Source organism: Picosynechococcus sp. PCC 7117 (assembly GCF_001693275.1).
Classification (GTDB): domain Bacteria; phylum Cyanobacteriota; class Cyanobacteriia; order Cyanobacteriales; family MRBY01; genus MRBY01.
In genome coordinates, this window is sequence record NZ_CP016477.1 from 1,432,348 (window position 1) to 1,490,018 (window position 57,671).

Annotated in this window: 48 protein-coding genes (1 of these 48 running past the window's edge); 23 read left to right on the forward strand and 25 right to left on the reverse strand. The window is 49.9% G+C overall.

All coding sequences use genetic code 11. The features are described from left to right. A protein-coding gene (gene trpC, locus AWQ22_RS06935; protein ID WP_065711663.1) for an indole-3-glycerol phosphate synthase TrpC crosses the window boundary here: on the forward strand, positions 1–662 show its 3' portion. 223 nt of this gene lie to the left of the window's left edge; 662 of the gene's 885 nt are visible here — the last part of the coding sequence; the start codon falls outside the window, past its left edge; it ends in the stop codon at positions 660–662. Between the two features lie 10 nt (positions 663–672). Here trpC and AWQ22_RS06940 read toward each other — a convergent pair whose 3' ends face one another. After that, positions 673–2,277, reverse strand: a complete 1,605-nt coding sequence (locus AWQ22_RS06940) for a radical SAM protein (protein WP_065710600.1) — start codon at positions 2,275–2,277, stop codon at positions 673–675. 280 nt (positions 2,278–2,557) lie between these two features. Between AWQ22_RS06940 and AWQ22_RS06945 the strand changes: the two genes are divergently transcribed. The 3 genes from AWQ22_RS06945 (at position 2,558) to fba (ending at position 6,855) form a co-directional block, all read left to right on the forward strand. After that, positions 2,558–4,867 carry a ribonucleoside-diphosphate reductase subunit alpha gene (locus tag AWQ22_RS06945; protein ID WP_232321526.1) on the forward strand — a complete coding sequence of 770 codons (2,310 nt, stop codon included), beginning with the start codon at positions 2,558–2,560 and terminating at the stop codon, positions 4,865–4,867. Positions 4,868–5,018: 151 nt separating this feature from the next. After that, on the forward strand, positions 5,019–5,486 hold the full coding sequence (gene smpB / locus AWQ22_RS06950; protein ID WP_012306970.1) for an SsrA-binding protein SmpB: 468 nt from the start codon (positions 5,019–5,021) through the stop codon (positions 5,484–5,486). Between the two features lie 295 nt (positions 5,487–5,781). Continuing rightward, positions 5,782–6,855: a class II fructose-bisphosphate aldolase gene (fba, locus tag AWQ22_RS06955; RefSeq protein ID WP_030006557.1), complete on the forward strand. Its 1,074-nt coding sequence runs from the start codon at positions 5,782–5,784 to the stop codon at positions 6,853–6,855. Between the two features lie 264 nt (positions 6,856–7,119). On the opposite strand, the gene leuC is transcribed toward fba, so the two are convergent. After that, positions 7,120–8,523 (reverse strand): 3-isopropylmalate dehydratase large subunit, encoded by a 1,404-nt coding sequence (gene leuC / locus AWQ22_RS06960; RefSeq protein WP_065710601.1) that lies wholly within the window; start codon positions 8,521–8,523, stop codon positions 7,120–7,122. 49 nt (positions 8,524–8,572) lie between these two features. Then, positions 8,573–9,691 (reverse strand): HAMP domain-containing sensor histidine kinase, encoded by a 1,119-nt coding sequence (locus AWQ22_RS06965; RefSeq protein ID WP_062433784.1) that lies wholly within the window; start codon positions 9,689–9,691, stop codon positions 8,573–8,575. A gap of 583 nt (positions 9,692–10,274) precedes the next feature. Between AWQ22_RS06965 and AWQ22_RS06970 the strand changes: the two genes are divergently transcribed. Continuing rightward, a complete protein-coding gene (locus AWQ22_RS06970; protein ID WP_065710602.1) occupies positions 10,275–12,617 on the forward strand; it encodes a sensor domain-containing diguanylate cyclase in 2,343 nt (780 codons plus the stop codon). 202 nt (positions 12,618–12,819) lie between these two features. Here the strand turns inward: AWQ22_RS06970 and AWQ22_RS06975 are convergent, their stop codons facing one another. Beyond that, on the reverse strand, positions 12,820–14,421 hold the full coding sequence (locus AWQ22_RS06975) for a 2-isopropylmalate synthase (RefSeq protein ID WP_065711665.1): 1,602 nt from the start codon (positions 14,419–14,421) through the stop codon (positions 12,820–12,822). Between the two features lie 392 nt (positions 14,422–14,813). After that, complete coding sequence (locus tag AWQ22_RS06980; protein ID WP_012306976.1) at positions 14,814–15,332, reverse strand: NYN domain-containing protein; 519 nt, start codon at positions 15,330–15,332, stop codon at positions 14,814–14,816. A gap of 273 nt (positions 15,333–15,605) precedes the next feature. Between AWQ22_RS06980 and AWQ22_RS06985 the strand changes: the two genes are divergently transcribed. Next, on the forward strand, positions 15,606–16,112 hold the full coding sequence (locus AWQ22_RS06985; protein WP_065710603.1) for a DNA uptake protein: 507 nt from the start codon (positions 15,606–15,608) through the stop codon (positions 16,110–16,112). A gap of 73 nt (positions 16,113–16,185) precedes the next feature. After that, entirely contained in the window at positions 16,186–16,794 is a 609-nt protein-coding gene (locus AWQ22_RS06990) for a rhomboid family intramembrane serine protease (RefSeq protein WP_012306978.1), read from the forward strand. A 34-nt stretch (positions 16,795–16,828) separates the two neighbouring features. Here AWQ22_RS06990 and AWQ22_RS06995 read toward each other — a convergent pair whose 3' ends face one another. Both AWQ22_RS06995 and moaA read right to left on the reverse strand, forming a co-directional pair. Continuing rightward, positions 16,829–17,275: a hypothetical protein gene (locus tag AWQ22_RS06995; protein WP_138073205.1), complete on the reverse strand. Its 447-nt coding sequence runs from the start codon at positions 17,273–17,275 to the stop codon at positions 16,829–16,831. Positions 17,276–17,422: 147 nt separating this feature from the next. Further along, positions 17,423–18,412: a GTP 3',8-cyclase MoaA gene (gene moaA / locus AWQ22_RS07000; protein WP_065710604.1), complete on the reverse strand. Its 990-nt coding sequence runs from the start codon at positions 18,410–18,412 to the stop codon at positions 17,423–17,425. Positions 18,413–18,691: 279 nt separating this feature from the next. Here moaA and guaA point away from each other — a divergent pair, with 279 nt between their 5' ends. Beyond that, positions 18,692–20,314 carry a glutamine-hydrolyzing GMP synthase gene (gene guaA / locus AWQ22_RS07005; protein ID WP_012306981.1) on the forward strand — a complete coding sequence of 541 codons (1,623 nt, stop codon included), beginning with the start codon at positions 18,692–18,694 and terminating at the stop codon, positions 20,312–20,314. 116 nt (positions 20,315–20,430) lie between these two features. Here the strand turns inward: guaA and AWQ22_RS07010 are convergent, their stop codons facing one another. The 5 genes from AWQ22_RS07010 to AWQ22_RS07030 all read right to left on the reverse strand — a co-directional run bounded on the left by AWQ22_RS07010 (position 20,431) and on the right by AWQ22_RS07030 (position 24,859). Continuing rightward, the gene (locus AWQ22_RS07010) at positions 20,431–21,744 is read right to left on the reverse strand and encodes a cell wall metabolism sensor histidine kinase WalK (protein WP_065710605.1); all 1,314 of its coding nucleotides are present in this window, start codon (positions 21,742–21,744) and stop codon (positions 20,431–20,433) included. Then, positions 21,744–22,673, reverse strand: coding sequence for a substrate-binding domain-containing protein (locus AWQ22_RS07015; protein WP_065710606.1), 930 nt, complete (start codon positions 22,671–22,673; stop codon positions 21,744–21,746). Before AWQ22_RS07015 ends, AWQ22_RS07010 begins: the two co-directional genes overlap by 1 nt. A 98-nt stretch (positions 22,674–22,771) precedes the next feature. Further along, on the reverse strand, positions 22,772–23,470 hold the full coding sequence (locus tag AWQ22_RS07020; RefSeq protein WP_062433810.1) for a TIGR00266 family protein: 699 nt from the start codon (positions 23,468–23,470) through the stop codon (positions 22,772–22,774). Positions 23,471–23,509: 39 nt separating this feature from the next. After that, positions 23,510–24,187 (reverse strand): TIGR00266 family protein, encoded by a 678-nt coding sequence (locus tag AWQ22_RS07025; protein ID WP_065710607.1) that lies wholly within the window; start codon positions 24,185–24,187, stop codon positions 23,510–23,512. Between the two features lie 9 nt (positions 24,188–24,196). After that, positions 24,197–24,859: a TIGR00266 family protein gene (locus AWQ22_RS07030; RefSeq protein WP_065710608.1), complete on the reverse strand. Its 663-nt coding sequence runs from the start codon at positions 24,857–24,859 to the stop codon at positions 24,197–24,199. Between the two features lie 191 nt (positions 24,860–25,050). Here AWQ22_RS07030 and AWQ22_RS07035 point away from each other — a divergent pair, with 191 nt between their 5' ends. After that, positions 25,051–25,374, forward strand: a complete 324-nt coding sequence (locus tag AWQ22_RS07035) for a DUF2605 domain-containing protein (RefSeq protein ID WP_012306987.1) — start codon at positions 25,051–25,053, stop codon at positions 25,372–25,374. A 42-nt stretch (positions 25,375–25,416) separates the two neighbouring features. Continuing rightward, positions 25,417–26,016, forward strand: a complete 600-nt coding sequence (locus tag AWQ22_RS07040; RefSeq protein ID WP_198166530.1) for an Npun_F5749 family FMN-dependent PPOX-type flavoprotein — start codon at positions 25,417–25,419, stop codon at positions 26,014–26,016. On the opposite strand, the gene modA is transcribed toward AWQ22_RS07040, so the two are convergent. From modA to AWQ22_RS07070, 6 genes are all read right to left on the reverse strand, one after another. After that, positions 26,006–26,797 (reverse strand): molybdate ABC transporter substrate-binding protein, encoded by a 792-nt coding sequence (gene modA, locus AWQ22_RS07045; protein ID WP_065710609.1) that lies wholly within the window; start codon positions 26,795–26,797, stop codon positions 26,006–26,008. The two genes, AWQ22_RS07040 and modA, sit on opposite strands and share 11 nt — an antisense overlap. After that, positions 26,794–27,588: an MlaE family lipid ABC transporter permease subunit gene (locus tag AWQ22_RS07050; RefSeq protein WP_012306990.1), complete on the reverse strand. Its 795-nt coding sequence runs from the start codon at positions 27,586–27,588 to the stop codon at positions 26,794–26,796. Before AWQ22_RS07050 ends, modA begins: the two co-directional genes overlap by 4 nt. Before the next feature lie 95 nt (positions 27,589–27,683). Next, positions 27,684–30,392 carry a methyl-accepting chemotaxis protein gene (locus tag AWQ22_RS17090; RefSeq protein WP_065710610.1) on the reverse strand — a complete coding sequence of 903 codons (2,709 nt, stop codon included), beginning with the start codon at positions 30,390–30,392 and terminating at the stop codon, positions 27,684–27,686. Between the two features lie 140 nt (positions 30,393–30,532). Next, entirely contained in the window at positions 30,533–31,069 is a 537-nt protein-coding gene (locus AWQ22_RS07060; RefSeq protein ID WP_065710611.1) for a chemotaxis protein CheW, read from the reverse strand. Between the two features lie 60 nt (positions 31,070–31,129). Further along, positions 31,130–31,525: a response regulator transcription factor gene (locus AWQ22_RS07065; RefSeq protein WP_012306993.1), complete on the reverse strand. Its 396-nt coding sequence runs from the start codon at positions 31,523–31,525 to the stop codon at positions 31,130–31,132. 258 nt (positions 31,526–31,783) lie between these two features. Further along, complete coding sequence (locus AWQ22_RS07070) at positions 31,784–32,971, reverse strand: response regulator (protein ID WP_065710612.1); 1,188 nt, start codon at positions 32,969–32,971, stop codon at positions 31,784–31,786. Between the two features lie 429 nt (positions 32,972–33,400). Between AWQ22_RS07070 and hmpF the strand changes: the two genes are divergently transcribed. Continuing rightward, positions 33,401–35,128 (forward strand): pilus motility taxis protein HmpF, encoded by a 1,728-nt coding sequence (gene hmpF / locus AWQ22_RS07075; RefSeq protein WP_065710613.1) that lies wholly within the window; start codon positions 33,401–33,403, stop codon positions 35,126–35,128. 12 nt (positions 35,129–35,140) lie between these two features. Here the strand turns inward: hmpF and AWQ22_RS07080 are convergent, their stop codons facing one another. Then, complete coding sequence (locus tag AWQ22_RS07080) at positions 35,141–36,115, reverse strand: NAD(P)/FAD-dependent oxidoreductase (RefSeq protein ID WP_065710614.1); 975 nt, start codon at positions 36,113–36,115, stop codon at positions 35,141–35,143. A 107-nt stretch (positions 36,116–36,222) separates the two neighbouring features. On the opposite strand from AWQ22_RS07080, the gene AWQ22_RS07085 reads away from it, so the two are divergent. Continuing rightward, complete coding sequence (locus tag AWQ22_RS07085; protein ID WP_030006575.1) at positions 36,223–37,014, forward strand: YaaW family protein; 792 nt, start codon at positions 36,223–36,225, stop codon at positions 37,012–37,014. 86 nt (positions 37,015–37,100) lie between these two features. Continuing rightward, positions 37,101–38,876, forward strand: coding sequence for a S8 family peptidase (locus tag AWQ22_RS07090; protein ID WP_065710615.1), 1,776 nt, complete (start codon positions 37,101–37,103; stop codon positions 38,874–38,876). A 15-nt stretch (positions 38,877–38,891) separates the two neighbouring features. On the opposite strand, the gene AWQ22_RS07095 is transcribed toward AWQ22_RS07090, so the two are convergent. After that, positions 38,892–39,134 carry a hypothetical protein gene (locus AWQ22_RS07095; protein WP_030006577.1) on the reverse strand — a complete coding sequence of 81 codons (243 nt, stop codon included), beginning with the start codon at positions 39,132–39,134 and terminating at the stop codon, positions 38,892–38,894. Positions 39,135–39,318: 184 nt separating this feature from the next. On the opposite strand from AWQ22_RS07095, the gene AWQ22_RS07100 reads away from it, so the two are divergent. The 3 genes from AWQ22_RS07100 to AWQ22_RS07110 all read left to right on the forward strand — a co-directional run bounded on the left by AWQ22_RS07100 (position 39,319) and on the right by AWQ22_RS07110 (position 44,756). Next, positions 39,319–40,923, forward strand: a complete 1,605-nt coding sequence (locus AWQ22_RS07100) for an iron ABC transporter permease (protein WP_198166546.1) — start codon at positions 39,319–39,321, stop codon at positions 40,921–40,923. 129 nt (positions 40,924–41,052) lie between these two features. Continuing rightward, on the forward strand, positions 41,053–44,112 hold the full coding sequence (locus AWQ22_RS07105; protein WP_065710617.1) for a PAS domain S-box protein: 3,060 nt from the start codon (positions 41,053–41,055) through the stop codon (positions 44,110–44,112). Positions 44,113–44,174: 62 nt separating this feature from the next. Further along, positions 44,175–44,756 carry a thioredoxin family protein gene (locus AWQ22_RS07110; protein ID WP_065710618.1) on the forward strand — a complete coding sequence of 194 codons (582 nt, stop codon included), beginning with the start codon at positions 44,175–44,177 and terminating at the stop codon, positions 44,754–44,756. 287 nt (positions 44,757–45,043) lie between these two features. On the opposite strand, the gene AWQ22_RS07115 is transcribed toward AWQ22_RS07110, so the two are convergent. From AWQ22_RS07115 to AWQ22_RS07120, 3 genes are read right to left on the reverse strand one after another with little or no spacing between them, the layout of a single operon-like run. Beyond that, entirely contained in the window at positions 45,044–47,047 is a 2,004-nt protein-coding gene (locus tag AWQ22_RS07115; RefSeq protein ID WP_065710619.1) for a DICT sensory domain-containing protein, read from the reverse strand. Next, a complete protein-coding gene (locus AWQ22_RS17095; RefSeq protein ID WP_158227946.1) occupies positions 47,010–47,213 on the reverse strand; it encodes a hypothetical protein in 204 nt (67 codons plus the stop codon). Before AWQ22_RS17095 ends, AWQ22_RS07115 begins: the two co-directional genes overlap by 38 nt. Then, entirely contained in the window at positions 47,194–47,856 is a 663-nt protein-coding gene (locus AWQ22_RS07120; protein ID WP_065710620.1) for an SDR family oxidoreductase, read from the reverse strand. The genes AWQ22_RS17095 and AWQ22_RS07120 overlap by 20 nt, the downstream gene beginning before the upstream one ends. Before the next feature lie 145 nt (positions 47,857–48,001). Between AWQ22_RS07120 and AWQ22_RS07125 the strand changes: the two genes are divergently transcribed. Then, positions 48,002–48,778 (forward strand): DUF1997 domain-containing protein, encoded by a 777-nt coding sequence (locus AWQ22_RS07125; RefSeq protein WP_232321528.1) that lies wholly within the window; start codon positions 48,002–48,004, stop codon positions 48,776–48,778. Here AWQ22_RS07125 and AWQ22_RS07130 read toward each other — a convergent pair. Next, on the reverse strand, positions 48,762–49,232 hold the full coding sequence (locus tag AWQ22_RS07130) for a DUF4079 domain-containing protein (protein WP_012307006.1): 471 nt from the start codon (positions 49,230–49,232) through the stop codon (positions 48,762–48,764). The two genes, AWQ22_RS07125 and AWQ22_RS07130, sit on opposite strands and share 17 nt — an antisense overlap. Positions 49,233–49,390: 158 nt before the next feature. Between AWQ22_RS07130 and AWQ22_RS07135 the strand changes: the two genes are divergently transcribed. Further along, positions 49,391–50,848, forward strand: coding sequence for an ankyrin repeat domain-containing protein (locus tag AWQ22_RS07135; protein WP_065710622.1), 1,458 nt, complete (start codon positions 49,391–49,393; stop codon positions 50,846–50,848). Here the strand turns inward: AWQ22_RS07135 and AWQ22_RS07140 are convergent. Then, positions 50,825–52,054 (reverse strand): sugar phosphate nucleotidyltransferase, encoded by a 1,230-nt coding sequence (locus AWQ22_RS07140; RefSeq protein ID WP_065710623.1) that lies wholly within the window; start codon positions 52,052–52,054, stop codon positions 50,825–50,827. The genes AWQ22_RS07135 and AWQ22_RS07140 overlap by 24 nt on opposite strands. 162 nt (positions 52,055–52,216) lie before the next feature. On the opposite strand from AWQ22_RS07140, the gene ruvB reads away from it, so the two are divergent. From ruvB to gltX, 5 genes are all read left to right on the forward strand, one after another. Then, positions 52,217–53,308 carry a Holliday junction branch migration DNA helicase RuvB gene (gene ruvB, locus AWQ22_RS07145; RefSeq protein ID WP_065710624.1) on the forward strand — a complete coding sequence of 364 codons (1,092 nt, stop codon included), beginning with the start codon at positions 52,217–52,219 and terminating at the stop codon, positions 53,306–53,308. A gap of 103 nt (positions 53,309–53,411) precedes the next feature. Further along, the gene (locus tag AWQ22_RS07150; protein ID WP_065710625.1) at positions 53,412–54,908 is read left to right on the forward strand and encodes a site-2 protease family protein; all 1,497 of its coding nucleotides are present in this window, start codon (positions 53,412–53,414) and stop codon (positions 54,906–54,908) included. 62 nt (positions 54,909–54,970) lie between these two features. After that, entirely contained in the window at positions 54,971–55,588 is a 618-nt protein-coding gene (locus AWQ22_RS07155) for a DUF6391 domain-containing protein (RefSeq protein ID WP_065710626.1), read from the forward strand. Positions 55,589–55,687: 99 nt separating this feature from the next. Beyond that, entirely contained in the window at positions 55,688–55,900 is a 213-nt protein-coding gene (locus tag AWQ22_RS07160) for a photosystem I reaction center subunit IV (protein WP_012307012.1), read from the forward strand. A 168-nt stretch (positions 55,901–56,068) separates the two neighbouring features. Continuing rightward, positions 56,069–57,514 carry a glutamate--tRNA ligase gene (gene gltX, locus AWQ22_RS07165; RefSeq protein ID WP_065710627.1) on the forward strand — a complete coding sequence of 482 codons (1,446 nt, stop codon included), beginning with the start codon at positions 56,069–56,071 and terminating at the stop codon, positions 57,512–57,514. Positions 57,515–57,671 lie beyond the last annotated feature (157 nt).

Sequence of the window (57,671 nt, forward strand, 5' to 3'; positions counted from 1 at the left end):
GCAAGACCCAGCCAGCCCTCATCGCCGAAGTAAAAAAAGCCTCGCCTAGTAAAGGGGTAATTCGGGAAGATTTTGACCCTGTGGCGATCGCCAAAAGTTATGCCGCCGGGGGAGCCAGTTGCCTCTCAGTCCTCACCGATAACAAGTTTTTCCAGGGCAGCTTCGAAAACCTGAGCCTCGTGCGCGATGCGGTAGATCTCCCCTTGCTCTGCAAAGAATTTATTATTTATCCCTACCAAATCTTTAAGGCCCGCAGCCATGGTGCCGACGCGGTTCTCTTGATCGCCGCGATCCTCAGTGACCAAGACCTCGCCTATTTCGTCAAAATTATTCGCAGCTTAGGGATGACCGCCCTAGTGGAAGTCCATACCCTCGCGGAACTTGATCGCGTCCTCGCCATCGAGGGGGTGAGTCTCGTGGGGATTAATAATCGCAATCTAGAAGATTTTTCTGTTGATTTGGAAACAACCACCATGTTGCTGGAAAGTCGTCGCGCTGAACTCCAGGCTAAGGGTGTCCGCGTTGTCAGTGAATCGGGCTTACATACGCCCCTTGATCTCCAGTTTGTCAAAGAAGCTGGAGCCAAGGCGGTATTAATCGGCGAATCCCTTGTGAAACAGCCGGATCCTGGGAAGGCGATCGCCGACTTATTTCAGTTTTAGTTAGATCGGGCTAAACCTGGAGGGGCACTCCCGCCGTTGCCAGGTGTTTTTTGATGGTGACCTTGGGGATCGCCGTATTCAAATGCTGCCAGGGTAAGACCTGAGTTGTCGCCCAATCCTGATGCACATAGAAATCTAGGGGGGGAATTTTGCCTTTCAGTTCCTTAAAGGCCCGCTTGTAGCTGCCGAGGGTATCACCGTAATCCCTGGTTAATTCTAAAAGGCTAGAGAGACGGCGATCGCCCCTGGAAAGCAACCCCTGAATCACAGACCAGTTATAGCTTTCGGGCCGGAACTCTATCCCCTGGGAGCGGAGATGCTTTTGGAGGAATTGCAGCCGTTTTTTGGCCGCTGGGTTTACTCCAAACCACTGGAAAGGCGTATGGGCTTTAGGGACAAAAGTGCTGCAACCGAGGGTTAAACGCAAGCCTAGGGCCGCTTTTTTCACAGCCTGCATCATCGCAATGGTTGCTTCTACGTCTTCCATCTCTTCCCCTGGAATGCCCACCATGCCATAGAATTTAATCCCCTTGAGGCCCCCGGCTTTTGCGTTCACTGCTGCGGTAATAATTTCGTCGTTGGTGAGCTTTTTATTGACAATCTCCCGGAGCCGTTCCGAACCACTTTCTACGGCGATTGTGATCGAACGGGTATCCCGTGCCGCAAGAGTTTGGGCCAGTTTTTCTGTGACGGTATTCGTCCGTACCGAGGCAATACTCAAACGCACATCGGCATACTGGGGTTGGGAAAGGTAGTCTAATAGTTGTTCAAATTCCGGGTGTTGGGTCACGGAAGCACCGAGCAAACCAAGGCGATCCGTAACTTTAAGGCCCCGCTCAATGGCCGGGATCAAGGACTGCTCTAAATTGGCCGTCCGGAAGGGCAAGGTGACATAGCTAGCGAGGCAAAAGCGGCACATCTCTGGGCAACTACGTACCACTTCTACCATGTAGATATTTTCCCAGGCGGCTTTTTCCGTCACCACCGTCGAGGCCGAGAGAGTGTTACCCCGGTAAGTTTGTTTTTCAACACTTTCAGGAATATCAGGATATTTGGGACGAATGGTTTCGATTTCCCCCGTCTGCTCCCGGTAAGTCACTTCGTACAGACTAGGCACATAGATCCCCGGCGTTTGGGCGAGGTGACGTAATTTAGTTTGGCGATCGCCTTGGCGCATTCTTTGATACTGATCGATAAATTCATCCAGGAGATTTTCCCCGTCTCCCAGGAGGATCACATCAAAAAAGTCCGCAAAGGGTTCTGGGTTAGCACTCAACACCGACCCCCCCCCAAACACAAGGGGATGCTGTTCGTCACGCTCGGCTGCCCGTAGTGGAATTTTTAGTTTTTCTAACAAGCTAAAGAGATTTGTGTAATCCAGTTCCCAAGAAAAAGAAAAGCCGACAATTTCTGGCTGAGACGGCAGTTTTTCCTCTAAATCTGTGAATAAACGACGCACATCCACATCGGGCCGTTGGCTAAATTTTGCCCATACCAATTGGTAGCCCAAGCTCGTAATCCCCACGGTGTAGGTATTCGGAAAGGCAAAAATCAAGGGGATCGCGTTGGCCGTCGGTGTTACAGGATCAAAGAGGAGGCGTTCTTGGTCAAACAAAGTCGTCAGGGTCAGAAAAAGTTTTGTACCCTTGCCATTGTAAGGGAGTCCCCTCAGCGATTGGCGATCGCCGCAAAGAGGACAGAAAATGGCGGATCTTCTCCTAACGTTTCCTAGCGCAGATACCCTAAATTGACTGAAAATTTCTGTAAAAAAATTATTTGTTTCCTAAGCTTATCTAGTGTTAGTATATGCAGGCTTCCTGTTTTTCACCATAAATATGGTGCTATCTCTGAACAGGATTTTTTTGTCACTTCACCCCATTAATCCCGTCTGCCCTATGGATCTCCGTCAAGATACTGCCCTCTCCAGAAGCACCCCCAGCGCTACGGCTACCTACTCTGCTTCCAGGGCGGTAACACCGACGAAACCCCAGACCTATGTGATCAAACGGAGTGGCAAACGGGCTCCCCTCGATGTCACCAGAATTCGCAACGTGGTGCAGTGGGCCTGTCAAGATTTAGAAGCCAACACCATCGAACTGGAAGCCGGGCTAAAAACGCGCCTCAAAGATGGGGTTACCACCCGCGAAATTCAAGAAAATTTAATTCAATGTGCCCTGGAGATGTGCAGTCCCGAAGAACCGGACTGGCGTTATGTGGCTGGGCGTCTCCACATCTGGAGCCTCTGGAAAGATACCCTCGTGGCGCGTGGTTATCAGTATGGTCAATATCCCCAGCTCGTGGCGGATAAAGTAGCCGCAAAAGCCTACGATGAGCGGCTATTGCAATACAGTGCGGCGGAGCTAGAAATTGCCAATGGCTGGATCAATCCCGATTGGGATATGGACTATGACTATGCCGGAGCGGTGCTGCTCACCAAGCGTTATCTGCTGGATGATGAATTGCCCCAGGAAGCCTTTTTAACTTGCGCCCTTCTCCTTGCTCTCCCGGAAAAACCAGAAAATCGGCTCAAGTGGGCGAAAAAATTCTACGAGGCGATCGCCCAGCGGCAGATTTCCTTAGCAACGCCGATCCTCGCCAACCTGCGGATTCCCAATGGCTCCCTTTCTTCCTGCTTCATCATTGGCATGGAAGACAACCTCGAAAGTATTTTCCGCGAAATCACCAATGCGGCCCGGATCTCGAAAAATGGCGGCGGGGTCGGCTGTAATGTTAGTCGGATCCGCGCCACGGGTAGCCGCGTGATGGGCAAGGCCAATGCCTCCGGGGGCGTTATTCCTTGGATTAAACTCCTCAACGATACGGCGATCGCCGTTAATCAGGGGGGGCGTCGCGCCGGGGCGATTACCGTTTCCCTCGATGTGTGGCATTTAGATGTGCCAGAATTTCTCGAAATGCAGACCGAGAACGGCGATCAGCGGCGCAAAGCCTACGACGTCTTTCCCCAACTGGTAGTCACCGATGAATTCATGCGGCGGGTACAACACAAAGAAGCGTGGACTTTGGTGGATCCCTACGAAGTTAAAGAAAATCTCGGCATTGATCTCGCGGCCCTCTGGGGCGAAAAATTCGACGCAGCCTACCGTCAAATCGAAGCAAGCCTAGACCAAGACATTAAGCTCTACAAAAAAGTCGATGCCCGGCACCTGTTTAAGGAAATTATGCGATCGCAGATCGAAACTGGGATGCCCTACATCGCCTTTAAAGACACCATCAACCGCGCTAACCCGAACCAACACGAGGGCTACATTCCTGGGGTCAATTTGTGCGTCGAATCTTTTTCCAATGTGGTGCCGGGTCAGCTCGCCCACACCTGCAATCTCGACTCTTTAAACTTGGCGAATATTGAAGCTGATGAATTAGCCGATGCCTGCGAAGTGGCGGTGCGCATCCTTGATAACACCATCGAAATTACCAACACTCCCTTTGAAGACAGCAGCATCCACAACCAGCGTTACCGCACCATTGGCGTGGGGGCGATGGGTTTGGCAGATTGGCTCGCGAAAAATAAGCTTTCCTATAAAAATATCGAGGCCATTGATCGCCTCTTTGAAGACATTGGCTACTACTGCACCTGCACCTCTGTAAACCTCGCCCAAGAACGGGGCGCTTACCCTGGGTTTCCGGGTAGTGAGTGGAGTAAGGGACATCTGATTGGCGCGAAACCGATTACTTGGTATCGAGAAAATGCCCACGCAGTAGACCGCTGGGAACGCCTCAGTGAAGATGTACAAAAGTACGGGATCCGCAATAGCCACATTACGGCGATCGCCCCCAATACTTCCTCTTCCCTCGTCCAGGGTTGCAGCGCCAGTATTTTGCCGACCTACAGCAAATTTTTCTATGACAAATGGGCAAAAGGCACCGTTCCCATTGCGCCACCGTTTATCGGTAAATCTTTCTGGTTCTACCAAGAAAACAAAAGCATGGATCAGCGTCTTGTGGTCAAAGCCGTTGCGACGATGCAAAAGTGGATCGATACGGGCATCTCGATGGAATTGATTTTCAATCTCAACCAAGGCATTTATTTCCCGAACGAACCAGAACGGGCCTTAAAAGCAAAGGATATTTTTGAAATCTTGATGCTGGCTTGGGCTGAAGGTTGCAAGGCAATTTACTATATCCGCACCGTACAAAAAGATGATTTTAAAGAGGGATCAGAAGGGTGTGTTGCCTGCGCGAATTAAAAAACCTGTATCGACAACGATGGGCTGATCGGGCACTTTTGCTGACCATTGCGGTTCATTAAGCGCCTAACGGGAAAGGGATCAGGGGTTTCGGGGAATTTGTTAGGATTAGAGATTACATATTTCTTGTTCCGCAGTTGTTCAAAACCCTATGGCAGACACCAAAAAACCGATCAAAATCATTAGTGATAATCGTAAAGCCCGTTTCCAGTATGAAATCCTCGAAACCTTAGAGGCCGGGATTCAGCTCCAGGGAACGGAAGTTAAATCGGTGCGGGCGGGCAAGGTGAACCTAGGGGACGGTTATGTGTTGATTCGCAACAACGAGGCTTGGCTGCTCAATGTGCATATTTCGCCATATACTGCCAGTGGCCAGTACTTTAACCATGAACCCAAGCGTGATCGCAAATTGCTGTTGCACCGTAAAGAAATTCGCCGTTTGATTGGTCAACTAGAACAAAAGGGATTGACGCTGATTCCTTTAAAAATGTATCTCAAGGGCAGCTTAGTAAAAGTCAGTCTGGGGCTTGGCCGTGGGAAAAAGCTCCACGATAAACGCGAAACGATTAAACGTCGCCAGGATAGCCGGGAAATGGCGCGGGCCTTGAAACGTTATTAAGCCAAATTGAAGAACCATTGAAAGTTTTCCCAAAGAAAACTCTATGTTGCATCAAATGGGACAGTGAATTGTCGGGCGATCGCCCTGGGAAATACCAATATTTTTCGGTCATCCTTTTGCATAATTAGTGGGGTTAAACCCAGTGATAAGGAATCCCAAACAATAAAGGCGATCGCCAAAACTCAACAAAAGCATTCGTCAAAAGGGTGAATGTATCTTAAGATTGTCAGATAAGAGAATTAATTTTCTTGACAAAATCACGAATAAAATAAGCAAGTAAGATAGGAGGACATCTATGGCTCTCGTCCCAATGCGTTTGCTCTTAGATCACGCTGCAGAAAATAGTTATGGCATTCCTGCGTTTAACGTCAACAACATGGAACAGATTCTGTCCATCATGCAGGCTGCTGATGAGACCGATAGCCCCGTAATTCTCCAAGCGTCCCGTGGTGCCCGTAGTTATGCCGGGGAAAACTTCCTCCGTCACCTCGTGCTTGCCGCCGTGGAAACCTACCCCCATATCCCCGTTGCGATGCACCAGGATCACGGCAACAGCCCTGCCACCTGTTATTCTGCGATCCGTAACGGTTTCACCTCTGTGATGATGGACGGTTCCCTCGAAGCCGATGCCAAAACCCCCGCGAGCTTTGACTACAACGTCAGTGTGACTGCTGAAGTTGTGAAAGTGGCCCACTCCGTTGGTGCTTCCGTCGAAGGGGAACTCGGTTGCCTTGGCTCCCTCGAAACAGGGATGGGTGAAGCAGAAGACGGCCACGGTTTTGAAGGCGCTCTCAGCAAAGAACAACTTCTAACCGATCCCGACGAAGCTGTCGAATTCGTTGAGCGTACCCAAGTAGATGCCCTTGCTGTAGCGATCGGGACCAGCCACGGTGCTTACAAATTTACCCGGAAGCCCACTGGTGAAATCCTCGCCATTAGCCGGATCGCTGAAATCCACGCGAAACTCCCCAACACCCACTTGGTAATGCACGGTTCTTCCTCTGTACCCCAAGAGTGGCTCGACATGATCAATGAGTACGGTGGTGCTATTCCTGAAACCTATGGTGTACCCGTAGAAGAAATTCAAAAGGGTATTAAGAGCGGTGTGCGTAAAGTCAACATCGACACCGACAACCGTCTGGCGATCACTGCGGCAATTCGTGAAGCAGCGATGAAGGATCCGAAGAACTTCGATCCCCGTCACTTCCTCAAGCCCTCGATCAAGTACATGAAGCAGGTTTGTAGCGATCGCTATCAGCAATTCTGGTGTGCTGGTAACGCTAGCAAGATCAAGCAAATCCCCTTAGATGAGTTTGCGAAGAAATATGCCAGCGGTGAACTCGCAGCAAAAACGGCAGTTAACGCCTAAGTTGAAACTCCCGCCAGTCTTAGGGTTTATTCCCTAAGCTAGCTTGAATTTGAGTCCTGTTCCAGTGGAGATAGGGCTCACTTTTTTTGCTTAATTCAGGGAGAGAGCTAGAGAGTTATTACTGAATCTAAATACCACAGTTACTCAATAACCCTCCCCTAGTCCCTCTAGTGGAAGAGCGTTAAAAGATTTGCCCTTGAGGGAGGTGCTGAAGGCGGAGGGTATTATCTTCGGTGAAAGAGTAACCTTGGGGGAAGAAATAATTTAGTTAAGGGTGCGCACATCGGTGACTTGACCCGTCACAGCGGCAGCAACAACCATCGCCGGACTCATGAGTAGGGTGCGCCCCGTCGCAGAACCCTGCCGTCCTTTAAAGTTGCGGTTCGAAGAAGAGGCGCTGATCTGGTTGCCTTCGAGCTTATCGGGGTTCATGGCGAGACACATGGAGCAGCCGGGTTCCCGCCATTCAAAGCCTGCTTCGGTAAAAATTTGGTCAAGTCCCTCTGCCTCAGCCTGTTGTTTCACTTGCTCAGAACCAGGTACCACAAAGGCTTTTACTCCCGGAGCAACATGATGGCCTTTGGCATATTTAGCGGCTTCCTGGAGATCGCTCAAGCGACCATTGGTGCAACTGCCGATAAAACAGACATCAATTTTGGTGCCTTGGATCGCTTGGCCTGGTTGAAGCTGCATATATTTGTAAGCCTCAGCGGCGATCGCCTGTTCATCTTCGGCCATCATTTCTGGGGTTGGCACCGATTCATCAACGCCAATGCCCTGACCCGGCGTAATCCCCCAGGTGACGGTGGGGGCAATGTCTGCCGCGTCAAAGGTGACCACATCGTCGTATTCGGCGTCGGCTTCACTGCGGAGACTATCCCACCAGGCGATCGCCTTTTCCCAAGCTTCTCCCTTGGGCGCAAAGGGACGGTCTTTCAAATAGCCATAGGTTACTGAATCGGGGTTGACATAGCCGCAGCGGGCGCCCCCTTCGATGGACATATTACAAACCGTCATCCGCTCTTCCATGGACATTTTTTCAAAGGTTGTCCCGGCATATTCATAGGCGTAGCCGACGCCCCCTTTAACGCCCAGCTTGCGGATAATGTGTAGGATTACATCTTTGGCATAAACTCCGGGCTGGAGATCACCATTTACTTCGATTTTGCGGACTTTTAACTTCGCCAGAGCTAGGGTTTGGGAAGCGAGCACATCCCGCACTTGGGACGTCCCAATGCCAAAGGCGATCGCCCCAAAAGCGCCGTGGGTAGAAGTGTGGGAATCACCACAGGCAACGGTCATCCCCGGCTGTGTTAATCCCTGTTCTGGGGCAATCACATGGACAATCCCCTGGCCCCCGGAGCCGACATTATAAAAACGAATTTTGTTAGTAGCCGTATTTTTTTCCAGTTCCTGCATCATCGCTTCGGCGAGGGGATCCGCAAAGGGTCGCGCTTGATTTTCCGTCGGGACAATGTGATCCACCGTAGCAACCGTGCGTTCTGGATACATGACCTGGAGATTGCGGTCTCTGAGCATGGCAAAGGCCTGGGGACTGGTCACTTCATGGATCAGGTGCAGTCCGATAAATAGTTGCGTTTGGCCGGAGGGTAAAACTTTAACGGTGTGTAAGTCCCAAACCTTATCAAAAAGAGTGCCTTTGCTCATAGAACTGAATTGCTCAAGTACGCCAATAATATTCTGTGCAGAGCTTCAATCATACAACTTTTTTTTCCTCGCTTTGGGCAGGGGTTTGGGAGAGGGGCAAGGTGATTGTAAAGGTACTACCTTCCTGGAGACGGGAGGTGAGACTAATCTGACCTTGGTGGGCTTCGAGGATCAGTTTTGAAAGGTGTAGCCCCAGACCGCTGCCCCCGTTGTAATGCTTGCCTTGGCGGAATCGCTCAAAGATTTCTAATTGATCTTCCGGGCTAATGCCGCTCCCCGTGTCGATTACTTGAATTTGCACTTGCTCTTGATCGACTGGGGTCAATTTAACGGTGACGTGGCCTTGATCGGTAAATTTAATGGCGTTGCTCACCAGGTTCACTAAAACACGATGCACGGCCAGGCGATCGCCTTCGAGCCACACGGGGACTTCGGGGAGTTCCCCCTGGAGTTGCAGTTGTTTTTCCTGGGCGAGGGGACGTAATTCCTCAAGCACATTGGTAATCACGGTCTTGAGATCCACCCGACTAAAATAGAATGTTTTCCGCTCGGATTCGTAGCGATAAACCTCCAAAATATTGTTCACCATCTCCAACAGGTTGGCATTACTGCGGGACATGGTGCGTAAAACCTCTTGCATTGCTTCCGACAGTTCCCCCAAAGCCCCCTGCAAAAGGAGATTGAGCATCCGATCCGCCGCAATCAAGGGGGTACGCATATCGTGGGTCAACCGAGAGGCAAAGTCTTCCCGCTGCCGGACAATCATATTTTTCTCATCAACGGTATGTTTAAACCGCAGCAGCGATCGCACCCGGGCAATCAGTTCATCAATCTCTACGGGTTTGCGGATAAAATCATCGGCACCAATATCCAAACCTAGGGCAACACTCGGTTGAGCATGGGCGGTGATCAACAGGATGGGAATGTAAGGGATGTCGGGGTCGTTACGAATGTGCCGTGTAATCTCGAAGCCATCCATGTGGGGCATCATCACATCGAGCAAGATCAGGTGAAAAGGCTGCTGTGCCACAAGCTCCAGGGCTTTTTGGCCGTTATTAACCGTCACCAGGTCTAAATCTTCATCTTCTAAAATGCTCTGGATCAACAATAAATTATCCGGCGAATCATCCACGACCAGAACGCGATCACGGTTGCTCAGCGAAAACATGGCACATCACCCCAGGTTAATTTCGACTCAACTGCTGGTTGAACAGCGGAATCCCCTATTTTAAACGTTGAACCCGATGGCGGTTACGGCGTTGCTTCTTTAGCTTCATTATACCCAGGTCATTGCAGGGAAATGGGGCAATTAATAAGTTTAAATACTCAATTTCTTTGATAGGGCGATCGCCCCTTTTGGCTCAAGCCCACCAATTATTTAGAAATGATTTTATCTAGTTGATATTGGCGCTCCTCAGTAGTTTAAATTATCTCAGTCTGCATTATCCCTTCAAAAAAGAGTCCCCTAGAAAAGCCGTAATCTTAGGCCGATCAATCCTTGATTCTTCCGAGAAAACAAAGGAAATTTGGTAGGATAGAAAGACTGCTTCTATCTCAGGTTAAGGGTCTACCTCTAGAAAACGGCGATGGGATCAAATTTCTCCCCTAGGCAATTGCTAACAGCCAGTACGGAGAAGTCCTCTTTTTGTTGCTTCATTTTTAGCTCTTCTCGCACGTGCCCCCCATAGACAACATCAGAGCAGATTGTGTAACAAAAACAGAAGGAACGTTGGATTAGGAATAGAGACTTTATGGTTAATGAATCGTCAAATCAAGGGGGGCAACCACCGAGGGGAATCGGCAGTTTTGCGTGGTTAATTGAGGCCTATGGTCAGGCGATCGCCCTGTTAGAAAATCAAGCGGCCCAGATCGAAACTTTAGAACGTGAAAAAGATCATCTCGCCAACCAATATCGAGAGGCACTCCAGCAATACCATCAGCTCAAAGAGCAATACGATCACCAATACAGTCAACAGTACCAAGAATATTTTTCGTTGCCCCTTCCCTGCTACCGTTGGCAAGCCATTGAGGGAGAGCTTTATTTATCGGACTTTAATCCGGCGGCGGCACGGTTCAATAGCCAAGCACTCCAGCAGCCTTCTTTGAATCTTGGGCAACGCCCCCAGAAAATTTTTGCTGCGTTACCTACTCTCTACCACCACTTAGAAAATTGCCTCAAACGGGAGGTCTCAAACAGTCAGCGATTGCAATTTATTCGCTTAAATCTGTACCTCCGGGTGGAGTATGTGTTTATTGCTCCGGATCAAATCTTAATGTGTATTCTCGACGAGAGCGAACAACTCCTCACGGAACAACAACTCCGCCAACAGGTGCGCCAACAGTCGGCGATCGCCAAATTAGGGAGCATCAGCCTCAACACATCAGATCTAGCGAAATTATTTCGTCAAGCGGTGATTTTTGTGGCCCGCACCCTGGATGTTCCCTATAGCTGCCTCTATCTGAAACAAAAAAAGACCTCTATTTGTACCCTAGAAGCAGGTTATGGTTGGCCTATCGATCTCATCGGTGCGGTCACAGTAAGTACGACTCCAGATAGCCACGTTGGCTATACCCTGACCCAACAACAGGCGATCAGCATCGAGGATTTGCGCGTTGAAAGTCGTTTTCGGGGCGAAACGTTACTGCACAATTATCAAGTAATCAGTGGAATTAGTATGCCCATTGGCCCAGTGGATAACCCCTGGGGAGTACTGGCGGTTTATAGTACCGAAGAACGTCATTTCAGTGGGGATGAGACTTATTTTCTCCAGGCGATCGCCCATGTTCTGTCTAGTAGTATCGAACGCGATCGCCAGGCAGCGGACATGAACCTTTTACACCGCTCGATCAATGTGATCCGCCAGGGAGTGGTAATCACCGATGCCCGGGAAGAAAATAATCCAATTATTTATGTCAACCAAGGTTTTGAAAAAATTACTGGCTACACCGCAGATGAAATCCTCGGTCGTAACTGCAATTTTCTCCAGGGCCGCGATCGCCGACAGCCTCCCCTCACAGAATTGCGGGCTGCGATCCTCAAGGGCCAAGAATGTAACGTCACCCTCCGCAACTACCGCAAAAATGGTGAACCCTTTTGGAATGCCCTCCACATTTTTCCGGTACGAGATCCTGCCGGTTATTTGACCCACTTTATTGGGATCCAAACGGATATTAGCCACGAAAAAGCCGCCGCCGCTAACCTCCAAAAAACTGAAGCGCAATTTCACCAAACCTTCCAACTCGCCCCCATTGGCATGGCGATCACTACCTTGGGGGGCCACTATGAACGGGTCAACCAAGCCTGGTGTCGGATCACTGGCTACGATCAAGAGACCCTCTTAGAAAAAACTTATCTAGAGTTAACCCATCCCGATGATCAAGCCGAAGATGAACGCCTCAATGAGCTCCTGCAGCAAGGCGATCGCCAGGAATTTCAGCGGGAAAAACGCTACATCGCCCAAGATGGCCAAAAAATTCACATCCTAGAACAAGTCGCCCTCGTGCGCGATGCCGAAGGCAAACCCCTCCATGTAATTCGGCAAATGGTAGACATTGGCGATCGCAAACAAATTGAACAGCGCCTTGTCCAAGAGGCCTTCTACGATCACCTCACCGGCCTCCCCAATCGCTCCCTCCTAGAAGAGCGCCTCGAGCAAGTCATTAAACAACAACAACGCTATCCCCAACACCACAACGCCCTCTTATTCCTTGACTTAGATTATTTCAAAGCGATTAATGACCGCCTCGGCCACCTCGTTGGTGACCAGCTCCTACAAGACTTTGCCAAACGCATTTGTCATTGTCTCCGGGATGTGGATACCCTAGCCCGTTTGGGGGGAGACGAATTTGTCGTGCTCCTTACAGAAATAACCGAGCCCCAGACCGCCTTTGAGATTAGTCAACGGATCCATAAAGCTCTACAAACCCCCTTTGAACTCGCAGGCCAGTCCCTATTTGTAAAGGTGAGCATTGGTGTCTTACCTAAACTTGATCGCTATCTGACGGCGACGGGCATTTTACGCGACGCAGACCTAGCGATGTACCATGCCAAAGCCAAGGGACGCGCCCGTTCAGAAGTCTTTGAATTACCTTGAATTTAGCCCACTTCAGCTAGCCTGAGAGATCACAACTAAAAAAATCTCCCCCAGACTGGGGGCAGGGGGGCTGTGTCAATAAGCTCTGAGGCGCAGTTTAAATCCCACGCATAAAATAAAGAGACTTTTCCCCAATTAATTAGAGAAAAAGTCCCCTTGAAAAAGAGCAGGGAAAAAGCACGCGGGTTAGCTGTCGCAGCAACTACAGAGAAGCCTTCGCTGGATTAGCCGACACATCTTCCTGAAGAGCTGCATATAAACGATTCAAGGCGCTGATATACGCCCGGGCCGACGCCACCACAATATCTGTATTTGCAGCATGGCCAGAATAAATTCGTCCCTCGTGCCGCAAACGAATCGTGACTTCACCAATGGCATCAATGCCCGCCGTTACCGACTGCACGGAATATTCAATTAATTCATTGGGCACCTGAACGACCCGGTTAATCGCCTTATAGATGGCATCTACAGGCCCGGTACCAATGGCTGCATCGGTTAATTCTTTCCCTCCGGGAGTGCGAATCGTAATGGTGGCTGTGGGTTGGGCATGGTCACCACAGGAAACCTGCACCAGCTCCAGACGGAATAATTCCGGCGGTTGCTGGGTTTCATCCTTAACGATCGCCTCAAGATCCCAGTCGGTAATTTCTTTTTTCTTATCAGCCAGATCTTTAAAGCGCAGAAAAGCTTTGTTGAGATCATTGTCAGACAAATCGAACCCTAATTCTGCTAAGCGGGTACGGAAAGCATTACGACCAGAATGTTTACCCAAGATAATTTGATTATCGGTTAAACCAATGGACTGAGCATCCATGATCTCGTAGGTGAGCTTATTTTTCAGGACGCCATCCTGGTGAATGCCTGACTCGTGGGCAAAGGCATTCAAACCCACAATCGCTTTATTGGCCTGGACAGAAAGCCCCGTCAAGTTAGATACCAAGCGGGATGTTTTGTAGATCTCTTTGGTATTGATGTTGGTCAAAGGTGCTTCTGAGTCAGCAGGCCGACCAAGGAAAGGATTGTAATACTGGCGGCGCACATGGAGAGCCATCACCAATTCTTCGAGGGCGGCATTCCCGGCCCGTTCGCCAATGCCGTTAATGGTGCATTCCAACTGCCGAGCGCCATTTTTTACGGCTTCGAGGAAATTGGCCACCGCTAGGCCCAAATCGTTGTGGCCATGGACAGAGATAATTGCGCGGTCAATATTGGGGACGTTTTCTTTGATGCCTTTGATCAGAGTGCCAAATTCAGCAGGAGTTGTGTAGCCGACGGTGTCGGGGATATTGACGGTGGTTGCCCCGGCATCAATGACGGCTTCGAGGATTTGATAAAGGAATTCAGGATCCGAGCGGCCTGCGTCTTCGGGGGAAAATTCCACATCGTTGGTAAAGGTTTTGGCGTAGGCAACCATTTCCGGGGCGATCGCCAACACATCCTTGCGGCTTTTGCGGAGTTTGTACTCGAGGTGAATATCGGAGGTGGCGATAAAGGTGTGGATTCGATTTTTGAAAGCTGGCTTCAGGGCATTGCCTGCCGCTTCAATATCGCCCTTGGTGGCCCGGGCTAGACCACAGATCGTTGGCCCATTTTCTGTGCCGACTTCGGCGGCGATACGTTGCACAGCATCAAAATCACCCCGACTCGCCCTGGGGAAACCCGCTTCAATGACATCTACACCAAGTCGCGCCAGGGCACGGGCGATCGCCAGCTTTTCGTCTCCATTTAGGGTTGCCCCCGGAGATTGTTCACCATCCCGTAATGTTGTGTCGAAAATAATAATGCGATCGTCTTGGTTGTTCATCATTTCCCGCTCCCTTAGCGTGAAAATAGTCTAAATAAAAACTCTATGTTGATTGGAATAAAAGTACTGGCTATGCTCCACTTTAAAAGAGTCCATAGCTATCTCCCTAGGATAAACCAATTCCTTAGGAATTAGATATTCTGCCGTAAAAAAGGATGGGTGGCGTTTATCCAAGCACGACCCATGGTCAGAGGTAATGGCTTACTGCTCCTGTAGGTAGTTAAAAAAGTCGGAATATCGGGCGAGAGTTACGGTTGCCAGTCATCCAGAACATTTGCGATTGAGGGTACCCACGTTATTGGAACACAACACTAAATCTTTGGCCTTAATTCAGTCAAAAATATTGGCGTCATTCAAGGCATTTTTAAAGCATTTATGACTGCCATGATCAATTAAGGTTCTGTTTTTTCAATTTCGGCCCGCAGATTATTTAGATCAATATAACAATCCGTGGCATTTCTCAGTTCCCGGGCGATCATTCCTTCCGTCGAAACAACGGTAATGTGGGTATTTTTTGAGCGCAAAAGTTCGATCGCCCGTTCAAAATCACCATCGCCACTAAACAAAATAACTTGATCATATTGATCGACTGTATTAAACATATCGACCACAATTTCAATGTCTAAATTTGCTTTTTGGGAGTAGCGACCGGAAACATCATCATAGTATTCTTTGAGGATTTTTGTGCGTACTGTATAACCCAGACTGATCAAGGCATCGCGGAAACCCCGTTGATCTTGGGAATCCTTTAGGCCTGTGTACCAAAAGGCATTAATCAGGCGCACGGTGGGATCGCAAGTGAAATAATCTAAAACACGACGGGGGTCAAAAAACCAATTATTTTTCTGTTGTGCATAAAACATATTATTCCCATCTACAAAAATAGACAGGCGACGCTGATAAAAGTTCATAGCAAAATTGGCCCTAAAATAATAGGGTGATTTTTTTAAATATAGGGTTTTAGTTTGGGTTTAAATAAAGGGAAGGAAGTTGTTCCCTCGCAATAAAAATAAAAGAGAAATATAGTGTAGGTTAGCAGATGGACTAGGCCAGGCATTCCTACGGAATAAAGCATAAAAATAAGTCTATCGGCCTATTGTAAAGGCTAAGGGATCTTTTCGGCAATGCTAAAAAATAGAGGCGATCGCCTGTAGAGTAAACAAGATTGAGGCCCGCAAAAGACCATGAATTTTCTCCGGAAAAAGCAATTACAGCAACGTCTACGCCAGGATCCTTACTACCGCCTTCGTTCCCTCGAAGAAGTCGCCCTCGCTGCGGCCATGGGAATCAAGATCGATGTCAACCAAGCCACCGTCGATGATTGGCTCCGTCTACCAGGCATTTCCATTCACCAGGGGCGATCGCTCGTGCAGCTCACCAGCCAGGGGGTGCAATTCTATAGCCTCGACGATGTGGCAGCGGCCCTAGGGGTTCCCCGTCAACGTCTCCAGCCCTTAGCCGCGATCCTCAGTTTTGCCTACTATGCACCAGAGCTAGCCCCAGTACAAATTGATCTAAACCGCGCTGACCTTGGGGCGCTAGTCGATTTTGGCGTCGAGACTCCCCTGGCCCAACGGATCATTGCAGAGCGGCAACGGGGCCAGTATCGTGATTTTGCAGATTTACAGAGTCGGTTGCAGCTTTCTGGGGCACAGATCATGCAGTGGTTGCACTTGTTTCGCTTTTCGTGAATACAGTCGTCCCATTGATCGCGAAACTTGTTAACGTGGGAAGGAATATTACAACTAACTTTTCGCCGAATCCATGACCCACCAGCGCGATCCCGAAGCCCAGGCTGTTGCCCAGGAACTAAAGCAGCAAATCATGATTTTGGGTTTGTTTCTTGCGAGTTTTTGGGGCCTAGAAATTAGTGATCAGTTTGTTTTTCAAAATCTTTGGCGGGGTGGCCTAGATGTATTCGGCATTCTGCCCCGACAGCTGCTGGGACTCAGGGGAATCTTCTTTGCACCCTTTCTCCATGGTGGTTTTCAGCACCTCGTCACCAACTCAATCCCCTTTGCGCTGTTGGGCTGGCTCGTGATGCTAGACCGCATCCGTGACTTTTTTACGGTCACCTTAATCACAATGCTTGTCGGTGGTCTGGGGGTATGGCTCATTGGTGCCCAAAATTCTGTGCATATTGGGGCCAGTATTTTAATTTTTGGGTATTTGGGATTTCTATTGTTTCGGGGCTACTTTCGGCGGGATATCCCGTCCATTGCCGTTTCACTCTTGGTATTTTTTCTCTATGGTGGGGTGCTTTGGAGTGTTCTGCCGACGACCCCAGGGGTGTCTTGGGAGGGGCATTTATTCGGACTTATCGGCGGGGCGATCGCCGCAAAATATCTCAACCCCCGTTCCCTTCGCCGCTAATGGATTGCACCAGTTTGTGTTTGCCCTAGTACCGTTATTCTGGGTTATTTTCTCCAAGCACCTGTTCCGTAACGGTTGCTGATTCTGTCATGTCTAAGGGCGCGTTGGTGTTTTGCCACAGGGCAAAGGCAGAGACGGCCATCAAAACCACCGAGGCGATCGCCAAACTGCCCGCCGCCAAATGGTGCTCCCAAGACCACGCTTGCCAAAATTTCCGGGGGAGGGGAGCCATTTGTACGCCCGGTTGCTCTTCTGGGGCGATCGCCAATGTTCCGCCATCGTTGAGATAAATCAGGCGCAATTGCATCAACCGCAGCAGAGCTTGATCAATATCCTCGCCACTGGCCTTTTCCGTAAGAAATTCTGCGGTCCAGACTTGAAAATACTGTAAATTCAGCTCCTCTGGCTTCGTTTGGTTTTGGTGAAAATGGAGCCAACGGTAGAGGAGGGTTTCGCAGGTAGTAAGGCGTTCTTTGATCATAGGTTTGGACTGATGCACAAATCGAAATTTATTCGGTAACATTCGCTACAAATATTCTAGAAAAAAAAGTCCCCTTTGGGGAACCTGATTCACGTTTATTGACGTTTTGTGCCGCGAAATGTAATGAATCCTAGACAATACCGCCCTTTAGCCGCCAATTTGCGACATGGTGCGGCCATATTGACCCGTGGTGGTTCCCATATCGCGCATTTTGAAATTAATCTCCGGTTTTTGGTCGAGGAGTGCTTTGACCTCCGCCCGAATTTCCCTAGGGGTAACCCCAGTCCGGAGTAATGTTTTGAGATCCATTTGTGCTGCTTCATTCAATAGACAAGGCCGGAGCCAACCATCTGCTGAGAGGCGCATCCGGTTACAGCGATCGCAAAAACATTCAGACATCTGGGAAATAAACCCAAGCGTCCCCTTTGCCCCGGGAATCTTAAAAATATCTGCGGGGCCATTGCCCTGAACGAATGCCGTTTCTAAGCCCCATTTTGCCCGGATCCGTTGGCGTAATTCTTCCGAAGGAATCCAGGCTCGTTCATTAAATAATTTGTCGTTGCCAATGGGCATAAACTCAATAAAGCGCACGTGCCAATGGCGATCGCCTGTCAACGCGGCTAAATCTAATACCTCTCGATCATTGACCCCAGGGATCACCACGACATTGAGCTTGAGGGGGTCAAAACCAACCCGATGGGCCACTTGAATGCCCTCCCAAGTTTGCTGCCAGCGACTCTTTCCCCGATTGCCAATGATTTGATCAAAGGTCTCAGGATTCAAAGAGTCTAGGCTGATATTGAGACGATTCAGACCCGCATCATACAAATCCTGAGCCAGATCCGCTAGTAAATAAGCATTTGTGGTCATCGATAAATCTTCTACCCCCGGCAAATGGGCGATCGCCCGGACGAGGGGGACTAACTGGGGGCGTAGGAGAGGCTCTCCCCCCGTGAGGCGAAATTTACGGAATCCCAAGGGAATAAACACCTGTTCGAGGAGCGTGAGAATTTCCCCATTGCTCAACTGCTCTGAGGTCAGCAAATATTGGAGGCTCGCTTCATCTGGGACGCAGTAATGGCAACGAAAATTACATCGATCAATCAAGCTAATGCGGAGATAATCTACCGGATTCATGCTTACTGCTACCACGACAAATAAAGGACAAGCTCCCTTTGAGGATACAGAAGATGACGATCCTCTGTCTGGTTCAGATCAGACTTTAAAAAAATATCGATCTGTGTTATTTTGTTCGGAATATTTATTTGCTCTATAAAATACCGTTTTTAATCTCTCTTCAGCATTCACAATTTTCCCCAATCTCCACAGCAACCCGGCGATCGCTGGTGCTGGGAAATACGAGGCCTTGGATTTTTCCCTGGCTTGTTTTATCTGTTAACTTCCACTAGGGATTTTTTGCTGAACGTGACTACGACTCCACTCCAAAAACCGATTGACGCCACCAATACAGGCAATAGTCTTCAACGCCAAATCATCGTTATCTTAGATTTTGGCTCCCAATACTCTGAACTAATTGCCAGAAGAATTCGCGAAACGGAAGTTTACTCTGAGGTCATTTCCTATCGCACCAGCGCCGAACAATTGCGGCAACTTAATCCCAGCGGCATCATCCTCTCCGGTGGCCCCAGTTCTGTCTATGACGACTATGCCCCGGCCTGTGACCCTGAAATTTGGAATCTTGGGATTCCTGTCCTTGGGGTCTGCTACGGGATGCAGCTAATGGTGAAACAACTCGGCGGTACCGTCGAGCGCGCCAAGCACGCAGAGTATGGCAAAGCATCAATCTTTATCGATGATCCCACCGATCTGCTGACCAATGTGGAGGAAGGCTCCACCATGTGGATGAGCCACGGGGACTCCTGTGTGCACCTGCCCGAAGGGTTTGAAATTTTAGCCCATACGGACAATACTCCTTGTGCGGCGATCGCCCACCATGGCCGCCAACTTTACGGGGTGCAGTTCCACCCAGAAGTGGTTCATTCCCAGGACGGTATGGCCCTGATCCGCAACTTTGTTTATCACATTTGTAAATGTGAACCCACCTGGACCACAGAAGCCTTCGTTGAAGAAGCAATTCGTGAGATCCGGGCCCGGGTCGGCGATCAACGGGTACTCCTCGCCCTTTCTGGAGGCGTTGATTCTTCTACCTTGGCCTTTTTGCTCCACCAAGCGATCGGCGATCAACTGACCTGTATGTTCATCGACCAAGGCTTTATGCGGAAAGGGGAACCGGAACGCCTTGTGGAAATCTTTGATGAGCAATTCCACATTCCCGTCGCCTATATCAACGCCCGCGATCGCTTTATCGACAAGCTCAAAGGGGTTACCGATCCCGAAGAAAAGCGACGCCTTATTGGCCACGAATTTATCGCCGTCTTCGAGGAAGAATCAAAACGCCTTGGCCCCTTTGATTACCTCGCCCAGGGGACTCTATATCCCGATGTAATCGAATCGGCGGATACCAACGTTGACCCCAAAACGGGAGAACGGGTCGCGGTCAAAATTAAAAGTCACCACAACGTCGGCGGTTTACCAGAAGATCTGCGCTTTAAATTGGTTGAACCCCTCCGCAAACTCTTCAAAGATGAAGTGCGTAAGGTAGCAGCCAGCATTGGTTTGCCCGAAGAAATTATTCGCCGTCACCCCTTCCCTGGCCCTGGCCTCGCGATTCGGATCATTGGCGAAGTCACCGCAGAACGGTTAAATATTCTCCGGGATGCAGACTGGGTTGTGCGGGATGAAATCAAAAAGCAAGGGGTTTACAGTGATTTTTGGCAAGCCTTTGCGGTCTTACTACCGATTCGTAGTGTGGGTGTGATGGGCGATAAGCGCACCTATGCTCACCCCGTCGTACTGCGGATGATTACCAGTGAAGATGGGATGACAGCGGATTGGGCTCGTCCCCCCTATGAGCTTTTGGAAACCATTTCTAATCGCATGGTGAATGAGGTGAAAGGGGTTAACCGCGTTGTCTATGACATCACTTCTAAGCCTCCTGGCACCATCGAGTGGGAGTAACTACACCTCCTTAGCTCCCCTTCAGGAACACCCCTCTAGCTCCCCTCAAGGGGAAATTGAGAGTCCCGCAGGTTAAAACTGTTGGGGCTTTTTTCTTTGGGAGCAACTGATCTTGCTTAGGCGGCTCGTGGTAAAGAGACGGAAAATGTTGTGCCTTGATCTTTGCTTGCAACGGCGATTTTGCCTTTATGGTTTTTGGCGATCGCCGCCGCAATGGCGAGACCCAGACCTGAACCAGTGCTACTTTCCCCAGGGTTTGTCCGGGCGGGATCAAGACGATAAAAACGGTCGAAAATATTGGTCAAATTTTCGGCAGGAATACCGATGCCATTATCTTTAACCGTCACTTGGAGGGTTTCTCCGGTTGTCCGCCCTGTTTTCTCCTTGAGGGCCATGGTGACGGTAATTTGCTTGGGTTTGTCGCCCCAGTCCCCTGGAAAAGCATAGGCGATCGCATTGCCGATCAGATTTGTAAAGAGGCGCGCCATTTGATCCCAGTCTCCCAAGATGAGATAGGCTTCTTCGGTGGCATCCCCTTGAATATCCAACTGCAACTCAATTTTTTCCTGACGGCAGATGGCCCGTTGTTCTTCAATGACCTCCAGCAATAGAGCATCCAGGGGTAATTGTTCAAATTCCGCTTGAAGTACCCCACTATCACTGCGGGCGAGAAATAAGAGGTCATTCACTAAACGGCCCAACCGTTGGGTGAGTCGCTCGATCACCTTGAGATTTTGTTGGCGTTGGTCGGGATCTGGGTAGGCGATCGCCATTTGGACATTGGTTTGGATCATCGCAATGGGATTACGCAACTCGTGGGACGCATCCGCCGTAAATTGCCGCAATTGTTGATAGGAATCCTTGACCGGTTCGATGGCAATGCCAGACAGTAACCAGCCAATCACCGCCCCACAGGTAATCATGATTGCGATCCCCAGGCTGAGATCAAGGACTAATTTGCGAATCGGTCGCGTCACCTCAAACCAAGGATGGCTCACCCGTAGATAACCCAAAACATAGCGATCCACTTCGAGGCGATCGGTAATTTGTCGCAGGAGATAATCATCACCCAGACGTACCGTTTCCCCCCGGGGGTGCCACTCTAGGGGCAAGACTAATGGTTCAGAAAAAGTAGACCAGAGCAATTCTCCGGCTGGGTTGAAAAATTCAAGGTCAATGCGGTCATCTTCGACGGTGGGGGACTGTTGCCGAAAACTGGCTTCTAAATTGATGTGATAGCCCACAGGATCATCTGGCTCAATGATCAGCGATCGCTCTACCACTTCCACCACATGCTTTAGGGTGTCATCGATTCGTTCAATCAGGGTATAGCGCACGTAAAAATAAACCCCCGTCGCGAAAACCAAAAGCAACACTGCGGTGATCGCCGTGTACCAGAGGGCCAGACGATTACGGGTGGTTTGAAACATTACTGCTGCGCCGCTTGGATCAACTCTGCTCCCACAGGAGTCCCAACGAAACCAAGGAAAGCCTCCACCTGGGGGGAAGCAGGTTCTTGGTAGGCGTAATAAAGGGTGCGGGTGTAGGGATAGAGGTCTGATTCTGGGGTTACCCCATCAATGGGCACTGTTCTAACGGTTTGCTGATTGGCGATCTGGCTGTAGGTGGCATAACTGATCCCGTCTGCGCCCAGGGTCTGCAAAATCGGCGTGGTAGCGTCCTGTTCCAGATTGGTGAAATTAGGGCCATTCCCGAAGTTTGAGCCGTTGAGTACCGTTTCTTGGAAAGTTTGGTAAGTACCACTCACTGGAGGGCGATTAATAACCCGAATTGTTCCCGTCGCTTTATCGGTAATCGCTGACCAATCGGTGAGATTCCCTTGGAAAATGCCCTGTACCTGTTCCCCAGTCAGCCCTGTACTAAAGGGATTTTCCTTGGCGACTACAATGGCGACGGCATCGATGGTAACGGCGATCGCCTTGAGACCCTGTTGCATTTCTTCCGGCTGGAGGGGGCGGGAGATCGCCGCGAGGTCAATATTTCCCGCCAGCAGATCTTCAAGTCCTTTACTCGACCCATTAGCAGTTGTTTCAACACGGGTCTGGGGATATTGCAACTCGAACCGATTTTTTAGGGCGGTATTAATCTGCACCATACTGGTAGAGCCAGAAATTTTTACCACCGTCCCTGGGGCCACTGTTGCCGGTGGACTGAAGGGATTATCTGTAGCTTGGGAACCTGGGGCGATCGCCCCATCATTAGTTCCCGTTTCTGCGCCATTTGGGGCCAAACCCTGAAAGCCAGAACGATTTAAAAACCACCAACCACCGCCCCCCAGAATGCCTAGGGTAACGATGAGGGCCATCATTAGAGGCAACGTATCATTTTTTTGGGCCATGGTTGCTCTTGTTGCGTGCATGGAATTTGCCTTCAGGATACCGTAATCACCCCGAAGGCGCACCGCACAGCAGCTAATCAATTTTCCTAGAAACGCAGTTAATTATTATTCGGCACGGGGCGGAACGGATAAAGGAAATTCAACAGGGGGAAAAGATTCCGCGATTGTACCCAGAGCTTACCCTTGCCACTGAAACGACAAACTAAGCCTTCTCCGCCGAGAATCCCTGTGCGCAGGCTCCGGAAAGATAAACCCCCAATCATTTCCACGTTGTATTGCAGCGTATCCTCAAAGGCGACAATGTAGCCCGTATCCACCACATAATCCCCCTCTACAGGAATTTCAATGATCGCCCCGTAGGAACTAAACCAAAAATCCCCTTGGCCCGATGCCCGCAGGAAAAAGATCGATTCCCCCGTAAAGAAACCCTTCAGCCCCTGGAATTTGGTGTCAAGATCCACCGAGGGACTAGAAGCCACAAAGCCCGAAGACTGCACCATTAAACTTTTAGAACCATCCAAATGGTAGTAGGTCACATCCCCCGGCACCCCTGGCGAGATATAGAGTTCCCCGGCAGTATTTCTAGCAGTAAATTCACTGATAAATAGGGATTCTCCACTGAACATCCGCCCGATGCCCTTCATCAAGCCCCCCCGCATCTTCGACTTCATCTCAATGTTGGCATCCATTGCCGCCATCGCCCCCGCCTCCACAAGCAGGGTTTGGTTGGGCGGTAAGGTCACAATGAGCGAGGCATAGGAGGGATTATTTTCAACGCGAAATTCAAACTGAGACATAATTTTTAAGCACTTTCAGCACTGGCTTCAAAGGACAACTTAACGGGGTGGTAATTGGGAACCAACCAGGGAACCAAAGGCTCCGGGATTGTGGGTTTGGCAGTACAGTTTGCCCTTACCTCGGAAGCGACAGACTAACCCTTCTCCGCCGAGGAATGCCCCAATCCAAGAGGGATTTGCTTTACCCACGGTGAAGCTCAGGCTCTTTTCAAAGGCAACGATATGGCCTGTATCCACGACATATTCGCCATCCACATCCACTTCGTAAATGGCCCCAAAGGACGTCACCAGCAAAGGCCCTTGGCCACTGATGCTGAGCCAAAAAATAGATTCACCTGAAAAGAAGGATTTAAAGCCTTGCCAACCGAGATCAATGTCCACATTGGGGCCAGAGGCAAGGTAGGAAGAGGCTTGGACAACAAATTCATCGCCCCACATTTCGTACAGGAGAAGATCCCCCATCAGCTTGGGGGCAAACCAAATTTCACTATTGGGTAAAGGCGCCCGAAAAACGCTCAGAAAGAGGGATTCTCCGGCAAGCATCCGTTTTAGCCCTCCCATGATGCCGCCCCCTTTGCCTTTGCGGAGGGTCGTGCTGGCATTGATATTGCCGCTCATGGCAACCATGGCACCGGCTTGGGCAATGATTTCTTCCCCAGCGTCGAGGGTGACATGGGCGATCGCATTATCTGGTTGATGTAAGAGTTTAATTTCCATAGCTACCCCCTAACGACATTTTGGACGTAAAAAGCCCACAAGACCTGACACACTCCGCGATTGGAGGTAGATTCGGCCACGGCCTTTGAGTTTATTCACCAGACCTTCGCCAGAGGTGAGGGAACCAAATAAGCCCCCAGACATCCGGATATTCATGGTGATGCCCGGATCGTAGGCAACGAGGTGGCTGTTATCGACGATAAATTCCCCCGCGATTTGTCTTTCGATGATGCCGCCATAGCACCCGTAAAAGACCCGGCCACTACCTGTGAATTGCAGTTTAAAGAGACCTTCCCCCGCGAACCAACTGGCAAAACCAGCCCAACGGATTCCCATTTTTGCGCCGGGGGTATGGGCAATGTAAGCACCGGGCTGAAAACAGATCGGCCCTTGGGACAAATCAATGCGGTGGATATCACCCACCATTGACTGGGTTAAAATGACGGTCTGGGGCCGCTGACTTGTGTTGCGATAAACATTCACAAACAGGGATTCTCCCCCAAATAACCGACGGAGAATCGCCGGGAAAAATCCCCCCGAAAATTCAGTTTTCATTGAGATTCCAGCATCCATGCTGACCATTGCACCGGATTCGGCTGTGACCTGTTCGCCGGGTTCGAGGGTGACAAATAGACAAGCAAAGGCGGGTTTATAGCGGATTTCGTATTTCACCGTGACTCTACCTGATAAGAGTTTGAATAAACTAGCCCAATACAAGCTAATTCCCCTTATTTTTAGCAGGGCAATGGAAGTGAAGAAATGTTTGTTAAGGTTGCTTAATATTCAAGGAAATCATCCTCGACAGCGGCGATCGTCTCAAAATGTTAAGATATGTAAAGAAAGTCTCATTTTCAAAAATATCTATGTTTTCTCCAGAACCCGCCGATGAAAAGCAACTTTTAAAGGCTGTACTGGCCCCGCTTTTGGATGATTTTCTTTATTGGTTTGACCTATCTTTAACGGCCCTCGAAAAAAAATCCTTAAGTTTTATGGCCCCCGCCGAGCAGGAAGACCTAATCGCCCGCATTCGCCAGGCCCAGGGGGAGGTGATGGCAACCAAGTCTCTTTTCCAGGCCACCGATGGCAATGCTGGGGTCGATGTTCAGGTGCTGATGCCCTGGCACCAATTGGTTTCTGAATGTTGGCAAGTGGCCCAAAAGCGACGTCAGTTAGAAGGAGAGGCCTAATTATTCGATACTGGATTATGCTTGGCCCTACCGTAAACAATCATGCCTGTGACGTTTGAATTGGCTCCTTGGCGATCGCCCCTAGCCCGGGCCTTACACCGGAATAAAAGTCAGCCCCACCACCGCTTTTTTCAGTTGGCCACCGTAACGCCGACGGGAAAACCCAGGAGTCGCACGGTGGTTTTTCGGGGGTTCCTCGAAGGAAGCAATGACCTCAAAATTATTACGGATCAGCGCAGTGAAAAAATCAACCACCTCGCTACTTGCCCCGATGCCGAAATTGCTTGGTATTTCACCAAAACCCGGGAACAATTCCGCTTTAGTGGTCAGATTAAGCTGGTTACAGCAGCAGCAAGTCCGCCATCACCACTTAATCGCGCTAGACAGCAGACCTGGCAAGCCCTTTCGGATACGGCCCGGGCTCAATTTCTCTGGCCCCAGCCTGGCGATCGCCGCAGCGAAAATTCAGCTGATTTCCAGCCAACCGCAGTGAATGATCAAGAGCCTGTTTCTAATTTCGTGCTTCTCCTGTTTCAGGTGACAAAGGTCGATCACCTCGAACTGCGGGGCAATCCCCAAAATCGCTTTTTGTATGACCTCACAGCCGACGGTACTTGGCAGCAAAAAACAGTTAATCCCTAGGGGGCAGAAAGCCATATTTTTGTAAAATGGCCTGACCTTTTTGACCCAGAATAAAATCGATAAAAAGTTGCCCTTGGGTTTGCTTGGGTGAGACTTTAATTGGGGCGATCGCATATAAAATTGACCCTGTTAATTCCGGCGCAAAAGATTCAATCACTCGCAAATTAGGTTGCTGGAAAATATCTGTTTGGTAGACAAACCCCGCCGTTGCCGATTGATTTTGGACATAGGTTAAAACTTGCCGCACGTTCTCCCCAAAAACTAATTTTTGGGACTGATCTAGGGTTTGGTAAAGCTGGGGATATTTTTCTAAAAGATTGGCGGCATATCGTCCCGCTGGTACTGTTTTTGGATTACCCAGGGCAATTTTTTTAACATCCTCACCCGCTAAATCTTCCAAACGATTCAGTTGCGGTTGGCTTTGGTAATTTTGAATCAGAACGAGTTGATTTTCCGCAAAAATTTGGACTGCCTCTGCTGCGACAAACCCTTTTTGGGCCAAGGATTCAACGGGTTCCAAGGCCGCACTAGCAAAAATGTCAATGGGAGCTTGTTGCTCGATTTGCCTTTGCAACGTCCCGGAAGCAGCGGTATTAAATTGAATTGAAATGTCTGGATACTGTGTTTGAAACTCGGTACGAATCTCTGCCATGACATCGGTCAAGGAAGCGGCGATCGCCACCACTAAAGTTTGCCCAGAATTACCAAAAGTACAACCATGTAGACTGATAACAAGGGCAATGCTTAGACCCCAAACAAAATGTGGCAGTTTGAATTTCATCCCACTAAGGCACTACCTAAACCTTGGAACATCAACCAAGATAGGAAAAAGTTAGCAATAAAAATCGCTAATAGGGATGTAACAACAGCCGTTGTTGTCGATTGTCCTACGCCCTTGGCTCCCCCAGTTGTTGTCAAGCCCCAACTGCAGCCAATGACGGCAATTAAGCCCCCAAAAACAACAGATTTAATCATTGCACTGATAATGTCCCAATATTCTAAAAAACTCTGGGCCGAGTTGATAAAAATTGACTGGGGAATTTGATATAAATTTATGGCGATGATTAACCCGCCAGCCATCCCCGTGAGGAGCGATAAAACAGTCAATAAAGGCAACATCAAACAGCAGGCCAAGAAGCGGGGGACGACCAAATAATCAATGGGATCTGTGCGTAAAATATGCAACGCATCGATTTGTTCAGTGACGCGCATGGTGCCAATCTCCGCTGCAAAGGCCGAGCCGACACGCCCCGCCAAGACCACCGCCGTTAATACAGGGGCTAATTCCCGGGACAAGGAAAGACCCAAAACGCCCCCCACCGCCGTGCCTGCGCCGAAGTAAATAAATTCCCGCGCCACCTGGATGGTAAATACCATGCCGACAAACCCAGCCGTGACTAGGGCAATGAGGAGGGAATCAGGCCCCACCGCCGCCATCTGTTCAATGGTAATGCGTCGGTTGAAACGCCCCCGCAGGAGATGTACGATGACTTGCCCCCCTAGAAGGGTTGCGGCAACTAACCGCTCAAACCATTTCCCAAGGGAACTTTTTGATCTGCGTTGGCTGGTCATAGGTGATCGGATGGGACAACTGAAAATTAAAAAAAAGGCAAAGGGAAAAGGCGATCGCCAAACTTTATGGGCACTAACACCATTGCCAAACCATATTACGCCTCATCCGTGGATTCTATGCGGAATCGCTCCACAGAAGCCAGGAGATCCCGGGCGATGCCCACCAACTTTTGTAACGATCCGGCCACCCGTTGAGATTCTCTTGAGGTTTCTTGGGCCGTTAATTCCACCGATTGCATGACCTGGGCCACAGCACGGGAATTTTCCCGCTGTTCAACGGTATCCGCCGTAATCGAACGCACCAGAGCATCAATACGGTTTGATACCTGAATAATGTCCTCTAGGGATTGCTTCGCTTGTTCAGCCCGTTTTGTACCGTCAATAACCTGCTGGGTACCCTCCTCCATTGCAATCATTACCGAGCTTGTTTCACTTTGGATTTGTAAAACAATTTGCTCAATTTCCTTCAGGGCTTTGGCAGAACGGTCTGCCAACTGACGGACTTCATCGGCCACAATCGCAAATCCTTTACCAGACTCCCCTGCCCGGGCCGCCTCAATGGACGCATTCAATGCCAGGAGGTTTGTCCGGGACGCAATCTGGGAAACCACCGCGACAATTTTAGAAATTTCCTGGGAAGATTCGGCTAGACGTTTTACCTTGCGGGCTGTTTCGGCCACCGTTTCTCGAATCTGTAAAATCCCCGCCACGGTGTGCTCTACGGATTCTCCCCCCTTGAGGGCCGTACTCGAAGCAGTTCGGGCCACCTCCTCCGCTTCCCGGGCATTTTCTGCAACCCGCTGGATCGAATCCGTCATCATCTGTACGGAGTTGAGGGTAACGGCCAATTCTTCAGCTTGGCGGAGGGCATCGCTGGATAGGCCCCGGGCAAAGGATTCACTATCGGCGGCGTTTTTATTCACCTGGCGCGCCGCTTGTTTAACCTGTTGAACAATTTCCCGGAGATTTTGAATGGTGAGGTTAAAGGCGTCGGCGACGGCCCCTAAAACATCGGCTGTGACCTCTGCTTGGACGGTAAAGTCTCCCCGGGCGGCCCCTTCCACATCATCAAGGAGGCGGATCACCTGGCGCTGGAGGTCTTCTTTGGACTGTTCCGTTTCTTCGGCCCGCCGCTGGGCCTCACTGGTGGTATTTAAAATAACCCGGGCCATTTTATTAAAGCCCGTGGCTAAGGCACCAAACTCATCCTCCGCAAAAACCGTTGCTTTGACGTTGAGATTCCCCTGGGAAACCGCGTCGAACTGGTTTTGTAGGTTGTCAGTGCTACGTTTGATCTGTCGGGTTGTTAACTTCCCAAAAAAGAGGGTCGTACCAAAGCTGGCTGCCCCAGCCAATAAGCTGGTGAGTAAACCTGTTTTGGCCACGGGCCAGAGGGTTTGGGGCCGTTGTTCGGCTGGGGTGGTTTGAAATACGCCCACTGTCACAATCAAAGTGGCGATCGCCGATGCGGCAGCAGCACCAGTCGCAGTGAACAATTGTTTTTTCTGGAGAGGCACATTTTCAAACCAGGCCAAATAACCCTTGGGGTTTTCCGCGACAATTTCCTGGGGTTTATCAGAAACAGTAAAATCTGTCCCTAGACCGCCAGAGAGACTATCCTCCCCTAGGGTGATAAATAGGCTGTCGTCTTCGGTGAGGCCCAATTCTTCGGGAAAATCATCAAAATTAAACTCCCCTGAGGTCGTCGGTGTTTCTAGGGGCGCTTCAAACAGACCTGTATCCGGCATTTTTTGGTCATCATCGAGAATATCCGAACCGAGATCACCAAAATCATCTAGATCCTGTTCGTTGAGAATGCCAAATTCCTCTAAAAAGCCCCCTTCATCCTGTTTTGGTAGCGCTTCTGGTTCTTCATCAAATAGTTCTGCCCCAAGGCTACCCAAGCTAATTTCATCGTCAAAATCTGCCGCCTCATCAGGGGAGAGGGAGTCAGGTGCAAAACTTGGGTGCGCTGGCTCATCAAATGTCAATGCGTCTGCATCGGCTAAAGGAGGATTTTCGAGCCAAGTGGGGGACTCACTTTCAAAGCCGAGTGGTGCAGTATCCACTGCATCGAAATGGTCTTGATCTGCTGAAATTCTGCCATTTTCCTGGGTCGGTGACCAATCTAAATCGAAAGGAGACGTATCTTCGCTCCCTAAGAAATCTCCGTCTTCTTCTAGGCCAGCCGCACTATCGAATTCAACCAATTCGTCTTCGTTAAATTCAATGAATTCGCCAGCCTCTGCCTCGAAAAAAGGATCATTAAGGGACTGATTTAAACCTGGTTCAGGAGAGCGATCGCCGGGGTGGGGCACTAAAAAAGTTTCTTCATCTTCCGGGAAATTTCTCAAGGGCAACTCTGGTTCTGCCCATTGTTCTGAATAATCATCCGCCGAAATTGGTTGTTCCCCCGCTGCTGTGACAAAGTTTTCTGGGGAGTTGTATTCTGCTGCAACCGGATAATCTTCTGGCTGGGTGAAGGTCGGCTGTCCACCGCTGGTTTCCCGGTGACCATTGACTTGATCGCTGTAGGCATTGACCTGGGTCAAACCTTGGCGAGCGTATTCATGGTAGTCCCGCTGGTTAGTGACATCCAAAACCCGATGGTAGAACGCGGAAGCCCGCCCTAAATCTTGTAAACCAAGGGAAATATGGCCACTTAAGAGGAGCAAATGGGGATCGTCCGGGTAATCTTTGAGTAACCGATTGGCGATCGCCTCTGCTTCAGGCAAATTATTCTGATAATAGGCCTTCTGGGCCTCAGCATACTCCTTTGAATAATCAGTGGTGCTGGGCGGCATCGGGTTCCCTCCTGGACTGGCACATTTTTAGGATTATCTTACTGAGCGCTGCACAAACTTTTTAACGGATGCAAAACGTATTTTTAATGTAATCTACTTTCTCGCAGATCACAGCACCACCGCAGTAAGTATTAACACCCTTATGTTGCCCAACGGGCCGATTTTAAAATCGCCACATGGTCTAATAAATGCCAAGATTTACTGGCATCATCACCATCCGTCCAAATCCCCCGGACAAATGGGGCCATAACATCCGACAGATCACTAAGCTGAATCTGCAACGTTTCCGCAGCAAGCCACTGCATCCCTTGCATTTCTTCGACGGCTAAACCCAGGAGCATATCTTGGTCCTCTATGGCAATCACCGGAATTTCGGCACGGTCTGTCCGTAAGGGGGCACTATCGCCCAAAAATTGCCCCAAATCTGCCACCCAAATAACCTGACCCCGGAGATTAATCATCCCTAGCAGCAGTGGCGAAACATTGGGAATCGGAGTGATCCGATCCGGTGATTGTTGCATCACTTCACGGATGCCAAACGCCGGCAGCACAAACCCAGTCCCTGAAGGAAGCTGAAACTTGAGGTGTAACTCCCCTTCCGGGCTTTCTAAACCCTGTAACTGGGTTTCTAAGGACGTCAGGTTTTGTTGTAAGGAACTGTCATCAGGTGTAGACATAGATCGAAAAAAACAGACAATTCAGGTTTCGCTAAAAACGGCTATTCCCCAGGGCTTAACTTACTTTTTATTGCTGCGTAGGAGTTGCTTGATGGTGCCAATTAACTCCGCTGGCTGAAAGGGTTTCGCGATATAAGCGTCGGCTCCCTGCTTCATGCCCCAATATCGGTCAAATTCTTCCCCCTTTGAAGAGCACATCACAATGGGGATATTTTGAATTTTCGGGTCGGATTTGAGACGACGACAGAGTTCGTAGCCGTTCATCCGTGGCATAACAATGTCGAGCACAATTAAGTTGGGCAGGGTTTCAGCCGCATTTTTAGCCATTTGACTGAGGGTTTCTAACGCCTCAAGACCATCACCAGCAACATCCACTGTCAAGCCGTTGCCTTTCAGTAATTCTGAAATCATTTCCCGTTGAGAGAGGCTATCCTCAACAACCAAAATTCTACTCATTACAAATGTCCTAGCAATAAAATCACCGGCGTAATAATCACCGTAGCATCAACATTGTCAAAAACATGCCCTGGGACGGACAGACTTTAATTTATCAGGGAGAGGGATTACAAAATGTTTATTTCTTGAGAAATTTCTGGGGAATTGCGGTGAATCTTGGTATTTAGCAAGGGTGCGATGGGAACTAAGGGTTAGGCCATCGCCATCATAGCTTGTTTTTTCACTCCGGGGGCGATCGCCTGGGGAGATCTACGCTGGCTAATGGTTTGGGAGATATTTTTCTAGCAGGGTTAACAACTCCTGCTGGCCGAAGGGTTTTGTTAAATAATCCGTTGCTCCAGCAAAATCTGCCTGAATTCGGTTAATAAACTGCTCTTGTCCCGTCAGCATAATGATAGGAACGTTTTGAAATCGCTTACTGTGACGCAGCATCATACAAATTTCATGGCCATCTAGGTGAGGCATGGCGATATCACAGAGAATTAAGTGGGGCACCTCAGCAAAGGTCGCTTGAATTGCCTCTAGGGGATTTTGGACGAGGTGTACTTGATATCCCTGGGTGCTAAGGATTTGCTCTACGGCCTTCCCGATGGTGAAGTCATCATCAATGCAAAGAATTCGCCAGGTCTGGTGAGACGACATTTCACTGGGACGTGACAAACTTTGGGGAGGGAGAGGATCTAGAACTTGGAGCCAACCCTTCTGGATATAGGGAAGCAAAGCCCTCGCAAGGGCAACGAGGTCACGATTGAGGTAACGGGCCAGTTGGCGGAGGGTTGTTTCTCCGGTAGTCCACTGGGCTAATTTTTGGTAGGCGATCGCCGGTAGCGCGGCGGCAAGTTTTTCGGGTTGGGCCAGCAGTAAACGTTGTTGGGGAAATTGAATCTGGGGATAGAGTTGCTTCCATTTTTGGACTTTTTTAACCGTCTCGAACAGCAATGAAGTCACTGCATAGGTGCTTAGCTGTGGCCCAAAGGGAGTCCCCAACTGAAAATTAAAGTGACCCTGGTGGAGACTCAGGAGAGCAAATAAGGTTTCTTGCACCATTGCCTGGAGGATATGCCGCGCTTGATCAACGGTAATTGTTTGGGTTTCTAAAAGTCGCCACAGGGCTGCATATTCAGGGATTGTAGTTTCGGCGATCGCCCCTCGATCAAGATCTTCTAGCTTGTGGGTGAGATGGTAATGGACAAGGTAATCCTGCAAACGGTGCATCTGGGGGGAATAGTCATCAGTCCCGTAGACAATTTGACCATTCACAAAAAAGACCAACCAGGTGGACAAAGGCAGCGATTGTTGGGAACGCGGCGCTTGTGGGAACTGCCAACTCAAATCATCAACGGCCCCCGATGGTCGAGCTTCGATCCACAATTGCCCAGTCCGTTGTCCCAGCTCAAGGAGCTGCAAAATACTACGGAGATCAATTTCATTGAGAGTCCCTTGCATACTTTTTTGGGGATCATTGGGATCATAGAAATAGGGCGATCGCCCTTGGATTTAAAGCTTAACTAATCCCAGGCGCAATTCACTGTCGCGGACAAGTATCAAGACTAACTGGCCTATCATTTTCCCTTTAGGGTAAGACAAGTCGTTCGTTGCTATGTCAGAAAATCACGAAAAATTACACTCCTAGCCAAGAAGATTAAGCCAGTACAATGATCTTCTAAAATCATTGAAGGTGAGTCAACTCCAGTCGTAAGTGCCCCTTGACCATGGGTAATCCTAAAAATGTTTCGTGATGGCAGTCCTCCGGTCAGTCCCAACCAATGGCGATCGCCTAAAGCTTTAAAGTTAGGTCACCTACGCACTACACTCTATCCATGACTCATCACCACTTCGCTCAGGCACTAGCAGTTTCAGGGGGAATACATTCACGTGCTATACCTTGCAGAGGTCAAAAAAACGAAAGGATTCATGGGAAGCAAGACCGAAATCAAATTGCTTGCCTGTGAACGTAATGATCGCAGTTGGAGCACGGTGCCTGGGGAAGAATTAGTCCCTGCCGATGAATTGAGTAATTTCAATGACGGAACCCTCGTGGTCGTCAATCTTGGCAATAATCGGACGATTCAAGGCTCCCCCGAAATTGCCACAAACCGCCTGTTGACGGTGCTCCAGAACTTTTCTCGCCTCATGGACAAATCCAAATCCCAAGAGGAAGAAATTGAACAATGGCGGCAGTCCTTGACCTACCAAGCCGATGAACTCAATCGTCGCCAGGAGGAAATGAATAGTCGCCTTGACCAAATTGAAGAAACCGAAGCCGAACTGCAAAAGCTCCAAGACGAAAAACTAGCCTTTGAAAAACTCAAGGCCGAGGCCGACGAAATTAAAGCAGAATTTGCCCGTAAGCAAACTGAATTAGAGGGTGCCTGGCAGCAGCTCCGGGGAGAACAAGAACGGCTAGCCAATCTCCAGGAAGAAACCGATGGGCAGGGATTAAGCTCGGCGATCGCCACAAAAATTCAGCAAATTCTCGTCCAGTGCCAAAGTAATAATGCTCCCACAGACGAAGTACGCACCCAACTAGGTGAGTTGCTCGACGAACTTACGCAACAGGAAGAACTTTTTCAAACCTTCGCGCAATATCCCCAACAGCTTCAGGAACTAGAGACCCAACTCGCGGCGATCGCCACCCAAGTCCAGACCGAAACCACCAACGTTGAAGAGAGGCGCCAAGCCCTAGAAAACGCCAAAACTCAACTCCAGATCCAACGGCAACTTCTACAGGCTAAACAAAGCCACCTCAACCAATTAGCTACGTCACGTCAGCGCCAAGAAGATATGCAGGATTTGCTCAATAATCTCGCTGCCGGAATGGGGGGCATCGAGCACTATGGAGTGGATTTAGCGGCGATCGAGGCCATGCCCCTCGGAGAACTCGAAACCACCGTCGAGAAACTGCGGGACGATTTAGATAAGCTAGTTCGCTTTGTCAATGACCAGGAAGAAGAACTCACCCTCCAACATGAGGCGGTAGGAGAAATTAAAGCGTCTTTGGCGACAGTTGAACCAGACAATGTGATGGAACTCCAAGAGCTCGAAGAAGAACTCAGGGACGAAGAAGAAAAATTAGGGATGCTCAACCAGACTTTAGTGGGTCAGCGACGCACCCTCCGGGAACGCCAAGGGGCATTACAACAGCATTTACGCATTCTCAAGCGTCGCCAAGGAATTATTGAAGTAGAAGCCGAGCAAAATATTGACCTAAGTCCGGCGATCGCCTACCTCGAAGATTATCAGGAGGAAGACGAAACCCAAAAGCAGAAGCTTGAAGCAGAAATTGAGGCGATGCACCATACAATTCAGCAGCTTGAAAATATCCTCATGCCCCAGGAACGGGAGTTAGCGCAACAACAAAAGGATCTAGAGCAAAAACAAGCCGAATACGAAGCCAAACAGCGGGAACAGGCGCAATTACAGGGAAAAATCCAGCTTTATCAAGGGGAGTTACTTCCACTCAAGGACACCTTAGAACAAATTATCCAGTCCCTCCGCACCCTAGAAAATTCAATCCATCAGTTCCTCAAGGTCAACGAACAACAGCAACAGCTCGCCCAGGAACTCGAACAAACCATGGCCGAGGCGACTCACTCTCCGTAGGATTAATTAAATTTACACAGATAAAAGCGCATCACCAGTGGCCAAACCAGCGGCGATCGCCCCTTCGATACCATTTCCCAAACACCAATCTCCACAGGCGATCAGGGGAGAGTCCGTGGCAAAACGATAATAGGCTTGGCCATAGTTCGTTGCAGGGAGAGCATAGCGCCAACGCTGGATCTGCCACCATTGGGGTGTCGGTAAGGTAAAAAGATTTTGTAATTCATCCAATAGCGTGGTGGCGACGGGGGTTAAATCCGCTGTCTCTAAATAATTTTGGGCAAAATTTCCCGTCGTTTGACAGACTAGGGTGAAATTCCCAGGCGATCGCTTTTGGCCTTCGTAGCTGATCGTGCGCCATCGGGGATGTTGGCTGAGGCGGAGCGCTTGCCAGGGAAATCTCCAATCAAACTGGTCATAACCAACCATGAGAGAGAGGGCTGGCGCATAGAAAATTTCCGCAAGGCGATCGCGCACGGTAATAAAAGAATAAGTGAGTGTGATCACTTGGGGCAGGGGCAGCGCTAAAACCACCTGCCTCGCGTAGACGGTTTCCCCTTGTTCAAAGGTCAGTCGCCAATGACCTGGACGTTCTTCGAGGTGGATTAGGCGTTGACTTCGATGAATCGTTAAATCTTGGGCTAAATATTTGGCGATCGCCGTCATTCCCGCTGGCGCCATCCACCGTTGTTCCCCCGCAAGGGTTTGCCAAATCTCTGGATCAAGGCGATCGCTCGTTGCCACCGACCAGGGTTTTAAAAGATCAGCTGCAACCAAAGTTTCCGTTAAAGCCGCTGTATGGGCTCCTAAAACCTCCCAGTAGGGTAGACCATGGTCAAGGGGCTGCGCTGCAATCCGTCTGGTTGCGAGGCGACCACCCACACCACGGGATTTATCGAAAAGTGCGACCTGTTGGCCTGCCTGTTGAATTTTTCGGCCACAATGAATCCCCGCTAAGCCTGCCCCAATAATCGCCACATCCAACATTTGATCACATTTCCTGACGTTCTCTGTCCGCGCCCCATTGTAAAAAGTTGACCAGCGAAAAGCTAGATTACAATAGGCAGCATCTAAGCGTGGAGATGATGTTTGCTGTGGATGAACTACGGACAGCCCTGGAATTAGCAACGGATGAGGAACTGCACCACCTCACTCAACTGCTCTTTAGCCGTAAATTTAATCCCCTCGACTATTGGCAAACACCTCAACCCAGCGCCATTCGTAGTCAAGACCGCGATCGCCAAATTCAGCATATCGAAACCCGCTTCCGTTTTTTAGCCGCCGATGGAGTCACGGTGCTCCGTCGCCAAACCAAAACCCTCACCTACCGCCAAATCCTGTTTCAGGTGGGGGAATTTCTCGATATTCCCTGTGGGACTGCCCTGGATACCATTGAGCTTGAAGCAGAAATTTTCCTCGCCTTGACCAGCCGCGCTTGGGATAAACTCCCCCAAAAAGAACAACGGGCCTTGATTGATCGAGTGAGGCGATCGCTGGCCCAAACGGATTTACCCGAAGCTTTGCCCGTCCAACTCCAACATAATCCCCTGAGAATTTTCCTTAAAGGGAGTAGCACCTTGGTGATTAGTAGTGTGCTGAAATCATTTTTAATGAAGCAGGTTGCCCGGCAGTTGGCGCTACATTTTGCGACGGGCCAAGCTCTAAAAACAACCACAACAAGGCTTGGTTCTTTGATGTTGACCCAAACTGCCCTGCGTTATGGCCTCACCCGTAGTGTGTTGGGGGCTGTTGTCCCGGCTTTGTGGAGTTGGTTTCTTGTCGATCTCGGTTGGCGGGCGATCGCCACTAATTACGGGCGTATTATCCCGATGATTGTCACCTTGGCCCAAATTCGCCTCACTAGAGAACCCCTGGTTGTTGCTTAAAACCCCTGGTTTAACTCTGTATACATTGGCCCGTTTTCACAGAAGTTTGAGCTAGGCTGGGGCAATAGATTTGGCAAAACTTCCCCATGCGTAAATTTTTGATTTTGCTGCTGTTCTGTATTGGTCTTGGATTTGGCCTTTGGCGATCGCCGAGCTTGGCGACCCAAGGGGAATACGATTCTTTAATCTTAGATTTTCGCGAAACCGTAGAAACCAGTGTCGTTGAGCAACAGTTAAAGGCGATCGCCCAACAATTCAACGTCATCCCCCGGCTTAATAGTGAATTTTCCGCCGCTGACCAGATCTACGTTATCGAGGGTAAGCGAGAAATGCTCCAGTGGTTGCGCCAATCCGACCCAATCAAAAAAGCAACGGAATACATCGAGCCCAACTACATTTACCGGGCCTATGGGGTGCCAAACGACCCAGATTACCCAAAGCAATGGAATTTACGCAACATTAATGTCGAAGCCGCCTGGTCAGAAACCCAAGGGGAAGGGATCACCGTGGCGGTTATCGATACTGGGGTTAGCCCTGTGCCAGATTTAGAACAAACCGCCTTTGTTGGGGGCTACGATTTCGTAGGCGATCGCCCGGAAGCTTTAGATGATGTGGGCCATGGCACCCACGTTGCCGGGACAATTGCCCAGTCGACAAACAATAACTACGGTGTTGCGGGCATTGCCTATAAAGCGAAGATTATGCCCATTAAAGTCCTCGCCGCTAATGGTGGGGGAACCGTCGCTGACATCGCCGAGGGAATCCGTTTTGCCACCGATCAAGGGGCCGATGTGATTAACCTCAGCCTTGGGGGTGCTGGTGCGAGCCAGTTGATGCAAGAAGCAATTGACTATGCCTATCGCAAAGACGTGGTGATCATTGCCGCTGCGGGGAATGCCAACAAAAATGCTGCTGCCTATCCAGCCCGTTATCCTAAGGTGATCGGCATTGCGGCCACCGATGCGGTTGGCAAAAAAGCGCCCTATTCCAATTACGGGGCGGGAATTGATCTTGCGGCTCCTGGGGGCAGTGAAGCGGGAGGCATTCTCCAGGAAATCCTTAACCCAAAAACAGGGCAACCAGAATTTATCGACTACAAAGGCACCAGTATGGCCGCGCCCCATGTGGCTGGCGTGGCGGCCATGGTGAAAGCGACTGGTGTGACTAAACCAGCCGAAGTTTTACAGGTCTTGACCCAATCGGCTCAAAAGGTAACCGAAGATCCTTTAAACCACTACGGTGCCGGGTATCTCAATGCGGGTCAGGCGGTAACAGAAGCCCTTAAAGGCAAAATCACCGTCAAAGATTTCTTCCGCTGGCTCCGGGATAATGGATATCTGAATCCTCGTTTCTGGATCGATGGGGGCACAGTAGCCCTTTTGCCGAAGTTAGCGATGGTTTTAGGTTCCTATCTCCTCGCTTTTCTGCTGCGGAACTATTTGCCCTTTGGCTGGGGTTGGCCCCTCAGTAGTGGCTTAGTGTTCGGCAGTTCGGGGTTATTTTTCCTCAAGGGCATTTATATTTTTGATTTGCCCCAGGCCCCCTTTCGGCTTCTGGGCAGTTCTCTCCCGGAATTGGGCAATGCCATCAACGGAAATCCTGCTTTAAATCCACTATTCGCGAGTGTTTTGATTCCCTTTGGGGTGTTGCTCTTGTTTGCTGGCACCGAGGGGGGGAAACGCTTTGGGGTTGGTCTTTGTTTGGGGGTGGCGAGTTGCCTCTGGGTCAGTGCGATCGCCGCATCGACAGTTTGGGGTTTGGGATCGGGTATTTTAGCCCAGGCATTTTTAGGGATTAATGGACTCCTGTGTGTGGCCCTAGCGAAATTGATGCTGACGGAACCGTTAAAAACCAGTAACTAGGAAATCTGTCAAAATTTACCACTTTAAAATAGCCGCTTCTGGGCCTTTTTCCTGGCGTGTTTTGGCGTCCTTTTCAAACCACTGGATAATTTCTTTGTGGCTCAGGTTTTCGATGGGGCAATCGAGATCTTGGGCAATGATCCCCAGTAATCGTTGGGAAGAAATGGTCAGACGAGCGAGAAATTTCTCTGGACTACTTAAGAGGGCGGCATCGACATCGAGGGATTCTTCTGGGGTGAGGAAGTTGGGTTGATTCATAACTAATGGCTTGGGGTTTGCTGTGGGCAATAGCGATTAATGTTGCCTATTTTATCGTCCTGACGGGGTAACCTTTGGTGCAAATGAGTTGCATTAGTTTTCCCCTTCACTCCACAATGGGATTTTAGTACCTCTCCTGATTGTGAATCCCTTGAAACGTTTACAGCTTAATTTTTGGACTCCGATGACTCTGGCGATCGCCGCTTTGATTGCCCTACCGATTTTTTCTGTATTGGGGAGTGTTTTCACGGATTCTGGCGAAATTTGGCGTCACCTGGTCGACACGGTGCTGGGGCGTTATGTGTTCAATTCCCTGTGGTTGATGCTTGGGGTCGGCGTGGGGGTCACAGTTGTCGGGGTGGCCACGGCTTGGTTGGTGACGATGTGTCGCTTTCGGGGCCAAGGTTTTTGGGAGGTATTGTTACTCTTGCCCCTCGCCGCTCCAGCTTACCTGTTGGCCTATATTTACACGGATATTTTGGACTACTTCGGCTGGGTGCAGCGGTTTTTGCGACTAATATTCGGTTGGCAATCGGCCCAGGATTATTGGTTTCCGGAGGTTCGGTCTCTGGGGGGGGCAATCATTATGTTGATCTTGGTGCTCTACCCCTATGTTTACCTGCTGGCACGGGTGGCTTTTTTAGAGCAGTCCGTCACAACCCTAGAGGCGAGTCGCGCGTTGGGCTGCGGCCCCTGGAAAAGTTTTTGGGCGATCGCCTTACCCTTAGCTCGGCCAGCGATTACGGCGGGTCTGGCCCTGGCTCTGATGGAAACCTTAAATGATTTTGGCACCGTGCAATATTTTGGCGTCGAAACCTTCACCACGGGGATCTATCGCACTTGGTTTGGGTTGGGGGCACCCCAGGCAGCAGCGCAACTGGCGGCGGTATTGATGCTGTTTATTGCGGGGCTGTTGGTTCTCGAAAAATGGTCGCGGCACCAAGCCCAGTATTACCAAACCAGTAATAACTATGACAAACCCCAGGCCTATGAGTTGCAAGGATGGCGGGCTGGTATCGCCACGCTGACCTGTGGGATTCCGGTTTTTTTTGGGTTTGTTGTGCCCGTCGGTACTCTTTTGGAAATGGCCTTTAATCGTCCCCAGGCGCGGTTTCGGACACAGTTCTGGGAGTTTGCCCAGCATAGTTTCGTCTTAGCGAGTGTGACGGCAATTTTAGCGGTGGCGATCGCCTTGATTTTGGCCTACGGTCAACGATTAAATCACAGCCTCTGGATGGCCTTGGGTGTGCGGATTGCGTCCCTGGGTTATGCCATTCCCGGCTCGGTAATTGCGGTGGGGATTCTGATTCCCATGGGGAAACTCGACAATGCGATCGCCAATTTTTTCCAAGCCCAGTTCAATATCTCCACGGGCTTACTCCTGAGTGGCACGATTACCGCCCTGGTTTTTGCCTATTTAGTGCGCTTTCTGGCAGTGTCCTTTGGGGCCGTCGAAACGAGCCTCGGCAAAATTAAGCCCACCCTAGATGATGCTTCCCGCAGCCTCGGTTATACCCCGATTCGTACCCTGGTGAGTGTGCATACTCCCCTGATGTGGAGTGGTTTGTTAACCGCTGCGATGTTGGTGTTTGTGGATGTGATGAAGGAACTCCCGGCGACCCTGGTGATTCGTCCCTTTAACTTCGATACCCTGGCCGTGAAGGTTTATCAATACGCTTCCGATGAACGGTTAGTTGAAGCCTCTGTGCCCGCCCTGGCGATTTTGGCGGTGGGCTTGATTCCGGTGATTTTTCTCAGTTGGCGCATTGCCCACGTCCGCAACGAGTGAATGGATAACAAATGTAAGAAATTCGCTACAAATCTTTAATCGCTGGGTGAGAATGGGTAAAGTGACTTCTAGAAGATTGATTTTATTCATTACAAAAATCATCGTTATCCTAGTCGGCTTTCCAGACAAATGTTCCAGGATTCCCCCAAGCTGCCGAATTCCCAGTCACATCAAAGTCCGTACAAAGCGCGCTTCAATGTCCGGTATTTATCTTGGGGGTTGGCGATCGCCGTTGTTGGTGTCGTTGCTGGTGGTATTGTTAGCTTTCGTTGGTTCAGTGAAAAACTGTTACTCGATCTACAGGACAATCTCTTGGGAGTGGCTGAACTCCAGGCGACCCAAATTGATCAATGGTTATTAGAACGCAAAGGTGATGCCCGGGTGCTTGCCTCAAGGCCCACGACTATTGATGCCCTCAAAGCCTTTGCGACGAATGATCCAAATTCTGCCATTGTGCAGCAGCAACAGGCGAATTTAACCCAATTGGCCCTCGATGTGCAAACCAGTTACGATTACCGCCGCATCGTTTTTTTTAACCGCCAGGGACAAACTGTTTGGCAAACGGGGGTGCAAAATCCCTTACCCCAGGAAATTAATACAGTTTTTAAGGAGGCAGATCACCAAACCAGTCTTGGGGGAGAAGTGCGCTTGATCGACTTAAATCTCTTAAAAGTCAATAACCAAGACTTCCCTGTTTTTGGTGTTTTAGCCTACATCTATGATGAGCAAAATAATTTTATTGGGGCGGCATATTTAGAAAAAGATCCCCAGAATTTTTTATATAGTCTATTAGACCGAGCGGCCAATGCTAGTACCACCGCTGAAACTTTGTTGGTGCGTCGTGAAGGCAATAATATTCGTTACCTCAATCCCCTACGGTTTGCCAATGAGCCGCCGCTACAGTTGGGACGTTCCCTGGATCAAGATTCTCTCCTCGCAACCCAAGCAATTCTGCAGTCTCGGCGTTTGGTGCGGGGTACTGATTACCGGGATATCCTCGTTGTGGGGGCTTCCTTTGAAACGACCCAAGCCCCTTGGATTGTGATTTATAAGGTTAACCTTCGGGAAGCCAACGCTCCCATTCGTCAGTTGGCGATCGCCATTAGTGGTCTATCGGGCTTACTCATTGGGGTTGTCTTTTGGGTGGGCTACCAAATGCTGCGGTTACATCGCTTTAAGCTAGAGGCGATCGCCAGGGAAGCAGAAATCGAAAAAGCACAGATCCGTGCCGCCAGTGCCTCCCGTTATTTAACGGCCATTGAAACTGCCATTGATGGTTATGCCGTTTTAGATGATCGGGGCTATTTTCTCGAAGTTAACGTGGCCCTGGGTGAAATGACAGGCTATGACTGCGATGAATTGCTGCAACGCTCAATTTTTGATCTGCTCATTACCGACGACCTCGATCCCGCACAACTGCTCACAGAATGGGGCGATCGCCGCAGACTTAAACTCTATCAACAGTGGCGACACAAAAAAGGTCAGATCCGAGAAATGCAACTGAGTTTGACCACTGACCTCAGCGAAGATCAAAGCCGATTTTTTATCTTTGTCCAAGACATCACCCAGCAAAGACAAGCCAATGCCGCCCTCGGCGAAAGTGAACAACGTCTCTACCGGGCGATTCAAGACGCACCCTTTCCCATTCTGCTCTACGCCAGTGATGGTGAAATTTTGCAGCTCAATCGTACTTGGACGGCATTAACCGGCTATGACATCACGGAAATTCCTACGATCGCAGCCTGGGCAGCAAAAGCCTACGGTGAAGCATATCTGACGGCCCTACAGGGGATCGAGAAAGTTTATGAGATCCAAAATTCCACCCATGACGGTGAATACGCCATCCTGATCAAAGACGGTGACCAACGCATTTGGGATTTTAGTAGTGCTCCCCTTGGTACCTTGCCCGATGGGCGTAAATTGCAAATCACCATGGCGATGGATGTTACGGACCGCAAGGCCAATGAAGTCGCCCTCCAAGCCGCCAAAAAACAAGCCGAAGAAGCAAACCGGGCAAAAAGTCTGTTTCTTGCCAATATGAGCCACGAGCTACGCACACCTTTAAATGGCATTTTGGGTTACACGCAAATTTTGATGTTTGATGAATCCTTGAGTACAGAGCAAAAAAGCAGCCTCAAAATCATTGAACAATGCGGCCATCATCTCTTGAGTTTGATTGCTGATGTGCTTGACTTTTCTAAAATTGAAGCCCAACGCCTAGAGCTAATTCCAACGGCGGTGCAATTCCATTACTTTATTCTGGATATTATCCAAACCTGTCAGATCAAGGCCACAGAAAAACAACTCCTCCTCAATTACGATATTGATCCAGATATTCCCGATTATTTACTGGTCGATGATCAACGTCTCCGGCAAGTGTTACTGAATCTATTGGGCAATGCGATTAAATTTACCCACCAGGGAAGCGTTGTTTTAGACGTTCAATTAAGCCAGCCCCCGCAGACTCCCCCCAAATCTCCTAAGCATCATTGGCACAGAGTACACTTCGCGGTTCGGGATACAGGCTGCGGCATTGACCCCGAAAACCATCAGAAAATTTTCTTACCCTTCGAGCAGATAGGCGATCGCCGCAGTCGGCCCCACGGTACAGGTTTAGGATTAGCGATCAGCCAAAAATTAGTGGCGATGATGGGGGGCGAACTCCAGTTAACGAGTTCTCCGAACAAAGGGAGTTGTTTTTCCTTTGACCTGGAGCTATCGGAGGTGCTTGTTAGTCCTCCCCTCGTTGCTGATGATCAAGTGACCCGTGATCACCTACAAATTATTGGTTATGTGGGCCGCAGGCAGACCATTCTGATTGTGGATAGCCGTTGGGTTAATCGTTCTGTGATTAAACACTTCTTGATGCCTTTGGGTTTTAAGATTCTCGAAGCCGAAAACGGAAAAGATGGTTTGATAGTGGCAGAAGCCCATCCAGTAGATCTCATCATTTCAGAGATGGTGATGCCCCGGATGGACGGTCAAGCCATGGCCCACCAGATTCGTCAACTCGAAAAATTTAGGACAATCCCTATCTTCGCCATGTCCGGGGATGTTTTGGATCATGGTTGGCATAATATAAATTCGGATTTTGATGCTTTTTTAGAAAAACCACTGGATTTTTCAAATTTATTGGAGATGCTTCAGACCCATCTTCATCTCACTTGGGTTTATGAAGGCGATCGCTAAATTGATTTTGATGGTTTGCGTCAGTCCCAGCAACTTACACACAATTATTGAGGTAATTTTTTATGGCTCGCACTGAATCCACCATGCTTCCCCTGGGTGCTCCGGCCCCTGATTTTGCCCTACCGGATGTCACCACCGGAAAAACCGTTAGCCTTGGAGATTTCCGGGGGAAAGCGGGTTTGCTCGTGATTTTTATGTGTCGCCACTGTCCGTTTGTGATCCATGTCCAGGATGAGTTGGCCCGGTTGGGAGTAGATTTCGTCCCCCAGGAGCTAGGCATTGTCGCCATTAGTGCCAATGATGCAGAGAATTATCCGGATGATGGCCCAGAAAAGCTCAAGGAAATGGCGGCAGCACTCCAATTAAATTTTCCGATTCTCTATGATGAGTCCCAGGCGATCGCCAAAAGTTATCAAGCGGCCTGTACCCCTGATTTTTTCCTTTTCGATCAGGACTTAAAGCTGGTTTATCGGGGCCAATTGGACGACGCCCGCCCCGGTAATGACAAGCCCGTAACGGGAGCCGATCTTCGCCAGGCGATCGCCGCCGTTTTGGCAAAAGAAACCCCTGATCCGAACCAAAAGCCCAGCCTTGGTTGCAATATCAAATGGAAACCAGGCAATGCCCCCAGTTATTTTGGCTAAACCACAGGGGACGACTTGACCGTCAGCCATAGCAAAATGACGAGGGCCAGGACAAGCAGTTTTACTAAAATGTACAGGGTGCCATCTGGAAATAAATAGGTGCTTAACATAAAGCCTCCTTGGGACTTCACTCAGGGATCTCTCGCTCAAATAGGGAGTCTGTGGATTCTGTGGTGTCCCTCTATCTTTATTGTCCTGCGCCCTTAGTCCTCTGTAGGCCCATGCTGATATTTAGTTGGGAATATTCACAAAGCTTAAGGTGAATTGCTCAGTTTTGTGAGCGTTTGTTAGCGACGCCGGGAACGCTTCGTTTTCGTTTTTGTTTTGCTGGTCTGGTTCGTTTTCGGTGGGCTGGGTTCTTCAAAGACCGGCACCGTAAAGGAAAATTGACTCCCCTGATTTTTACCCTCGGATTCTGCCCAGATCGCTCCCCCCCAGGCGGTGACAATCTGGCGACAAATCGCTAATCCTAAGCCAGTGCCGCCAGCGCTCCGTCGCAATGCCCCTTCTTCTTGGTAAAAACGATCAAAGACTGTTTCGAGGCGTTTGGGTTCGATGCCCCGACCATTGTCGATAATGCTCACGGTGAGTTTATGGGGATCTTCGGCGGTGATGGCGATCGCCACTTGACCCTGCTTGGCATCGCTAAATTTACAGGCATTGTCCAGCAACTTGGCGATCACTTCTACGAGCCATTCCCCGTCAGCTTGGACGAGGGGCAAATCTGGCGAAACCTGATTGATCAGTTGGGGTAGGGGTTGGCCGCCACTTTGATAACGTTTGGCCCGCACGTGGCTCATGGCCAGTTCCACACATTCATAGAGCATCAGGGGTTCAATATTCCACTCCACCCGACCACTTTCGAGTTGGGATAGGGTCAGAAAATCCTGGACGAGGGTGCGCAGACGTTCTGCATCCTGGAGGGCGGTATCTAGCATCACCTGGCGCAATTCCTCCGGCATATCCGGCTCATTGGCAAGGCTTTCTAGGCAGACTTGAATCGTTGATAAAGGTGTCCGGAGTTCGTGGCCTGTGATCGCCACAAGGTTAGAACGGGTACGGTCGAGGGCTGCTAATTGTTCGTTGAGTTCTTCGAGGTTGTTGTAGGCTTCGGCCTGAATTAGGGCCACACCGACTTGGATGGCGATCGCCCCCACGAGGGCAATATCTTCCTGTCGCCAATGGATCGCCTCTGGGTGGCAGTGATGGAGCTCGATCATGCCGATTAGTCGCCCTTGGTAGAGTACCGGCACCAGTAGCCAGGAGACAATGGAACAGGTTTGGGTGAGGGTTTCTAGCTGGTCTTTGATAAAGTCTGGATCTTGCTCGGTATTATCAATGCCGAGGGCTTCCCCCAGGGAGACCACTTTTTGAAAGAGGGGATTATCCTTCAGGGGCCAATTGCGACCTTTTACAGAAATTTGATCCCCGTGGAGAAATTCATGCTGGATCTGGGCTTGTTCGTCCGACTCTTTGCAACGGTAAATAATGCAGCGACAGACGCCGAGACCTTCTCCTAATTTTTCGACGGCCAATTGCAAGATGTCTTCGGTGTCGAGCGATCGCCGAATGGCCGCTGTGACCGTATTAATTAAACGCTCCTTTTGTTCTTTGTTTGCCAGGGAGCGGTTGGCCTTAAGGATTTTGTATTGACCCGCCTGGAGATAGTTCACCAAGCGCTGCACAAAGGGATCGGCGGTGGAATTAGGCTGATGTTCCGTTAGATCTTGGTGACCATTCTGGAGGTAGGTTTCCTTGGCCGTTTGAATTTTTTCCTGGAGCTCCGGGCGATATTGGGCAATGCGATCGAGGAGGATTTCCGCTGCTTTTTCGGTAATGTTGCGGTCTTCGGTCCAAATGCCTTCAAAACGACGGGCATTATCGGCGAAGTGATCTCCCTTTTCAGAATTGTTGTGTTTTTCTCGGCAAAGGAGACAACTGGCAAAATTTTCTCCAATCACCACGAGGTGCCACTCTTCGCTTAGGGCATCATCTGGCGTAAAGGCAATGCGCTCGTAGGTATCAGAAGCGTTTTCAAATTCTGTTTCTGGGGCCGCGAGGACGTAAACCTGTTGGGATTTATCGGCAATGCGACGATAACGGGTTGCTTCCTGGCGGTAGTATCTTTCTTGCTGGAAGCTGGCGATCACCAAGGGGGAATCTTGACCTGCAAGGATTTGATCTTCCATCGCGTGGGAGAGTGCCGTTAGGGAAGATTTGAAATAGAGTTGCGATCGCCCATGGGGAACGGCTTCAAATAATTGTTTGACAACCGAGGTTTGAATACTCATTAAGAAATGCTTTTTCCCGAAAGGAATAGTCGCCTTCTACGAACGATGGACCAGAGGAATTCCCTAGATTATCCTTGATCACCCAATATTGATCAATTTTTCTAGGGGATTTGGCAACTGAATGAATGGTGACGAGGCGATCGCCATTACGCAGAGCCCAAGGCACGAATCAGGTCAGGGATCGGCTGAGGCTCACGGTCACTGTCCGTAATCGCTTCAATAATTTGTCGGTTTGCCTGGGGATGATCAAGGGCGGCCACACATAATTCTGCCACCTGCTGCCGGGGAATTCGTCCTTCAAACAGGGTATCGGCTTGGGCGAGTACCAGGGGCGCTGCGGCTTCGGCATTCAAGCCACCGGGACGGACAATCGTGTAATTGAGGGAACTGTTGATGAGGTAAGCCTCGGTTTGTTTTTTCCAGAACAGCACCAGACCAAATAGATTCAACGGATGGAAAAATTTAGATACACAAAGGGACGTGACGAGGACAAATTGCTTAACTCCCTGGGCTACGGCAGCATCGATCAGCGATTTGGTGCCGACATAATCCACTTGAAAAAATGCGGCAGGGTTCAAACTGGGTCGAGCCGCAGCGGCACAAATGATGTGGTCACAGTCGGCGATCGCCCCTGGGAGGGATTTTTTATCGAGGAGATCACCAACGACTAATTCTGCGTCCGAGGGCAAAATTTCTTTGCCTTTGTTGAGATCTCGCACCATGGCCCGCACCGGGATATTTTGAGCAATTAGGGTTTCGACAACGCGCCGTCCCGTTTCCCCCGTCGCCCCGACCACTAAAACTTTCATCCTCATTAACCTCCTAAAATCGCTGGCGGAAATTTGCCTTCGATTTATAATTATTACCCTGAATTCCTCGGTCTTGGGGTGCAACTTTACAGAAAAGCGGGCATGATTTTAGGTACAACAAGTTTATTTCTTGTCTTTTGCTGCTATGAACCCTGCGGAATCGTCTCGTCTATTCACGGCCTTTGGTGACGGTAACCCCGAAACGCCACCGATGCATTTTGAGACCCACTATCGAGGGATCATGCAAATGTACGCGCCCCTGGAGGAAGTCGCGGCGTACCTAGATCGCCATGGCGGTTGGTTCCACCGTTGTGCAAAACCGATGCAGGTAGAACCCCTCACCGAGAATGGCTATATTCTGACGGTGGGCAAGTTTGGCAATTTTGGCTATGAAGTAGAACCAAAACTAGCGGTGGTTTTTGATCCCCCCGTTGAAAATGCCTACAGAATGTACAATGTGCCCCTCCCTGAGGCCCAATCCCAGGGCTATGCCATTGATTATGATGCGCTGATGTGCCTCGATCATCTCCCCTGGGAACAGGTACTTGCCAACGATGCCCAGGCACGAAAACTACTCGGCGATCGCCCGATGCCGCCGGTGATTACCCAGGTGAATTGGGAGCTGCATTTACAGGTGCTGGTTCAGTTTCCCCGGTTTATCTACAAGTTGCCCCAGGGTCTATTGAAAACCACAGGTGATCGCCTCCTCGCGACCATTGTTTCCCAGGTTTCACCGCGCCTCACCACAAAAGTTCAGCAAGACTTCCACGACTGTTTTAATCTCCCCTTACCCCTCAAGAGTGGCCGGGGTTGTACCGTCATTTGTCCCCCCGAAGACAATCCAGAAACCCACAAAAAAGAGGACAGTACCCCTGTCCCCCCCGAAAATTTTGCCTGGACGCTACCTACAGACGGCCAATAATTTTCGTCACAATATCCATACCACTCACTGCCTGCCAACCAAACAGAGCCACCAGCAACGTATTCAAGCCAATGTGGGTTACCCGCGCCAAGTCGTTGCCCCGTTGCATAAAAGGCACTAAAGAGGCTGAGATGGCAATTAAACCGGTCATCCCTAAACCGACAAGGAGGTGGGGGCCAACGAATAATTTCCCGTTGTTGATGTAGGTGACGGCCATCCCACCAATGGTGCCCAAAACCATAAATGCCAGCAGGGCCGAACCCACCTGGTGGTGCTTGAAGTTAAATTGTTTTTTTACCAATTCTTTGCGGACTTCTTTATCGGCACTCCGGATGCGGCGGATCTGAATACCGAGGTACATCGCATAAATACAAAGCCCAAACAAGACCCACATCATAATGGGGTGACCAAACTGGGACCAGACTTTGACGGACTCTGGAATTTCAAAACTCATGGGTGTTTTCTCCTTCGTTCAGGATGCTGAAATCTTTATAAAACTTAACCGATTCCCCTGGTAAATGGAAATTATCAACTAGAATCTGGGACGGCTTGGGACAGGATCGATCCGGGATACTTCTACAATAGAAATTAACCTTTATTGTATGTTTCGCGATGACAGCCCCCGTGGACCGCGCCCAGTTATTTCAGGCAATTCGCGCCCAAAATGTGGATCGAGTGGCCGTCTTGCTCACCCAGGGGGTACCAGTCAATATCTTGGATGGCGATCGCACGAGTCCTTTGATGTATGCCTGCCAAGTTGGGGCTTTGGATCTCGTTAAACTCTGCCTCACCCACGGCGCAGATTTAGAATTACGAGGAAAATATGGCCTCACGGCGCTGATGGTGGCGGCGGCGGCAGGACAAACGGCAGTCCTACATTTTTTGATTGGGGCCGGCGCTAATCCCAATGCCACCAATGAAGATGGCAGTACCGCGCTGATGGTGGCGGCCTATCGGGGGGCGATCGCCACCGTAGAAATTTTGTTGAAGGCCGGGGCAAAGATTAACCACGAAGATTTTGATGGGGATACGGCGCTGAATTTAGCGATTCAAGGGCAACACCCGGTGGTGGTGCAGATACTCCTGACCCAGCGGGCTAACCCTTACCAAGGCTTAGGGGCGATGACAGTGGCCGTGTCGGAGCGGGCGATCGCCTGTTTAGAAGTCCTACTCAAGGCCGGGTTAAATGTGAATCTCCCCAGTAGTGACGGGAAGACCCCCCTCATGCACGCAGTTATTGCGGGTTACGATGAGGTCGTTGACATGCTGTTGGCTGCTGGGGCGGTGGTCAATGCCACAGATCTCGATGGGGATACGGCCGTTATTTTTGCCGTCGAACAGGGGAATTTGCCCCTCACACAACGTTTGGTTCAGGCCGGGGCAACCCTGACTCAGCCGGATATTTTGCCTCTCGCGGGGGCTGCTGGCAATCTCGCCTTGGTGCAATATTTGCTTAAGCATCAATTAAATCCCAATAGCACCGATGCAGCAGGCGACACAGCCCTCCATTTAGCAACCCTCGAAGGCCACTACGATATTGTCGAATATTTACTCCGCCAAAATGCTGCGGTGAACCTAGCCAACCATCAAGGTGATACCCCCCTCCTGGTTGCTGCCTACCAGGGGCAAAGGGCGATCGCCCAACTTCTCCTCGACCAAGGTGCAGACCTCCACTACCAAAATGAAGGAGAAAACGCGCTCCTGATCGCTTTTAATCAAGGCAAGCTGGAACTCCTCGAACTTTTCCTCGCTAGAGGGGCAAATCCTGACGAACGTCTCCCCAGCGGCAAAACCCTCCTCATGGAAGCGGGCGATCGCGGTTATCAAGCAGTGATTGAAGTGCTGTTAAAGGGGGGGGCCGATGCCAATGCCACAGATCAACATCAAGCCACAGCCTTAATGTGGGCTGCCCACCGGGATCACCATGCCATTGTTCAGTTGCTCCTCGAACGGTGTCCAGATTTAGATCTCAATGCCCAAAATAAACGGGGCGACACAGCCCTTAAAATTGCCCAGTTTAACCAATGTAAGACCGTTGTGAAGCTCTTAAAGGCTGCTGGGGCGGGATGATGGCGATGGGGGAGAGTCTGCCGCCAAGCTAGAGCTATTTAAAAACTTTTCAATTTCTAAGGATTCGACCACGTGGGGATTTTTCACCGGTGCCGTGGGGGGGTGGGCGTGGCGTACATCTGTAATCCACCAGTCCAGGGCTGCCTTTTGCAGATCAATGGTTGCCCCCGTTTTATCAACACAGTAGCGCCCAAAGACCAATTTATCCTTGAGGCGTACCCCTGAGCCCAAGCGAGAATATTCAAAAATTACACTACTTTCGACGGTCGCGCCTGCACAAATCCAACAACTGGGGCCAATCATGGTCGGGCCAATAATTTTTGCCCCATCTTCAATGCGGGTCATGCCGCCAATGTAGACAGGGCCTTGGATATCGACTTTATCCCAGTTGACGGCCACATTCAGGCCTGTATAAACCCCTGGTTTGACTTCGATGCCGGGAATGGGCACATTTTTGATCTTGCCCTGGAGCACGCTTTGAATCGCTTGCCAATAGTCAGGGACTTTACCAATATCCACCCACTCAAAGTCCATATCTAGGGCGTAAAAAGGTGCATTGGCCGCCACAAGCTTCGGAAACAGTTGACCACCAATGTCGAATTCGCAGTTGGGGGGAATAAAATCGATTACCTCTGGCTCAAAAATATAGATCCCGGTATTGATTTTCGTGCTGAGAGCTTCGGTAACGCTGGGCTTTTCTTGAAAACTGAGAATCCGGTCTTCGTCATCTGTGACCACCACGCCATAGCTAGAGACCGCTTCTTTGGGGACAGATTTCGTGATTACGGTGGCGATCGCCCCCTTTTCGCGATGCCATCGCACCGCTGCTGTGAGGTCTAGATCAATCAGAGCATCACCACAAAGCACCACAAACGTATCGTCAAAAAACGGATGAAAATCTTGGATCTTCCGCAACCCCCCGGCGGAACCGAGGGCTGCCCCTTGTAATTCTCCATCTTGGATACTGCCTTCAAAGGAATAGGCCAGATGTACCCCGTAGCGTTGACCATCCTTAAAGTAGCCTTCAATTTCGTGGGCGAGGTGGCTCACATTCACCATAATCTGATCAAAGCCATGTTGGGCGAGCAGATCCAGCAAAAATTCCATCACGGGTTTTTGCAGAATTGGGATGAGGGGCTTGGGGATGGTGTAGGTAATCGGACGAACCCTGGTTCCTTTACCCGCTGCCAGAATCATGGCTTTCATGAATGGTATTGTCCTCGAACAATGACTGTTTTCAGGCTAAATGGCGCAAAGCCTCGGAAGATTGGTCTTTATTTTACCGAAAGGTGTTCCTTTCCCTAAATGCCCGCATTTCCCAAAAGATTCAGTTTAGGATGGAGTGACAGTTGTTTCCTGTCTACAGCAATGGCGATTAAACGCAACCAAGGCCATGGTCTCCCGCCTAAACGTGATCCGGCTTTGGGTAGAGATGCCCTCACCACGAGTCAAGCCCTGCCCGAAGACCAGGAACAATCGGCCAATGAGGATCGCATTCGTCCCCAACGTCTGGGAGATTACCTAGGTCAAAGGGATCTGAAGGAAGTGCTAGGTATTGCGATCGCCGCTGCCAAAGCCCGCCGCGAACCCCTCGATCACATGTTGCTGTATGGCCCCCCTGGGTTAGGGAAGACAACCATGTCCTTGATTTTAGCCGCAGAAATGGGGGTGAATTGTAAAATTACCGCTGCCCCGGCCCTGGAACGCCCCCGTGATATCAGTGGCCTCTTGGTGGGCCTAGAGGCTGGCGATATTTTATTTATCGATGAAATTCACCGTCTCAATCGCATGGCCGAAGAATTGCTCTATCCAGCGATGGAAGATGGCCGCTTAGATGTCACCATTGGCAAAGGAGTCAGTGCCAGAACCCGTAGTATTCCCCTGAAGCCTTTTACTTTGATTGGCGCAACGACGAAAGTGGGGGCATTAACGTCTCCCCTGCGCGATCGCTTTGGCTTGATTCAACGGTTACGTTTTTATGAGGTCGATGAATTGATTGCCATCGTCCATCGCAGTGCCTTGATCCTTGAGCAACCCATTACCCCAGAGGGCGCTTTAGAGATTGCCCGTCGAGCACGGGGGACGCCCCGTATTGCCAACCGTCTGTTACGGCGAATCCGGGATTATGCCCAAGTCAAAGGCTATGGAGAAATTTCCCAAACGGTGGCAGCAACGGCTTTGGATCTGTACAACGTTGATGCTTTGGGATTGGACTGGACAGATCGTCTAATCCTAGAAACAATGCTCAATCATTTTGGGGGTGGCCCGGTGGGTTTAGAGGCGATCGCCGCGGCTACTGGCGAGGACAGTAAGACCATTGAAGAAGTTTACGAGCCTTATTTACTCCAAATTGGTTTTTTAAACCGCACGCCCCGGGGACGGGTAGTGAGCGCAAAAGCGAGACAGCATCTCGGTTTAATCCCGGTGGAACAAAGCACCCAACTCGACCTTTTACCCTAGTTTTAACGAGTCTTGCGGGTGGCGGCCTCAAAATTTCTTTCTGGAGAAATCCTTCTAAAATAGGGAAAACACTTGAAATTTGGACGATCAACGCAACTTTATTATGGATTTTTCCCCGGCAACCTCAGCATTAATACTGCTTATTTTCGCGGCTTTGGGTACGGTTTTGTGGGGCTATCGGCGATCGCAAAAAGCGGGACGCTTAGGGTTATTGGCCTGGGGACAATCCCTCGCGATTACGGTTCCCTGGTTGGTGCTATTGAGTTGCATTCTTTTAGGGGTGAGCCTGGATCTCATTGGTGTGGTGCTGATTTTGGTGGCTTCGGCGGGAGCCTATATTTATCTGGGTAATCTACGCCGAGAAGCAGGCCAGGGGGAGATGATTCGCAAACAGGCCCTAGAACGCCTCCAAACTGAGACTCAAGCCACGGAATCCTCGACACAAGCCCCAGCAGATCCGGCGACCGAACCCGAAATTCAACCCATTAATCCAGAGGATCTCCAAACTATTAAAGGTATTTTTGGCATTGACACATTTTTTGCCACAGAAGCAATTCCCTACCAAGAAGGGGCCATTTTCAAGGGAAATTTGCGAGGGGAACCCGAAGAAGCCCACCAAAAGCTGACGGAAAAATTAGGCGATCGCCTGGGGGATAAATACCGCCTTTTCTTGGTCGAAGATCCAGAAGGAAAACCGGTGATCGTGATCTTACCGAGCAGTAATGATCCAAAAACCACGAGTCTCGCCCAGAAAAATGTCGCTTTAGTCTTATTTGTTGCCACCCTGGCGACGACCCTAGAAGCGATTGGCGTCCTCAAAGGCTTTGATTTCTTCAGTGATTGGCAGTGTTATACCGACGTCCTGCCCCTCAGCCTGGGGATGTGGCTCATCTTGGGGGTTCACGAACTAGGCCACTGGGTCACGAGCCGAAAATATAATGTCAAACTCAGCATTCCCTTTTTCCTCCCCAACTGGCAGATTGCTTCTTTCGGGGCGATTACCCGCTTTGAATCCCTGCTCCCGAACCGGACAGCACTCTTTGACATCGCCTTTGCTGGCCCAGCGGCGGGCGGGCTGATTTCCCTGCTTCTCCTCCTGGGTGGTTTTGGGCTTTCTAACCCGGACAGTCTATTTAAAGTTCCGAGTCAATTTTTCCAGGGTTCAGTGTTGGTGGGTACCCTGGCGCGCATTTTCCTGGGCGATGGGTTGCAACAAGCGATTGTGGCGATTCATCCCTTGACGATTTTGGGCTGGTTGGGCCTTGTGATCACGGCGTTAAACTTACTCCCCGCAGGTTGTTTAGACGGAGGCCGCATTGTCCAGGCTATTTATGGTCGCAAAACAGCTCGTCGTACCACTATCGCTACCCTCGTGGTATTGGGGCTAGTGGCTTTGTTTAACCCAGCGAATCCCATTCCCCTCTACTGGGCCTTAATTATTATTTTTTTACAACGGGAAGCAGAACGCCCCAGCCTCAATGAACTATTAGAACCTAATGATACCCGGGCGATCCTGGGATTGGTCGCTTTATTTTTGATGCTGGTGACTTTAATTCCCTTGAGTCCCAGCTTGGCGGGACAATTGGGGATCGGCGCCTAATCTCTTGGGGAAAATTCAAGCTTAAATGGACAACATTTTTTCAGCAAAGGATAGCAACAGCAATGACAGCGCGTAATTTTTCCTGGGATGGTGACTGGTTTTCACCGCAGGCCAGTCAAGATCAAACTTTAATCGAGCAATTGGGTTTCGTGCCTGGTCTGAGAGAGCTGCTATTTATTCGCCAAGCCCACGCCCTGGAACATGGAACGGTCTGGGTGCTTACGGAATTGGCAGAACGCTATCCAACAGCTTGGCGTCACCACTATGCGGAATTAAGTGGGATGTCCACGGGGCAAGGTTTTTATTTATTTGGTGGCGTGGATAAAACTGATCTCTACCGGGCAGTCAGTACAGCAGGCGATCGCCTCCGGTCTGGGGAATGGAATTTAGCCGTCCATCCCCGCTGCGGCACCAATATTTCTGTCACCCTATTGCTGACTGCTGGCTTAGCAGGTGGAGCCGCTTGGTTGCTCCCCAAAGATCCCTTCTCTCAACTTCTAGGTATGGGAACTGCTGCCGCTACAGCTTGGGCGATCGCCCCCGATCTCGGTAAATATGCCCAACAGCACATCACCACCGCGATTCCCTTCAATCTCACCCTCGAAGAAATCCAAGAAAACACGGACGAGAGTGGAAATCCAAGCCATTTTGTCCGATTACGGTGGCAGGACGCGCAATAAAACTTAAACACTTCAAGTGCCTGAAAACCCCTATCCGATAGTAGGCTGTTATCTAAGTCTAACTACACTCTTTAGTAATCGCTTTAAAGGAACATAAGCATGGCTATCGAACGCGGATCCAAAGTTAAAATCCTCCGGAAAGAATCCTACTGGTACGGCGATGTCGGTACAGTAGCAAGCATTGATAAAAGCGGTATTATCTATCCCGTCATTGTTCGCTTTAACAAAGTCAACTACAACGGCTTTAGCGGTAGTGCTGGTGGTCTAAACACCAACAACTTCGCTGAGCATGAACTCGAAGTCGTCGGCTAAGTCTCTCTGTCCCTCTTTTTAAAAACCCATTTTTGATATTAAACACACAACCAACATCGTCTCTTTGCGAGGCGATGTTTTTATATGCCCCTTCAAATTCCTAGAGGACAATGGGAAAATAGCCACCACAAAGATTAAATTAAACCACTACAACAAAGGATTAACCCCGTGACTGTTCGCGTTCGTATTGCCCCAAGTCCCACCGGAAATCTCCACATCGGGACAGCTAGAACTGCTGTCTTTAATTGGCTTTTTGCCCATCACCATGGCGGTACCTTTGTCCTCCGGGTTGAAGATACCGATTTGGAACGGTCTAAGTCCGAATACACCGAAAACATTAAAACGGGTCTCCAATGGCTCGGTTTGCACTGGGATGAAGGCCCTTTTTTCCAAACCCAACGGCTGGATCAATACAAAGCAGCAATCCAAACCCTTTTAGATCAAGGTCTTGCCTATCGTTGTTACTGTACCCCCGCAGAACTTGAGGCGATGCGGGAACAACAAAAAGCGAATAATCAAGCGCCCCGCTATGACAATCGTCACCGCAACTTAACGGAGGCGCAGCGAGCTGAATTTGAAGCCCAAGGTCGTAAACCCGTGATTCGCTTCAAAATTGACGATGCCCAGCAAATCGTTTGGCAAGATCTGATTCGAGGCACCATGACTTGGAAAGGTAGTGATCTCGGTGGTGACATGGTGATTGCCCGCACCCCTGAAGGGAATGAGTCTTTTGGTCAGCCTCTCTATAATCTTGCGGTGGTGGTTGATGATATTGATATGCAAATCTCCCACGTGATTCGGGGGGAAGACCACATCGCTAATACCGCTAAACAAATTCTTTTATATGAAGCCCTCGGCGCGGCAGTACCTCAGTTTGCCCACACGCCCTTAATTCTCAATCAAGAGGGACGTAAATTGTCGAAACGGGATGGGGTGACATCTATTGATGATTTTCGCCAAATGGGATTCCTCCCCCAGGCGATCGCCAACTATATGAGTCTTTTGGGCTGGACGCCGACCGACTCAACCCAAGAAATTTTTACCCTCGAAGAAGCCGCAAAGGAATTTTCCCTAGAGCGGGTCAATAAAGCTGGCGCAAAATTTGACTGGGATAAGCTTGATTGGATTAACGCCCAGTACCTCCACCAAATGCCGATCCCTGCCCTGACTGATCTGCTTATCCCTTATTTACAAGCAGCAGGTTACGGAGATTATCTAGGCGATCGCCCCTGGTTAGAGTCCCTCGTCACCCTCGTTGCGCCCAGCCTCACCCGCTTGGCCGATGTTACCCAAGAAACCCGACTCCTTTTTGGTGACAGCATCACCTTAGACGAAAAAGCCACGGCCCAACTCCAAACCGAAGGCGTTAAAGCGATTCTCCAGGAAGTCCTCCAAAACATCCAAGCCAGTACTAATTTCACCTCCGATGAAGCAAAAGCACTCATTAACCAAGTCACCAAAGCCCATGGCGTCAAAAAAGGCGTCGTCATGAAATCCATGCGTGCCGGACTGATGGGCGAACTCCAAGGCCCCGATCTCATGCAATCCTGGGTACTCCTCCACCAAAAAGGTTGGGATATCGAAAGACTCAATCAGGCGATCGCCTCGATCTAACCCGCCATTGTGGGGATTTGGTTTTCAAATCCAAGAAGACCTCTGGTACTCATCAGTGAAATGAGGAAGGAGGTTTTTTAATATCCTCACCTAATCGAGAGTGATAGAAGAACGTAGGGATGTGGTTGTCAAATCCAGATTGATGGACTTAAGAACT

Bases quoted from the DNA above. Each gene is read 5' to 3' on its own strand.
- AWQ22_RS06945 (WP_232321526.1), top strand. From the start codon at position 2,558: ATGGATCTCCGTCAAGATACTGCCCTCTCCAGAAGCACCCCCAGCGCT.
- smpB (WP_012306970.1), top strand. From the start codon at position 5,019: ATGGCAGACACCAAAAAACCGATCAAAATCATTAGTGATAATCGTAAA.
- fba (WP_030006557.1), top strand. From the start codon at position 5,782: ATGGCTCTCGTCCCAATGCGTTTGCTCTTAGATCACGCTGCAGAAAAT.
- leuC (WP_065710601.1), bottom strand. From the start codon at position 8,523: ATGAGCAAAGGCACTCTTTTTGATAAGGTTTGGGACTTACACACCGTT.
- AWQ22_RS06965 (WP_062433784.1), bottom strand. From the start codon at position 9,691: ATGTTTTCGCTGAGCAACCGTGATCGCGTTCTGGTCGTGGATGATTCG.
- AWQ22_RS06970 (WP_065710602.1), top strand. From the start codon at position 10,275: ATGGTTAATGAATCGTCAAATCAAGGGGGGCAACCACCGAGGGGAATC.
- AWQ22_RS06975 (WP_065711665.1), bottom strand. From the start codon at position 14,421: ATGAACAACCAAGACGATCGCATTATTATTTTCGACACAACATTACGG.
- AWQ22_RS06980 (WP_012306976.1), bottom strand. From the start codon at position 15,332: ATGAACTTTTATCAGCGTCGCCTGTCTATTTTTGTAGATGGGAATAAT.
- AWQ22_RS06985 (WP_065710603.1), top strand. From the start codon at position 15,606: ATGAATTTTCTCCGGAAAAAGCAATTACAGCAACGTCTACGCCAGGAT.
- AWQ22_RS06990 (WP_012306978.1), top strand. From the start codon at position 16,186: ATGACCCACCAGCGCGATCCCGAAGCCCAGGCTGTTGCCCAGGAACTA.
- AWQ22_RS06995 (WP_138073205.1), bottom strand. From the start codon at position 17,275: ATGATCAAAGAACGCCTTACTACCTGCGAAACCCTCCTCTACCGTTGG.
- moaA (WP_065710604.1), bottom strand. From the start codon at position 18,412: ATGAATCCGGTAGATTATCTCCGCATTAGCTTGATTGATCGATGTAAT.
- AWQ22_RS07010 (WP_065710605.1), bottom strand. From the start codon at position 21,744: ATGTTTCAAACCACCCGTAATCGTCTGGCCCTCTGGTACACGGCGATC.
- AWQ22_RS07015 (WP_065710606.1), bottom strand. From the start codon at position 22,673: ATGGCCCAAAAAAATGATACGTTGCCTCTAATGATGGCCCTCATCGTT.
- AWQ22_RS07020 (WP_062433810.1), bottom strand. From the start codon at position 23,470: ATGTCTCAGTTTGAATTTCGCGTTGAAAATAATCCCTCCTATGCCTCG.
- AWQ22_RS07025 (WP_065710607.1), bottom strand. From the start codon at position 24,187: ATGGAAATTAAACTCTTACATCAACCAGATAATGCGATCGCCCATGTC.
- AWQ22_RS07035 (WP_012306987.1), top strand. From the start codon at position 25,051: ATGTTTTCTCCAGAACCCGCCGATGAAAAGCAACTTTTAAAGGCTGTA.
- AWQ22_RS07040 (WP_198166530.1), top strand. From the start codon at position 25,417: ATGCCTGTGACGTTTGAATTGGCTCCTTGGCGATCGCCCCTAGCCCGG.
- modA (WP_065710609.1), bottom strand. From the start codon at position 26,797: ATGAAATTCAAACTGCCACATTTTGTTTGGGGTCTAAGCATTGCCCTT.
- AWQ22_RS07050 (WP_012306990.1), bottom strand. From the start codon at position 27,588: ATGACCAGCCAACGCAGATCAAAAAGTTCCCTTGGGAAATGGTTTGAG.
- AWQ22_RS17090 (WP_065710610.1), bottom strand. From the start codon at position 30,392: ATGCCGCCCAGCACCACTGATTATTCAAAGGAGTATGCTGAGGCCCAG.
- AWQ22_RS07060 (WP_065710611.1), bottom strand. From the start codon at position 31,069: ATGTCTACACCTGATGACAGTTCCTTACAACAAAACCTGACGTCCTTA.
- AWQ22_RS07065 (WP_012306993.1), bottom strand. From the start codon at position 31,525: ATGAGTAGAATTTTGGTTGTTGAGGATAGCCTCTCTCAACGGGAAATG.
- AWQ22_RS07070 (WP_065710612.1), bottom strand. From the start codon at position 32,971: ATGCAAGGGACTCTCAATGAAATTGATCTCCGTAGTATTTTGCAGCTC.
- AWQ22_RS07080 (WP_065710614.1), bottom strand. From the start codon at position 36,115: ATGTTGGATGTGGCGATTATTGGGGCAGGCTTAGCGGGGATTCATTGT.
- AWQ22_RS07090 (WP_065710615.1), top strand. From the start codon at position 37,101: ATGCGTAAATTTTTGATTTTGCTGCTGTTCTGTATTGGTCTTGGATTT.
- AWQ22_RS07095 (WP_030006577.1), bottom strand. From the start codon at position 39,134: ATGAATCAACCCAACTTCCTCACCCCAGAAGAATCCCTCGATGTCGAT.
- AWQ22_RS07100 (WP_198166546.1), top strand. From the start codon at position 39,319: ATGACTCTGGCGATCGCCGCTTTGATTGCCCTACCGATTTTTTCTGTA.
- AWQ22_RS07105 (WP_065710617.1), top strand. From the start codon at position 41,053: ATGTTCCAGGATTCCCCCAAGCTGCCGAATTCCCAGTCACATCAAAGT.
- AWQ22_RS07110 (WP_065710618.1), top strand. From the start codon at position 44,175: ATGGCTCGCACTGAATCCACCATGCTTCCCCTGGGTGCTCCGGCCCCT.
- AWQ22_RS07115 (WP_065710619.1), bottom strand. From the start codon at position 47,047: ATGAGTATTCAAACCTCGGTTGTCAAACAATTATTTGAAGCCGTTCCC.
- AWQ22_RS07120 (WP_065710620.1), bottom strand. From the start codon at position 47,856: ATGAAAGTTTTAGTGGTCGGGGCGACGGGGGAAACGGGACGGCGCGTT.
- AWQ22_RS07125 (WP_232321528.1), top strand. From the start codon at position 48,002: ATGAACCCTGCGGAATCGTCTCGTCTATTCACGGCCTTTGGTGACGGT.
- AWQ22_RS07130 (WP_012307006.1), bottom strand. From the start codon at position 49,232: ATGAGTTTTGAAATTCCAGAGTCCGTCAAAGTCTGGTCCCAGTTTGGT.
- AWQ22_RS07135 (WP_065710622.1), top strand. From the start codon at position 49,391: ATGACAGCCCCCGTGGACCGCGCCCAGTTATTTCAGGCAATTCGCGCC.
- AWQ22_RS07140 (WP_065710623.1), bottom strand. From the start codon at position 52,054: ATGAAAGCCATGATTCTGGCAGCGGGTAAAGGAACCAGGGTTCGTCCG.
- ruvB (WP_065710624.1), top strand. From the start codon at position 52,217: ATGGCGATTAAACGCAACCAAGGCCATGGTCTCCCGCCTAAACGTGAT.
- AWQ22_RS07150 (WP_065710625.1), top strand. From the start codon at position 53,412: ATGGATTTTTCCCCGGCAACCTCAGCATTAATACTGCTTATTTTCGCG.
- AWQ22_RS07155 (WP_065710626.1), top strand. From the start codon at position 54,971: ATGACAGCGCGTAATTTTTCCTGGGATGGTGACTGGTTTTCACCGCAG.
- AWQ22_RS07160 (WP_012307012.1), top strand. From the start codon at position 55,688: ATGGCTATCGAACGCGGATCCAAAGTTAAAATCCTCCGGAAAGAATCC.